The sequence below is a fragment of the Streptomyces sp. NRRL S-646 genome, assembly GCF_000720765.1.
Classification (GTDB): Bacteria; Actinomycetota; Actinomycetes; order Streptomycetales; family Streptomycetaceae; genus Streptomyces.
Map to the genome: position 1 here is coordinate 1 of NZ_JODC01000033.1, position 57,671 is coordinate 57,671.

Below are 57,671 nucleotides of genomic sequence, written 5' to 3' on the forward strand. Positions count from 1 at the left end.
CTACCTGTCCGAGATCTTCCGTGCCGCGATCAGCGGCGTGCACGCCGGACAGACCGAGGCGGGCGAGGCGCTCGGACTGGGCAAGGCGGGCATCTTCGCGCACGTCGTCCTGCCGCAGGCCGTCCGGCAGGCCCTGCCCGGCACCAACACCATGCTGGTCGACCTGCTCAAGTCGACCTCGCTGCTGGTCACCGTCTCCGCCGCCGAGCTGATGTCGGAGGGCCGGCTCATCACCTCGGCCACGTTCCGTGCACTGGAGGTGTACCTGGTCATCTCGGCCATCTACTTCGCCCTGTGCTACCCGCTCTCCCAGTCCCTCCTGCTGCTGGAGCGGAAGGTACGCGCCGGCGTCCCCCTGTCTCCCCGGCGACGGCGCCGGATGCGCGCCGCCCGTGCGCTGCTCGCCGCCGACCTCGGCGCGCCGGCCGACCCGAAAGAGGCTGCCGTATGACCGAGCCCGTCACCACGGCGAAGACCGTGCCACCGGCCCGCCCCGAGGCGGTCGTACGGATCGAGGGCCTGAGCAAGTCCTTCGACGACCGCCTGGTGCTCGACGACGTGAACCTGGAGGTCGACCGCGGCCGCATCGTCAGCGTCATCGGGCAGAGCGGCGGCGGCAAGACCACCTTGATGCGCTGCATCAACCTCCTCGAACGCCCCGACCAGGGGACGGTGGAGGTGGCCGGCGAGGTCGTGCACGGCGGCGGCCGTACGGTGTGCCGCGACCTGCCCCGGCTGCGCCGTACCGTCGGCATGGTCTTCCAGCGCTTCAACCTCTTCCCCCATCTCACCGCCGTGGAGAACGTCGTCCTGGCGCAGCGCAGGGCCGGCGTGCCGGAGCAGGAGGCGCTGGAGCGGGCCGTCGCGCTGCTGCGCCGGGTCGGCGTGGCGCACCGCGGCCTCGCCCAGCCGGACCAGCTCTCCGGCGGAGAACAGCAACGCGTGGCCATCGCCCGTGCGTTGGCGCTGCGGCCCGAGGTGCTGCTCTTCGACGAGCCCACCTCCTCCCTGGACCCGGAGGCCACCCGTGAAGTGCTCGGCGTGATGCGTGAACTGGCCGCCGACGGCATGACGATGCTGCTGGTCACCCACGAACTGCCCTTCGCCCGCGAGGTGTCCGACCACGTCGTCTTCGTCGACGGCGGCCGCATCGTGGAGGAGGGAGCGCCGCAGGACGTCCTCGACCGCCCCGCCCAGGCCCGCACCCGGGCGTTTCTCGCCTCCTACGAGTCGGCCTCATGACCGCGCCCGTGGTGGTCCTCGGCGGCGGCGTCGTCGGACTGTGCACCGCGTACTACCTGGCCGAGGCAGGCCTCGCGGTGGAGGTCGTCGAACGGCGCGGCCTGGGCTCGGGAGTGTCCCGGGGCAACGCGGGCTGGGTCTGCCTCAGCCATTCGACGCCGGTCCCGGCCCCGGGCGTCGTACGGTACGCACTGCGCTCCCTGGGCCGACCGGACTCGCCCCTGTATCTACGCCCCCTGCCCGACCCGGCGTTCGTCCGCTGGCTGTGGCGGTTCTGGCGCAGCAGCACCCCGGCCGCCTTCCGGCGCGGCTACGCGGCGATCGCCGAGCTGAACCGCACCACCTTCGACCTCTTCGACGGCCTGAGCGACGCCGGAGTCGGCACCACCCTGACCCGCCCCGGCATGGTCCACGCCTTCCTCTCCCCGGCACAGGCCCGCCACCACCTCGCCGTACAACGGGAGATGGCCGACGGCCGCTACCCGTTGCCCGACGACGTCACCACCGGGGACGAGGCCCGGCAGCTCGACGATGCGCTGTCGCCCGGGGTGCGCGCGGCGTATCTCGTGGAGGGAGAGGGCGTGGTCGACCCGGAGGCATTCGCCCTCGGGCTCGGACAGGCGCTGGCCGCGGCCGGGGTGAAGGTCCATGAGAACGCGGAGGCGGTGGGGTTCCGCACGGCCGGCGGCCAAGTCACCGCGGTGCGTACCGATTTGGGCGAGATTCCGTGCCAGTCCGTCGTCATCGCGGCCGGCATGCGCTCTTCCGGCCTCCTGGGGGCGCTGGGGCACCCACTGCCCCTCCAGGCGGGCAAGGGCTACAGCTTCTCCGTCGATCTGGACCCCGCCCCCCGCCACACGCTGTACTTCGGCGAACGCCGGGCCGTGGCCTCACCGATCGGCGGCACGACACGGATCGGCGGCACGATGGAGCTGAGCGGCAACAACAACCGTCTCGACTGGCGCCGCGTCGTCGCCGTCGCCCTCGCGAGCCGGCACTACCTGGGCCGTTGGTTCGACGACCCGGACGACCTGGTCGGCCTGATCCGCGACCCCTGGGTCGGCGGCCGTCCCTTCCTCCCCGACGGCCTTCCGGTCATCGACCGCGTCCCCGGCCACGACAACGCCTTCGTGGCCACCGGACACGGCATGCTCGGCGTCACCCTGGGCCCGGTCACCGGGCGCCGCCTCACCGAGTACGTCCGCACCGGCCGACGCCCCGAAGCACTTGAACCGTTCCGCTTCGACCGGCTGCGCCACTGATGCCGGGGTGACTCAGTGGGCCGGGTACCGGTATCGCCGCAAAGTCGGCCCATCGCGCCTGGCCCGCGTATTGCTGACGGTCGGCCTTGCGCTGCCAGGTCACGGACTCGGTCGGGGCCGAGCAGGCTGCGCCGTCGGAGGTGGAGCGCCGTGCAAGTGAGGAGACACGAGCGGCGTGATCACCTTCACGGCGGGTGTGTCAGGACCGAACGGCTGACGCCCTGGTTGCAGACCGCTTGCCATGCCCGGAGTCCGCGGAGGTGAGCGCCGCCCGCTGCCGCTCGGCGGGCGGCTCCTCGCGGCGAGCCGCCCGCAACTCCCGCTCCGCAGCCGCCCGTTCAACGCGCGAAGCAGCGGATTCGAGCAGGGTCGAAAGGTGTTGCTGGGGCAGGTGCAGCCTGCGAGTTTGGGCGACAGACCAGCGACGCTGCGGTCGCTTTACGGGGGCTTCGAAGAGGCCTGGCGGGCAGCGGAGCACGGCCGAAAACCCTGTCTGCCTAGCCCGGGGACAGACACCGAGATCCCGGGCTCATCGTTGAAGGAGACGTCATGCCCGTCTTGCGTAGGATCATGGCCACGGCTGCGGTCCTGGCCGCCACAGCCATCAGCGCCTACCCGTCATCCGCCCAGGCCCTCACCTCCTCGTCCTCCCACTCCTCCACCGGCCACGCCCGTCTGGCAGCCGCCAGCTGGACTGCCTACTCGGACACCGACTGGGAGGGTCCGAATACGACGTTCTCCGGAAACACCGGGGAGTGCCACTACGTCGGCGACAACTGGAACGACAACGTCCGCTCCGCCCGCGCCAATGGCGCCGACGTCAAGGTGGAGCTGTGGGACAACGCCGACTGCACCGGGGGTTCGATCACCATCGACGGATCCGGCTACCACAGCATCGGCGCTTGGGTCAGCGCCTACCGCGTCACCAGCTAGGACACCAGCGGAAGCACGCTGCCTGACCTTGTGAGGCAGGGGAGCGGGAAGAGGTAAACCTCTCTTCTCGGCTCCCCTGCACTCGACCTCGGCTTCGTGTCGGGGCCGGCGGCTCGCCGCCGTGTCGGCTCGATCCGCCGCCGCGACAGGCGGCACGGCGTCCGGCCGACGGCCTGGACTGTCAGCCGCCGGAGGGACGGCGCGCAGCAGAAGGGCCCCGCCGGCGCAGAGGCCGGGCACCTCCCGGGGGCGGCTCAGTGTCCCCGCAGCGGATTGGCGCGGGACGCCGCGAGCAGATACCAGGCGGTGGCGCCCAGGTGTCGGTACGGGTAGTAGCCGAAGCCGAAACCGGTGTTCAGAGGACTGCTGGCCGAGACCACCCCCGACCGTTCGGGCAGGGCCTTGCGCCCCACTGTCTGGCCCGCGCCGAGCCGGTCCTGGGCCCGCTCGATGGAGGCGATGAGGCGAGCGGCACGCCGTTCGTCGCCCGCCGCGCAGCGTTCCCGCAGGGCCAGGGCGAGGTGGGCGGTGCCCTCGAACCACACGCCGTTGCGGTCGGGTTTGGGCTGGGAGGCCGCGATGGGCGAGTTCTCGTCCGCGAGGAGGGATGCCGAGCTGAAGGTGACGCCTTCGTAAGACTGACCGGCGAGGACCGTGCTGTTGGTGCGGTCGGCGGTGTCCAGCACCGCGAGGTTGCCTGCCGCCCAGTCCAGCGACCGGGCACGGCGGCGGTCGTGGAGGGACAGATAGCTCCAGGTCTGGGTGTCCTCGGGCACTGGCGAAGTGTTGACAGTGACGCCGTCGTTGGTGCCGGTGTAGAAGAAACCGCCGGACTCGTTCCACATCTTGTCGAGGAACGCCTGCGCGCGGGCCCGCCGCTTCAGCCAGACGCCGTCCCCGGTGAGCCGGGCGAGACGCGCGAAGAGGCAGGTCAGATCGATGTTGTGCTCGGTGGAGGTGAAGGGAAGCTTCTGATCGCTGCCGTCGACACCGAACTTGTAGCCGCCGAGCGGCTCGTCGGTGCGGCCGTGCGCCTCCACCCACTCGCCGATCCGTTCGGCGCCCTTCAGGAACCGGGCCGCCCCCGTGCGTGCGGCCAGCGCAGCCAGCGCGATGCCCGCCCAGGCCATGTCCCCGACAGCCGTACCGGTGAAGCCGAATTGAGTGCCGACGTTCACGGTGCCGTCCGCGCGCACAAAGCCGTCCGGCTGCGGTGAACCGTCGTAGAAGACGTACGGGCCCACGTTGTACGCCTGCCGGAGCCTGCCGTCCGTGTGCTGCGGGTCGTGGGTCTGTGCGTAGAGCAGCGCGTCTCCGAGAGTCGCGGCTCTGGCGCGTGAACCGGGGTCGGAGTGGAAGAGGAGGGCCAGGATCGCGAGGGCGTTGTCGTAGGTGAACGCCGTGCTGAAGAGCCCGGCCTGATCGGTGTAGCTCTGGGCCAGGCGGATGCTGCCGTGGTCCGGGTAGCCGTCCATGGCCGCAGCGAGGAAGGCGTAGCCGCGCATGCGGGCATCTTCCGCCTCGGCGGCGGGAGTCGACCCGGTGGCCGCGCGAGCCGTACCACTGCCGAACACGGCCAGGGCCGCAGCGGCGCTCCCCGCCCCGATGATCGTCCGACGGGCGATCTCGGCCATGGCTGCTCTCCTCGGGGTCGGTGACGCTGCTGGGTCCGAGAGCTCAGCTCTGAGAGCGCTCTCAAGTGGCCATATTCTGCTGGTCCGGGCGGTGGTGGTCAAGGTGATGCGCGAGGGGAGAGGTGTCTGGGCATCGGATGTGGCGACGGGCCGGCTTGCGCCCCAACTCCCCGCGTCTCGCCCCCTCTTGACCGGTTGGCCACATTGCCCAGCTCGTCCACCCGGTCCGGTGTGCCCATGCTTGTCGACTACGTGTCGGTCCGCAGCTCGACAGGCGGTTGAGCTGTGCCCGCTGCGGCCTGCGTCAGTCCGTTGCGTCCGCCACCCGATCGAGGAACCCGTCGACCAGGTTGCGCGCGTTCAACCGGGCGATCGCCTCCAAGTCGCCGCCGCGGGCGAGGAGTTGGCCGGGGTCGACACCGTGCCGCAGCGCCTGCTCCGCACCGCCGTTCGCCAGCCACCCGCGCAGCATCCACATCGTGATCTCCGGATGGAACTGCACCCCGAGGCTCCGCCCCACCCGGAACACCTGCACGCCCACCTCGTTTCGCGCCGACTCCTCTGCGCCCGGTGCCAGTACGCACCGGCCGTAATGCCACTGCATCCAGGGGAGCCGGCCCACGAGCGAGGTGTCGTACGTGTCGATCTAGGTCCAGCCGATCTCGGGACGCGGCGACGGCTCGACCGAGCCGCCGAGGGCGGCGGTGAGCGCCTGGGCGCCGAAGCAGACGCCGAGCACGGGTATGCCGAAACGGTGAGCCTTGCGCAGCAGGGCGAGCTCCCCGCCGATCCAACTGCAACTCAGCCCTTCGCCCGCCGGCCACTCCGCCGGGGTGCCGGCTCTGCGCCGTTGAGGAGGGACTGGCGGCGCTCCTCGCCGTTCTCCTCCACCTGGATCACCACGCGCCGCAAGCCCTCCGCCAGCGTCCGGCACTCTTCATCCGTCAACTGGCCTGTGACGAAGGCCTCTTCCTCGTTGAAGGCGGGGAACAGCCGCTGCATCAGCTGCTCGCCCTCGTCGGTGAGGCTGAGCAGCACCAGCCGGCCGTCCGTCGGGTGGCCGGCCCGCCTGACCAGTCCTCGGGACTCCAGAGTCCGCGAGACCCCGGTCAGGGTCCCCTTGGAGATGCCCGCCTCCTCGGCCACGTGCCGGGTCTCCGACTCGCCCCACACCCATACGACCCACAGCACGACGAACGCCGTCCAGGTCAGGTCGGAGCCGCGCAGCACCGAGTTCTCCACGTGCTGGCGTACGGCGGAGGCGGCCCGGTAGATGTTGGCCACGGCGGCCATCTGGTCCCGTCGTATCGGGATGCCGCCGAGCTTCGCCGCGGCGAGCTTCTCGGCTTCGGTGATGGATCGCTGGCCTGGCACGGGCGCTCCCTCGCACTTCATTGACCGTTCGGACTCAAATTGTACGGAGGGAATGACGAAGCGAGTCACGTGGCGAGCCAGGCAGGGAATCACGCAGAGAATCGCGAAGGGCTTCAGCGTTCGTGGACGATGCGCCCGTCGCACACCGTCAGGTCCACCTCCGCATCCGTGATCGCGTGCGGATCCAGGCCCAGCAGCGGGCGGTCCAATACGCACAGGTCCGCGACCTTGCCGGTCTCGACCGTCCCTTTCCATTCCTCGGCGAAGTCCTGACGGGCCGCGTTGACCGTGTACGCCTGCAGGTCCTCGGCGAGGCCCACGCAGTGGTCGGGGCCGCTGGGCCGGCCGCTCGCCTTCGACTCCCGAAGCATCATCGCGGCCACACCCTGCCGCCAGTCGGGCTCCGTGATCGGTGCGTCCGAACTGGCGCAGACCGCGATCCCGGCCTCGACGGTGGACCGTACGGCCACTGGTAGGCGGACCGCTCGGGCCCGACGACCTCGTCCATCAGGTCGGAGATCGTCCACCTGATGGCGGGGTTCATGTTGATGCCGTAGCCGTGCGCGGCGAGCTTGGCGAGGCTGCCGGCGTCGATGAAGTCGCCGTGGATGATGTTGTGCCGGGCGTCGGGCCGGGGCGCGGCCTCGTTCGCGGCGACGAAGGCGTCCACGACCGTGTCGATGGCCCGGTCACCGGTGACGTGCACGCCCAACTGGAAGCCCGCCTCGTGGGCGGTGCGGATCATCTCGTGCAGTTCGTCGACCTGGAGCGCGGGGGTCTCGCCGTGCACACAGAGCGCGCCGTGGCCGCCGTCGGCATACTGCTCGTTCGTCCAGGCCGTACGGTTCGGCGGCATCCCGTCGGCGAAGATCTTGACGCCGATGACGCGCAGGAGACGGAGGTCGGCCGACCCCGGGCGCCGCAGCTCGGCAAGGCCCCTTGCGTACGTCGTCGGCGGAGCCGCCCATCGGCGCGGGCAGCAGCAGGACGCTGACCCGGGCCTGCCGTTCAATGACGCCCGCACAGCCGTACACCGTGGTCCGATGCCCGTCGGCGGCTCCTTGCCACAGGCCGGCGCAGGTGCCGTATGAGTTGCGTCAAAGGTGTACGGACCGCCGTAAGGGAGCCGTCAACGACGCTCGGATCCGGCCAGGGACGAGGTTTCCTCTAGTCGTCCGATCCGCTCGCGGATTTCCGTACCTGCTCTAGGAGCTCGCGATGGCCGACGTGGCCTTCGTCGTCACCACACTCGCGGTCTTCGCGCTGGTGGCCCTCGTCGCCAAGGGGGTGACCAAGCTGTGACCGCCGAGAACGTCGTCGGCCTGGTTGTGGCCGTCGCCCTGCTGGGCTATCTCGTCCTCGCCCTGATCTTCCCGGAGAGGTTCTGAGCCACCACATGGGTCCCGTACTCGCCGGCTTCCTCCAGCTGCTTGCCCTGACAGGCGCACTGGCGCTCGCCTACGTCCCCCTCGGCAACTACATGGCCAAGGTCTACTCCTCCGACAAGCACTGGCGGGTCGAGAAGTGGGTCTACAAGGGCATCGGTGCCAACCCTGATGCGGAGATGCGCTGGTCGGCGTACCTACGCGGTGTGCTCGCCTTCTCCGCGGTGAGCGTCCTCTTCCTCTACCTGCTGCAGCGGCTGCAGGGCGTCCTGCCCGGCTCGCTCGGCTTCTCCTCGATCGAGCCGGCGCAGGCGTTCAACACCGCCGCGTCGTTCGTGACCAACACCAACTGGCAGTCGTACTACGGCGAGCAGGCCATGGGCCACGTCGTGCAGACGGCCGGGCTGGCCGTGCAGAACTTTGTCTCCGCGGCCGTCGGCATCGCCGTCGCCGTGGCGCTTGTACGAGGGTTCGTGCGCTCGCGGACCGGTGAACTGGGCAACTTCTGGTCCGACTTGGTGCGCGGCACGATCCGGATCCTGGTACCGGGCGCCGCTGTCGCGGCGATCGTGCTGGTCGCCTGCGGTGTCATTCAGAACTTCTCCGGCATCGATGAGGTCGGGCAATTCTTCAATGGGCACAGCATGGGTGGGCATCAGCAGTGGAACGGCGGCGCGGTGGCCTCGCAGGAGGCCATCAAGGAGTTCGGTACGAACGGCGGTGGTTACTTCAACGCCAACTCCGCCCACCCGTTCGAGAATCCGACACCCTTCACGAACCTCTTCGAGATCTTCCTGCTGCTCGTCATCCCGTTCTCGCTCACCCGGACGTTCGGCGTGATGGTCGGGAGCGTGAAGCAGGGTTACGCGATCCTCGCCACGATGGCCACCATCTGGGTCGGCTTCGTCGTCCTGATGATGTGGACCGAGTTCGCCCACCACGGCCCGGCGTTCCAGCTCGCGCACGGTGCGATGGAGGGCAAGGAGGTGCGCTTCGGCGTCGGCTCCTCGTCGATCTTCGCGGTGTCGACCACGCTGACCTCGACCGGTGCGGTGGACTCCTTCCACTCGTCGTTCACGGGTCTCGGCGGCGGCATCACCATGCTCGGCATGATGCTGGGCGAGATCGCGCCCGGCGGCACCGGCTCCGGCCTCTACGGCATGCTGATCATGGCGGTCATCGCGGTGTTCATCGCCGGACTGATGGTCGGCCGTACGCCCGAGTACCTGGGCAAGAAGATCGGCTCCCGCGAGATCAAGCTGGCGGCCTGCTACATCCTGATCACGCCGGCGCTGGTGCTGATCTTCACGGCCGTCTCCATGGCGCTGCCGACGCCTCCGCACTCGATGCTCAACTCGGGCGCGCACGGCTTCTCCGAGATCCTCTACGCCTTCACGTCCGCCTCCAACAACAACGGCTCTGCATTCGCGGGCCTGAACGCGAACACCGACTGGTTCAACACGATGACCGGTCTCGCGATGATCCTCGGCCGCTTCCTGCCGATGATCTTCGTGCTGGCGCTGGCCGGGTCACTCGCCGAGCAGACGCCGGTGCCTGCCACCGCGGGCACCCTGCGCACCGAGAAGCCGCTGTTCACCGGCCTGCTGGTGGGCGCAATCCTCATCATCACCGGTTTGACCTACTTCCCCGCCCTCGCGCTGGGTCCGCTGGCCGAGGGGCTGGCGTCATGACAACCGACGCAACGAAGCAAGAGGACCCGATGTCCACAGCCACTCCGACCCGGGCGCCGCACAGCGACGTACCCACCGGGCACAAGCCCGCCGAAGGACGTGTCGGCGCAGGCCTCTTCGACCCGAAGCAGCTTCTCAAGTCGCTGCCGGACGCCTTCCGCAAGCTCGATCCGCGGGTGATGGTCAAGTCCCCCGTGATGTTCGTGGTCCTCGTCGGATCGGTCCTGACCACCGTCTTCTCCTTCAAGGACCCGGGCGACTGGTTCGGCTGGACGATCAGCGCCTGGCTGTGGCTGACCGTGATCTTCGCCAACCTGGCGGAGGCCGTCGCCGAGGGCCGCGGCAAGGCGCAGGCCGACACGCTGCGCAAGGCCAAGACCGACACGGTCGCGCGCCGGCTGTCCAAGGACGGCGAGACCGAGGACCGGGTGCCCGGCACCGAGCTGACCATCGGCGACCTGGTCGTCTGCGAGGCCGGGGACGTCATCCCCGGTGACGGCGACGTCGTCGAGGGCGTCGCCTCGGTCGACGAGTCGGCGATCACCGGTGAGTCGGCCCCGGTCATCCGCGAGTCCGGCGGCGACCGGTCGGCCGTCACCGGCGGTACGAAGGTGCTGTCCGACCGCATCGTCATCAAGATCACCACGAAGCCCGGCGAGACCTTCATCGACCGGATGATCAACCTCGTCGAGGGCGCGGCCCGGCAGAAGACGCCCAACGAGATCGCGCTGAACATCCTGCTGGCCTCGCTGACGATCGTCTTCCTGCTGGCCGTCGCCACGCTGCCGCCGTTCGCCGACTACGCCGGCACGCATCTGACGATGGTCGTCCTGGTCGCCCTGCTGGTCTGTCTGATCCCGACCACGATCGGGGCGCTGCTCTCCGCGATCGGTATCGCGGGCATGGACCGCCTGGTCCAGCGCAACGTTCTGGCCATGTCCGGCAGGGCGGTCGAGGCCGCCGGAGACGTGTCGACCCTGCTGCTCGACAAGACCGGCACCATCACCCTCGGCAACCGGCAAGCGTCCGAGTTCGTGCCGGTGCGCGACGTAACGGAAGCCGAACTCGCCGACGCCGCCCAGCTGTCGTCGCTGGCCGACGAGACGCCCGAGGGCCGCTCCATCGTCGTACTGGCGAAGGAGACGTACGGGCTGCGCGAACGTCACCAGGGTGACCTGGCGCACGCCGAGTGGATCGCCTTCACCGCCCAGACCCGTATGTCGGGCGTGGACGTCGACGGCAAGAAGATCCGCAAGGGCGCGGCCGGTTCGGTCATCGCCTGGGTCCAGGACGAGGGCGGCACGGTCCCCGAGGACGCGGACACCGTCGCCAACGCCATCTCGCAGGCGGGCGGTACGCCGCTGCTCGTGGCCGTGAACGACGACCGGGGTGCGCGTGTGCTGGGCGTCATCCACCTCAAGGACGTCGTCAAGGAGGGCATGCGCGAGCGGTTCGACGAGCTGCGCCGGATGGGCATCAAGACCGTCATGATCACGGGTGACAACCCGCTGACGGCCAAGGCCATCGCCGAGGAGGCGGGTGTCGACGACTTCCTCGCGGAGGCCACTCCCGAGGACAAGATGGCGCTCATCAAGCGGGAGCAGGCGGGCGGCAAGCTCGTCGCGATGACCGGTGACGGCACGAACGACGCGCCCGCGCTCGCGCAGGCGGACGTCGGCGTGGCGATGAACACCGGTACGTCGGCCGCCAAGGAGGCCGGCAACATGGTCGACCTCGACTCCAACCCGACCAAGCTGATCGAGATCGTCGAGATCGGCAAGCAACTCCTCATCACCCGGGGCGCGTTGACGACGTTCTCCATCGCCAACGACGTTGCGAAGTACTTCGCGATCATCCCGGCGCTGTTCGCGGCGGTCTACCCGGGTCTGGACAAGCTCAACATCATGGGTCTGTCCTCGCCGGACTCCGCGATCCTGTCGGCGGTCGTCTTCAACGCGCTGATCATCATCGCGCTGGTGCCGCTCTCCCTGAGGGGCGTGCAGTACCGGCCGGTCAGCGCCGACAAGATGCTGCGCCGCAACCTGACGATCTACGGACTGGGCGGGCTGATCGCCCCGTTCATCGGCATCAAGATCATCGACCTTCTCATCTCCCTCATCCCCGGGCTGTAACTTCTTGAAAGCGTGCTGATCGCCATGAACAACTCCGTGACCAACACCGCCCGGTTGCTCGGGGCGGGCCTGCGCGCCCTCCTCGTGCTGACCCTGGTGACGGGCGTCATCTACCCGCTGGTCGTCACCGGCATCGCCCAGGCGCTGTTCAACAGCAAGGCGAACGGCTCCGAGATCAAGGCGGACGGCAAGGTCGTCGGCTCGTCCCTGATCGGGCAGTCGTACAACCTGCCGCTGAAGAAGGGCCAGCAGACCCCGGACCCCGATCTCAAGTGGTTCCAGGGCCGTCCGGCCAACGGCCTCGGCAGCAACAGCGTCAACACCCAGTACAAGCTGCTGCTGTCCGGCGCGACCAACCTGTCCGCCGACAACAAGGACCTGATCCAGCAGGTGACGGACGCCAAGGCGGCCGTCATCAAGGACAACTCGGTCCCCGGCTACACCGTAAGGCCTTCGCAGGTGCCCGCCGACGCTGTCACGTCCTCCGGCTCCGGCCTGGACCCGGACATCTCCCCGGCCTACGCCGGGCTCCAGGTTCACCGGGTCGCCGAGAAGAACCACCTCTCCGTCGCCCAGGTCGAGAAACTGGTCAAGGACCACACCGACGGCCGCACCCTCGGCTTCATCGGCGAATCCCGCGTGAACGTCCTCGAACTCAACATCGCACTCAAGGACCTTGTGGCGAAGCGCTGACGGGATGACCTGACAGGCACGGGAGTTGGGGGCCGGGAGCCATCCGGACCCCTCAACTCCCGCCGCCATGACGTCGATCGGCTCGTGCCCGGCGTCGCCCGGCCCGACGTACGACAGGAAGGGCACACACCCATGACCCGGGTGCTCGTGGTGGAGGACGACCCGCAGCTCGTACGGGCCCTCGTCATCAACCTGCAGGCACGGCAGTACGGCGTGGACGCGGCCCCCGACGGCGCCACGGCCCTGCGGCTCGCCGCCGCGCGGCAGCCCGACGTGGTGATGCTCGACCTCGGACTGCCCGACATGGACGGTGTCGACGTCATCAAGGCGCTGCGCGGGTGGACACGGGTGCCGATCCTGGTCCTGTCCGCCCGGCAGGCGTCCGAGGAGAAGGTCGCCGCGCTCGACGCCGGCGCGGACGACTACGTCACCAAGCCGTTCAGCATGGACGAGCTGCTTGCCCGGCTGCGGGCCGCCGTGCGCCGCACCGAGGACACCCCGCTCGTCCCGGAGACGTCACTCGTCGAGACAGGGGACTTCAGCATCGACCTGCTCGCCAAGAAGGTCGTCCGGAGCGGACGGGACGTGCGGCTGACCCCGACCGAGTGGCACCTGCTGGAGATCCTGGTGACCAACCCGGGGCGGCTGATCACCCAGAGGCACCTCCTTCAGGAGGTCTGGGGCGTCTCGCAGAGCAACAAGACCAACTACCTGCGCGTCTACATGGCCCAGCTGCGCCGCAAACTGGAGACGGACCCGTCCCACCCCCGCTATCTGATCACCGAGCCCGGCATGGGCTACCGCTTCGAGGGGTGACATGGCACGTGGAAGGCTCCGGATCACCTCGGCGCGGCACCCGGCGTCGGCAAGAACTACGCCATGCTCTCCGAGGCGCACCGTGACGGCGTTCGAGGCAGCCATCACCTCCGGTGTCAGCGCCACATCAGCGTTTGCCCGATGCCCGTCAGCGTTGCGTCATGAGCCGACGGATCACCAGGGCGGGCGGGCGTAACGTCAGCGGCGAGCCCCGTTCCGCCTCCCCGCGTTCGGGGCCGTCAAGCCACTCGACCCATCCGTACCCACTCGGGTCCCGGTCCCCGGAGGCATTCATGGCAGACATCCTGTGCGGCGAAGACCCGGAACCTTCTGATCGGTTCCCGGCCGGACCACTGTTCGTTCCCGTCCGGCCGGGGCCCTCGGGGTGTGTGACGCGTGTCTTCCGCACACCTCTCGGCGACCGTACGGCCGTCGGCTTCACCTCCGAGAACCGGCTCATCGCGACGCTCGGCCCCGGACAGGCGTGGATCAGGCTCGCCGAGCCGGCTCTCCGCGCGCTGACCGAACCGCTCGGCGTCACCACCGTCACCTTGGATCCCCAGTTCACGGCCCCGGCCACCCGGCCGGTGAACCCCGTCGTCCCCGCGCTCCCTGTGCGCGTCGGCTGAAGAGAGGCCACGATGACCGCCGTTCACGACAGTTCCGTCACCACCATCGACGGCGACCTCTCGGTCTGGCCTGCGTCGACCGCCGAATGCCGGCCGGGCGAGGTGGCGGTCGGCGGCGTACCGCTCGCCGAGATCGCCGACCGCCTCGGCACACCCGTCTACGTCCTCGACGAGGCGGAGGTCCGCGACCGCTGCCGCACCTACCGGAACGCCTTCCCCGACACCGAGATCCTGTACGCGGCCAAGGCGTTCCTGTGCCGTGCAATGATCCACTGGATGGACGAGGAAGGGCTCGGGCTCGACGTCTGCTCGGCCGGTGAGCTGGAGCTGGCCGTCATGACCGGGTTTCCGCCCGGGCGGATCGTGCTGCACGGCAACGCCAAGTCCCCACGTGACCTGGCATCGGCGCTGCGCCTCGGCGTGGGCCGCATCGTCATCGACAGCCCGTCGGAGATCGCCCGGCTGGCCGCCGCCGTCGGACCCCAAGGCCACCAGAAGGTCATGGTCCGCGTCGCGCCCGGCATCAGCGCCGGCGGCCACGAGAAGATCCGCACCGGCACCGAGGACCAGAAGTTCGGCCTCAGCATCTCCGACGGCTACGCCCAACACGCGATCGCCCGGATACTCGACCAGCCGCAACTCGAACTCACCGGCCTGCACTGTCACTTGGGCTCGCAGATCACCAGCGTCAAGCCTTATCTGGCCGCCGTGCGGCGGATCGTGGGCCTCATGGCCCGCCTCCATGAGCAGCACGGCCTCGTCCTGCCCGAGCTCGATCTCGGCGGCGGCCACGGCATCGCCTACCGCCCCGGCGAGATGTCCATGGACCTGACCACCTTGGCCCGCAAGGTCCGTACCGAGCTCACCGAGGCGTGCGCGACGGCCGGACTGGCCGTTCCCCGCCTGATCATCGAACCAGGGCGGGCCATCGCCGGACCGGCGGGCATCGCCCTGTACCGGGTCCTCGCCGTCAAGCGCACCGGCGCCCTCACGTACGTCGCCGTCGACGGCGGCATGAGCGACAACCCGCGCCCTGCCCTGTACGGAGTCCACTACGCACCCCGCCTCATCGGCCGCCACACCACCGCCGACCGGGCCTCAGTCACTGTCGTCGGCCGGCACTGCGAGGCCGGAGACGTGCTCGCCGCCGACGTCGAACTCCCCGCGGACGTGCGCCCCGGGGACCTCCTCGCCGTCCCGGTCGCCGGCGCCTACCACCTCTCCATGGCCTCCGGATACAACCTGGTCGGCCGCCCACCCGTCGCCGCCGTGCGCGACGGTCACGCGCGGCTGCTCGTGCGGCGGGAGTCCCTGCACGACATCCGTGTCCGCGACGTGGGCCTTTAGGGCGTGTGGGTCTCAAAGTGGGGCCATGGCCCGGTGGTTCGCATTCGGCCGGTCATGGCGGCCCGGTTCCGGTGCGGTCTCCCGCAGACCCGGCTCCACCCAGCGCCGCTGACGTGGCTGTCATGTCCAACGAGCCGCCCGGCCTGCGGGCATCGCATGCCCGCCCGCATTGAGCTGCGCGCTCAATTGTGCCGAGTGACCTTCGACTTCACCCGCGCGGTGTCACATCGGACGTCCTGCGGATCGAGACGGACATGGCACACGGCAAGCTGATTCTCGTCGGCTCACCGGGCGTCGTGATCGACACCGACGGGCTCAATCTCACCTACTCCAAGCTGCAGCTCCACTCCGAGAAAACTGCTGACGATCCGCGTCTGCGCATCGAACTCGCCGGAACGCTCGTGCACGCGAAGGTCATCGATAAGCGGCGGTGACGTGAACCTCGGTGCCCTGAGCCGTCTGGGCTAGTCCCGCGCCGTGTCCCCGCGTCGTCTCCGGGCCGCGTACAGCCGCGCAGAGTACGCGTGTCGACGCTGCCGACCTCGCACTTCAGCTGCCGGTCCCCGTCGAGTCGACCGCGCCGAAACCTCCCGAACCGACACCCCTCCATCGGCGGTCGGGCGGGTGCATCGGTAATGTCCGCACTGCTGAACGGGCCTGGGGCAAGGTGGCCCGCGAGAAGGAGGATCACCATGGCCGACAGTCGGCAGGAGCTCGCGTCGGCGCGGCCTCCGGAGGCTCAGAGGCAGCTGGCACGCGACTCGGTGCGCCTCGCGGTCGTGATCGGCGCGCTGGGCGTGGTCTTCGGCGATATCGGGACCAGCCCGATCTACACCCTCCAGACCGTGTTCAACCCCGACGATCCGCACCCGGTGCCGGTCTCTACGCAGAACGTGTACGGCGTGGTCTCGCTGGTGTTCTGGTCGGTCATGGTCATCGTGACGGTCACGTATGTGCTGTTGGCGATGCGCGCCGACAACGAGGGCGAGGGCGGCATCATGGCGCTGATCACCCTGCTGCGGCGGTGGAGCTCACAGCGGGGCGGGCGGGCCGCCGTCGTACTGGCTGCGCTCGGCATCTTCGGTGCGTCGCTGTTCTTCGGCGACAGCATGATCACCCCGGCGATCTCGGTGCTGTCCGCGGTCGAGGGACTCAAGGTCGTCGAGCCCTCGCTCGACAGTGCGGTCGTGCCCATCACCGCGGTGATCATCGTAATCCTGTTCCTGGTGCAGCGCCGGGGCACCGCGGCGGTCGGCCGGGTGTTCGGCCCGATCATGATCGCCTGGTTCGCGGCCATCGGCGCGTGCGGCGTCGCGGGCATCGCCGACCACCCGAGCATCCTCAGGGCACTGTCACCGACGTACGCACTGAGCTTCCTGTTCGGGCACTTCGGCACCGCATTCTTCGCCTTGGCCGCGGTCGTGCTGGCGGTGACCGGTGCCGAGGCGCTCTACGCGGACATGGGTCACTTCGGCCGTCGGGCGATCACCCGGGCCTGGCTGATCCTCGTCTTCCCGGCCTGCATCCTGAGCTACCTGGGCCAGGGCGCGCTGATCCTCGACGACCCGAAGAACATCAGCAGCCCGTTCTTCCTGCTCGTGCCGGACTGGGGACGCTGGCCGATGGTCCTGCTGGCCACAGCCGCCACGGTGATCGCCTCTCAGGCGGTGATCACTGGCGCGTACTCGGTCACCTCACAGGCCGCGCAGCTCGGCTATCTGCCGAGGCTGCGCATCGCGCACACCTCGGAATCCACCATCGGCCAGATCTACGTCCCGTGGATCAACTGGCTGCTGATGGTCTCCGTCCTCACCCTGGTCTTCGCCTTCCGCAGCTCCACGGCACTGGCCTTCGCCTTCGGCATGGCCGTCACCGGCACCATCACCATCACCACGTTGCTGTTCTTCTACGTCGCCCGCGCGAAATGGGGCACGCCGACCTGGCTGGTCGCCACCGGCGCGACCCTGCTGCTCTTCGTGGACCTGCTGTTCGTGGCGGCCAACATGACCAAGTTCGTCCACGGCGCATGGCTGCCGCTGCTGATCGGTCTGACCGTGTTCACCGTCATGACGACCTGGCAGCGCGGCCGCAGAATCGTCACGGCGGAACGGGCAAGGCACGAGGGCTCACTGCCCGAGTTCATCGAGGATCTGCGTACCGGGACGGTGTCGACGGTCCGGATCCCCGGCACGGCCGTCTTCCTCAACCGGGGTCGGGAGACCGCGCCGCTGGCCATGCGGGCCAATGTCGAGCACAACCACGTACGGCACGACCAGGTCGTGATCCTCTCCATCGAGACCGAGCCCGTACCCCGCGTCCCGGCCGACCAGCGCCTCGTCGTCGACAGCCTGGGATTCGCCGACGACGGCATCGTGCACGTCACCGCCCGCTACGGCTACATGGAGACACCGGACGTACCCGCCACCCTGGCGATGCTCGAACCGGCCGACACCGAAGGGCCGTTGGACCTCGATCAGGCGTCCTACTTCCTCTCGAAGATCGAGCTGCGCCGCGGCAAGGCCCGGACCATGGCCCCGTGGCGCAAGCGCCTGTTCATCGCCACGTCCTACATCACGGCCGACGCCGCCGAGTACTTCGGCCTGCCGGGCGACCGCACGGTCATCATGGGGTCCCACATCGAGGTGTGACCGCGCCTGTTACCGACGGCGCGGGCACGAACGGCGGGTACGCCTCCCCGGTGGATCACGTGCAGGGACACCGTCAGCCAACTCGGAAGTCCCGGTAGTGGCATGTGACATACCACTGGTCGCTGCTACCAGGTCACCGGCAGCTCGTAGACCCCGTAGACAACCCCGTCGTCCTTGAACGGGATCTTCTCCATCCCGGTGGCCCTGCGCAGAGTGGGGATGCGACGGAACAAGGTGCCGTAGACGACCTGGAGTTCGAGGCGGGCCAGCGGCTGGCCCAGGCACTGGTGGATGCCGAAGCCGAAGGCCATGTGGCGTCGCGCGTCGCGGTGGACGTCGAGGCGTTCCGGGTCGGGATAGACGCCGGGCTCCCAATTGCCGGTGGCGCCCGGGATGATGACGCCCTCGCCGGAGCGGATGAGCCGGTCGCCGACCTCGATGTCCTCCAGGGCGACGCGGCGCTGGCCGTTGTGGACGACGGTGAGGTAGCGCAGCATCTCCTCCACTGCGTTCGCGAGAACCTTCGGGTCGGCGGTGTCGCGGACGGCGGCGAGCTGCTCGGGGTGCTCCAGGAAGGCGAGAACGCCCAGGGCGATCATGTTGGCGGTCGTCTCGTGCCCGGCGCCGAGCAGCAGAAGGCCCAGCATGGCGGCCTCGTGGCGGGTGAGGTCGCCCGCCTGCATCCGGGCGGCCAGGTCGGAGAGCATGTCGTCGGCCGGGGCGGCGAGTTTGGCTTCGAGCTGTTCGTCCAGGTACTGCAGGAGTGCGCCGGTGGCGGCCCGGGACTCCTCGAGCGAGGCGTCGCGGCGCACGCCCACCTTGCTCTTGCTCTGGAAGAACTCGTGGTCGTCGTAAGGGACTCCGAGCAGTTCGCAGATCACCAGCGACGGCAGCGGGAGGGCGAGGGCCTCCACCAGGTCGACCGGTTTCGGGCCGGCCAGCATGGTGTCGATGAAGTCGTCGGTCATCCGCTGGACCGCCGGACGCATGGCCTCGATGCGCTTGATGGTGAACGGGGCCGTGACCATCCGGCGGATGCTGGCGTGTTCGGGGTCGTCCATGTTGAGGAAGGACGGCGGGTTCTGGGAGAAGGCCTGCCGGAAGGCCGCGCTGGAGTGGGGATAACCGGACCGCCTCGGATCGACGCTCAGACGCGCGTCGCCGTACAGGGCCCTCCGGACGTCGTAGCGGGTGACCAGCCAGGGAGTGCTGCCGTCCCACAACCGGACCCGGGAGACCGGCTGTTCGGCGTGCAGTCGCATCATCTCCGGCGGCGGCACGAACGCGGGGTCGGCTGCCCGCGGCATCGGGAAGCCGGGAATCGTCTCGTCGGCGGCGCCCGCAAGGACGTCGGTCATGGCAGGTCACTCCTGATGGTGGCGGAAGGGGAGCCGCCGCCATGCAGACCCACCTACCTGACAATTTCCCGTCAGCGGGCTGACAAGGGATTGATGTGGCCGGATCCCGGCGCACCCATTGACCTGCCCATGCCCACCACCGCCCTGACGACCTGACCGACGGCCGGCCAGGCCTGCTTCACGCCGTACGCAGCAGCGCGGGCCGGGAGTGATCCCGGCCCGCGCTTTGTCGGTCCGTCTTCAGACGCCGGGCGTCAGCCGAGCAGCTTGCTCGCCAGTGTCGCGGCGTTGTACGAGCCCCATCCGGTGGTGAAGTCCCAGCCGGTGGCTGCGGAGTAGGCGCCGTTGCTGCCGCTGGTGATGTCGTGGAAGCCGGTGCCGCTCGCCGAGTACAGGGCCGGGTTGGCGAAGCCGAGGTTGGCCTTTCCGGCCGCCGCGGCCTGCTGGTTGTACAGGGCCGCGAACGCCGCCCACTCGGGCGCGGCGGCGCTGGTGCCGCCGACCGAGGACCACGAGCCCTGCGAGTAGATCGAGACGCCGGGGCTGGGGTTGGCGTGGGCCGAGACGTCCGGCACCTGGCGGAAGCCGCCGCCGGCGCTCTTCTGCACCGCGGTCTGCCAGCTGGGGATCTTGAAGACGGAGGACTTGCCGCCACCGCCCCCGGACCACGCCACCTCCTTGCTCCAGGCGTTGGACGAGGTGACGGTCAGCTTGGTGCCGCCGACGCCGGTGACGTAGGGGTCGCTGGCCGGGTAGTCGACGGAGGTGCCGCCGTTGCCCGCGTCGTCGGAGCCGTCGTCGCCGGAGGCTGCGTAGAAGCCGAGGCCCTGGGCGGCGCCCGCCTTGAAGACGGCGTCCACCGCGTTGATGTTGGAGGTGGTGCGGGCGCTCTCGGCGGCTCCCCAGCTGATCGAGGTGGTGGGGATGCCGCTGTCGACGATGGCCTGGTACGTGTCGACCTCGCCGGCGTCGGAGTTGGGGCCCTCGAAGACCGTGACGTTGGCCTTGGGGGCGATCGCGTGCAGGACCTCGATGTCCAGCTCGACCTCGACCTGCCCGTCGCCGAGCGCGCCGGATCCGCCGCTCACCTTCTGCACGGTCGGCGTGGGCGAACCCAGGCTGTAGTTGTTGTCGTAGGCGGTGATGTTGGACTGCTGGAAGCCGTCGAACTCCAGCAGTGCGATCTTCTGGCCGCTGCCGGTGTACGTGCCGGAGACGTTGTAGCCGCCCTTGAGCTGGGCCGGGGTGTAGCCGCCGCCCGGGCCGTTGTGCGGGGTGACGGTGGAGGGCGCCTGGTGATGCAGGGTGAGGCGGTTGTTGAGGCCGGCCACGTCACTGACGAGGGAGGCGACGGACGTCGGCAGGGTCGGCGCGGTGTCGTTGGCGTAGAACGAGCGGCCCGACGCCGAGTCCTTCCACGTCGACAGCTTGGTGCCGAAGGCCTTCTCCAGCTGGCCGGCCGTGCCACTGGCGTCGACCAGCAGGTTGCCCGAGTGGACCGTGCCGACGGTGAGGCCCTGCGCGCGCAGGTAGTCCTTGAGCTGGGCGACCTCGGCGTCGGTCCGGCCGAAGCGGGCCGCGAACTGGCGCTTCGTCAGGTAGTGGCCGTAGGAACTCGACCGCGGATCGCTGACCTTGGCGACGAAGGTGTCGAGTGCTTTGTTGTGTCTGGGGGTCAGGCTGATGGCCACCGATATGCGCTTTCCGGCGGCGACGTGGCCGGTGCGGGTGGCGTTCTTGTTCAGTCCCTTGAGGACATCTCCGGTGACGGCTGCGCGCGTTGCGTGCGGCTGGGCGGTGCCGGCGGCGTAGGCGGCGGGTACGGCGGCGGCGAGCAGGGCGGGCACGGTGACCAGGCCGAGCAGTTTCAGACGTGACTTCACTGAGGTTCTCCGGAGGTGGGGGGTGGTGTGCCGGAAGCGGAACGGCTTCAACGTAGGAACATCCGCCCCACCCGCATAAGCGGGGGAACCCTTGCTTCACGTGTTAACAACTGATGTCACGTGAACGCCGGATGTCACGTCAGCGGCGCGTGTCGAGCGCCCGGGCCGTCCGGACCCGGACGGGCTGACTCGCCGTCACTGCCTGTGTGCCGACACTGACTTGGTCGTCGTCGCCCAAGTTCACGGCCGCCGTACCGGACGCGATGACGGCGACGGCCATCGCGTGGGCGAGCGCGGTGCGCGAGCGGACACCGACCTTGCGGTAGACCCGTGACAGGGCGCCTTCCACCGTTTTGACGCTGATGAACAGCTCCGCGGCGACTTCGCGGTTGGTGGCCCCGCCACCGACCAGTTCGGCGATCCTCGCCTCCGTGGGGGTGAGTTCGGGGCGGCCCGTGCCCGCCTCGCCGCTGCGGTCCCCGGCATCCAGCCGCGCCAGCTCGTCCCCGGCCCGGGCCGCCAGCGGAGCGGCGCCGATCCGTGTCGCGGTCTCCAGTGCCTCGGTGAGGGCCGCCCGTGCCGCGGTCCTGCGGCGTGCCCGGCGCTCGACCGCGCCGAGCGCGATCAGAGTGCGCACCAGCTCCACGGGCAGGGGGAGTTGACGCAGGCGGTCCACCGCGGCATGCAGCCGTACCGCCCCCTCCTTCGCACGGCCGAGCCCCGCCTCCCGCAGCCCGTCCGCCCGTTCCAGAGCCGCCAGTACGCTGCCGGGCGTATCGCCGGACACCCGTGTGCGGGCCTCGCGGAGCACAGCCCCGGCGGTGTCCGTCTCGCCCAGGATCACCAGGGCCTCGGCCAGGTCGCCGTACCAGTGCAGCAACGGCGGATCGGCGGCGCCCATCGCCTCGCCGAGTTCTCTGACGCGGTGCAGCGACTCGGCCGCGGCCGCCGCGCCCCGTGGGTCGCCGGCGAGCAGCTCGGCCTGTCCGAGCACCGCCAGTGCGCGCAGCAGGAACAGCCGGTCGCCGTCCGCTTCCGAGGCCCTGACCGCCTGCTCGGCCAGTCGCCGGGCCTCGTCGGCGGTGCCGCCGGCGGTCGCCGCGAGCGCCGCCGCGTACAGTGCGGGAGCCGCCTGGACGCCCGTCTCGGCGAGGGCGCGCGAGCAGCGGGCGGCGGTGCGCAGTGCCTCCCGGCAGTGCCCGGCGCGCACCTGGATACGGGTCAGCGCCACCAAGGTCGCCATGACCTCCTCGACCCCGGCGAACTCGCCGATGTCCGCGAGGAGTTCGGCGACCTGCTGCCCGGCCTCGGTGACCTGGTCGGAGTCCAGGGCGAGAATCGCCCGCATCCGGATCAGTCCCCAGCTCTCCGGGCCGGCGTCGGCGCCACCGGCCAGGCTGAGGGCCTCGTCGAGTGCGGCGCCGGCGGAGGCCGGCTCCCCGGCCAGGGACTGCACTCGCGCGAGGGTGGCGAGGGCGCCGATCCGGGTGTCGGTGTCGTCTGCCCGGGCCGCCTGCCGGGCAGCGCGCCGGGCATGCCGGGCGGCCTCCGCCAACTCCCCGCACAGCAGACCGCGTACGGCCGCCCAGTGGTGCAGCCAGCCCTCGGCCTCCGCGTCGCCGGCGGCGTCCCGCAGGCCTTCCTCGATCAGGTCACGAGCACCCCCGAGCGCCTGCCCGGCGTTGCGCAGCAGGATCAGCCGGGCCCGCACCCGTTGCCGTGCGGAGCCCGACCCGGTGAGCACGGTCTCGGCCGCCTGCCCCGCCTCCTCCAGCTGCCCGGCGTCACATGCGTAGTCGGCCGCGGCCAGCAGCCGGTCTGCCCGGTCGGCGGGGCGGTCGCCGGGAGTGCGCAGGGCGGCGAGCCCGGCCAGTTCGAAGGCGGCATCGGGTGCGCCGTCGCGCCGCGCCAGTTCGGCCGCGGACATCAGCGTGCGCGCGGTGGCCTCGTCCTCGTACGGGTGCGCGAGGGCGAGGTGGCGGGCCTGCTCCACGGGCTCGGTGACCGCGCGGGCCAGCAGGGCGTGCGCCTGCCGGCGGCTGTACTCGGGGGCGTCGGCACAGACGGCGGCCCGGAGCAGTGGATGGCTGAAACGTACGGTTCCGTCGGCGTCGACCGCCCCGACACCGAGCCGTTCGGCCTCCGCGAGGTCCGCGGCGGGGTCGGGAAGCCCGGCGGCACGCAGCACGGTGAGGCTGGGGCGGGCCGCGGCGCACGCGACGAGGAGAGTGTGCCGCACAGTCTTCGGCAGCGTACGCACCTGGTCCAGCACCATTGCGCGCAGCCTCCGGGACACGGGCAGCGCCCGCCCGAAGCCGACGGACGCCGCATCGCGTGGGGCCGCCCGCCCCAACTCCAGTGCGTACGACGGGTTTCCGGCAGCCGTGTCCTGGACCGCGCGCAGCACCGCCGACGGCAGATCGGCACCGATGGCCGTGCGCACGAGGTGGGCCACCTCGCCGTCCGCCATGGGCGGCACAGGCAGTTCGACGGTGCCCGGCGGGCAGTAGCGCAGCCGTTCGGGCTGCTCGCCGTCGGCCACCCGCTCGGCGGCCACCACCCGGACGGCGAGGCCTTCGAGACGGCGTACGGCGAAGGCGAGCACCTCGGCGCTGGGCTCGTCGAGCCACTGGAGGTCGTCGACGACCAGCAGCACGGGACCGGTGGCGGCAAGGGCGCGCAGCACGTCGACCACGGCGACGCGCACCGCGAGACGGCCCTGGTCGTCGGCCGGCTCCGGGCCGCGCAGCAGAACCGCCCGCAGGGCCGCCCTGGGCTGGGGTGCCAGGGCCTCCAGACAGTTCTCCGGCACCCGCGTGAACAGGTCGATCAGGCCGACGAACGGAAGCCGGGCGTCCTCCTGGGCGGGCGAGCAGTGCAACACCGTGCATGACTCGTCCTGCGCGGCCAGGGACGCCGAGAGGGCAGTCAGGAGCGTGGACCTGCCGATGCCCGCGGGACCGTGGAGGAGCACTCCGGGGCGGGCCGTCAATTCGGCCAGGGCGGCGTCGAGCAGCGCGCGGCGCCCGCTCAACGACGGTACCCGCGGCGAGTGCAGCAGGTCCCAGGGCATCGCAGCATGTGCACATGACAACCTTGGCGGATCCGGCTTGTCAATGACGTCCGGCGCCTGACGATCACGAGCTGCGTTTGAGGACGAAGTAACCGTAGGCGGCGTCGTCGATCACGTAACGGGCATCGGGGTGCAGCTGACGGGCGTAGGCCCGGACGTCGCCGACCCACTGGCTGGTGTTGTGGAAGGCGATGTAGTCGGGAGCGATGCCCCGCGTGTCGCCGATCCAGAAGACGCGGCAGCGGGAGGTGAGACGGCTGCTGGGGCCGATGTCGGCCTCGACCGTCGCGCCGCTTGGGATGCGGGCCAGGGCGCGTTCGATGCGGGGGACGCCTTCGGGGGTGTCGTAGGTGGCGGAGTCCGTGAGCGTGGACAGCGGGAGGGTGGTCGTGAGGGCCAGTGCGGCTCCGGCGACCGCCGCGGGCGTGTGCTGGGCGTACGAACGCAGCCAGGGCCGGGAGCTCACACGCGCCCGAGCGAGGGCGTCGACGAGGGCCAGTGCGACGACCGGCATCAGGACCGCGCTGTAGTGCCAGTCGGTGCCCCAGTAGTGGTCGTCGGCGGAGTAGAAGCGCCAGCCCAGGGTGGGCAGGGCCACGGCGAACAGGGGTGAGCGCAGCGCGAGCAGACCGCTGGTGGGGATCAACAGCCAGGCCAGGGTGCGGAGTTTGGTACCTGTGCCGTCGAAGAGAGTGAAGCCGCTGTCGACCTTGGTCCAGTAGTCGTAGCCGCCGGTGGTGTTGAAGGAGGGGATGACGAGGGTGAGGGTGACGAGGGTGGCGGCGATGGCCAGGACCGCCACCGCGAGGGCGTACACGAGCGGGCGCGGAGAGCGGCGGCAGCGCAGGGCGACGACCAGCGCGATGGCCGCCACTGTCAGGCCCAGGTCCTCCTTGACCAGCACCAGCGGCAGCGCCCACCACAGCGCGGGCCGCCACCGGCGGGCCGGCAGCGCCTCCAGACTGAAGGCGATCAGGGGTACGGCGAAGCAGATCTCGTGGAAGTCGAAGTCGACGGCCCGCTGCAGACCCCAGGACAGGCCGTACGCGATCCCGAGCACGAGCCCGCGCGGCCGCCCCAGCAGCCCGGCTGCCGCGCGGGTCACTGGCACGGCCGACAGCGCGAAGAGGGCAGCCTGGGCGACCAGCAGCGTGACAGGGGAGGGGAAGAGCCGGTAGAGGGGGGCGAGCAGAGCGAGCACCGGGCTGAAGTGATCGCCCAGGATGTTGAACCCGGGCCCCTTCAGATCGACGACCGGCGCCTGCAGATGGGCATACGCGCGGACCGCCTGCTCGAAGATGCCGAGGTCCCAGGACCGGGTCGCCAGATGCTCGTACCGTATGACGGACAGGGCCGCGTACGCGGCGAAAAGGGCGGTCGCCAGGAGGTAGGGATCACGGCGGCCGGACGGACGGGGGCGCCGGTCACGCGGGGGAGACGCGACCGGCGCCGGTATGGAGGGGTCGGGGAGGAGCGAAGTGGGGGTGTCCTGCTGGGTGTTGGGCACGGTGGGGGGCGTCCTTATGAGCCGGCACGGATCATCCGCCTCGGGCACTCGATGACTACGTCATCTGCTGTGACCGAGTTGGCCGGCCCCCGGTTCACCCGCTGAGACGTAGATCACTTGCATCGCCCGGGCCGATGAATCGAGGAGCGCCGGCGCGGTGCCTGTGTCAACGGGGCTCGTACGGCTTGGGCAGGCGCATGCCCCGGTCGGCCATGATCTGCCGGACGTGGTTGGGGTAGTTGGTGATGATGCCGTCGACGCCCATGTCCATCAGCGCTTCCACGGTGGCCGGATCGTCGCAGGTCCACGGGATGACCTTCAGGCCCCGTGCGTGAGCCTCCTCGACCATGGTCCGGTCGGAGTAGAAGCGGAAGTCCGGGTCGCCGACCTTGCCGTTCTGCGGGAAGCCGTAGTTGGGGGAGAGGGCTTTGACACCGGGGATGGTGGCGGCCGCCTTCACGAAGTCGCCGCCGTAGTCGTCGGCGTCGATCCCGCCGAGCCACGGCGAGGCGCCGGGCTGTCCGACCTGAAGGAAGTCGTAGTTCGTGAGCGCGACGAGGGGCCACTTCGGGGCCAGCTTGTGCATCGCCTTCAGCGCGCCCCAGTCGAAGGACTCGACGGTGACCTGGCGCTCGATGCCGGAGCGGTGGATCTCCTCGTGGACCCGGCGCACGAACAGCGCGCGCGGCGCCGTCTGTTCGGGGGCTCCCGCCTCGACCTTGGTCTCGATGTTCAGCTTGAGCTGCTTGGCGTGATAGCTCCTGACCAGGTTCAGGACGTCCTTCAGCTCGACCATCCGGAACCCCTTGACCACCTCCTGCTCGGGGAAACCGGGCAGCTGCTGGTAACCGCAGTCCATGGTCTTGATCTGGGCCAGCGTGAGGTCCTTGATGTACTTCCCGACGTACGGATACATCGGGTCGCCCGGCGTGACGGGCGCGGTATCACGGCACTTCTGGGCGCTGATCTGCCGGTCGTGGTTGACGACGACCTTCTCGTCCTTGGTGATCTGGGTGTCCAGCTCCAGGGTGGACACTCCGAGACGCATCGCCTTGCCGAATCCCTCCAGGGACTCCTCCGTCGTCATGCCGATGCCGCCGCGGTGCGCCTGCAGGTCGAAGCGCGTCTTCTGGGGCGGCACGCCGGAGCCGTCGTACGTCGTCGCGTGAGCCGCCGCCGGGAAGGCGAGCACCGGAGCCAGCGCCAGGGCGGCGAGGGTGTGTCTTGCGGACATCGAAACCTCACTCAGGTCGGTTCGGGCCACTGCACGACGCTAGTTGGACCCCGGCCCGGCGAAACGGCCCGCACATGAGGACGGCGTGAAATGTACGTGCGGCGGCAAGGACCACTTCTTCTGCTGCCGTTTTGTAGCGGCAGGCACTCTTGACAACATGCGTACTGTTTCGCGACGTTTGATCCTCGGCGGACAGTTCGGAACCTGAGAATCAACCGCGGAACGACCGTGTACACGGCCGGGAACCGGCTGATACTCAAAGAACGTGGTAGGACGCGGACAGCGCGCCGCGGGGGGACGTCACGGGGGGAGCGGTCGCGGATGCGATCAATGAACAGGGGTCCACACGCTCTACCGGCCTGCGCTGCGGCCGGGTCGTCCCTCGCGGAGCCTGTGGAAGGGCGGATGATCTGACGTGGACGTCACGACCCACAGAGTCGACGAACTGAGCAGCTCGCTGCGTACGGCGTGGCATGCGGCGATGGACGAATCCCCCGAGTACGCCAATCCTTTCCTGGCTCCGGAGTTCGCGCTCGGGATCGGCAGGTACCGCGCCGGCACACGGATCGCCGTCCTGCGTGAGGCGGGGGCGCCGGTCGGCTTCCTCCCGTACGAGCGCAACGCCTTCGGCGTCGGCCGGGCCATCGGGCTCGGCCTGTCCGACTGCCAGGCGCTGGTGCACCGCCCCGGAGTCACCTGGGACGCCCAGGACCTGCTGAAGGCCTGCGGGCTGTCCATCTTCGAGTTCGACCATCTCGTCGAGGAACAGAAACCGTTCGGCCGGCATGTCACGGGGATGTTCGCCTCCCCGGTCGTCGATCTGAAGCCCGACGAGAGCGGCTATGCGACCTGGCTGCGCGGTGCGTACCCCGGGCTGGCCAAGACGACGCTGAAGAAGGAACGCCGTCTCGGGCGCGACGTCGGTGAGGTGCGGTTCGAGTTCGACGAGCGCGATCCGCGGATGCTGCGCCGGCTCATGCAGTGGAAATCCGCCCAGTACCGCAGGACGGGCCGGATGGACCGCTTCTCGCGGCCGTGGATCGTCGACCTGGTGGACCATCTCTTCCAGGTCCGCGAGGAGCACTTCACCGGTGTGCTGTCGGTGCTGTACGCGGGCGACCGACCGGTGGCGGCACACTTCGGGCCCAGGTCGCGCACCGTGCTGGCCGCATGGTTCACCGCGTACGACCCCGATCTGCACTACTACTCGCCGGGCCTGATGATGCATCTGCGCACCGCCGAGGCGGCGGCCCGGCACGGGGTGACGCTGATGGACCTGGGGCGCGGCGACAAGGAGTACAAGGACTGGCTCAAGACCCGCGAGCTTCGCGTGGCGGAAGGGTTCGCCAGCCGCCCCCACCCGGTCGCGGCGGCCCACCGGCTGTGGCGCAGACCCGTGCGCGGTCTGCGGAACACGGTCAATGCCCACCCCGAGCTGCGCGCACCCGCCGACCGCCTGCTGAGGACGGTCGGCACCCTGCGCACATCGAGACCGACGAACTCCGGCACGGCGGGGCCCCGCACACGCTGAACAGACCCTGACGTCAGCTCGCAGCGAAGTCCGGTCCGTCTGTCCGAGCAAGGGTGTAAGCATGTAATGCACGCCCTTGGGCCAGCGGAAAGGTCGACTCGTGGCCGAGACACTTTCCGAGCCCGACCGCTCCCGTCAGGAGCAGGCCGCGCTCGACTCCTACTCGAAGATCGTCACTTCCGTCGCCGTCGAACTCACGCCGAAGGTGGCGGCTCTGAACGTCGCGCACCGCCGATCCAGAGGCCGATTCGTCATGGGGACCGGCTCCGCCGTGGTCTTCACCGACGACGGCTTCCTGCTCACCAACGCCCATGTCGTCGGGCACTCCGACGCCGGTACGGCGTCCTTCGCGGACGGCACGACCACCCCCTTCCACGTCATCGGCGCCGACCCGCTCTCCGACCTCGCGGTCGTGCGCGCCGACGGGCCGACCCCGCCCCCGGCCCGGCTCGGCGAGGCCGACGCACTACGGGTGGGACAGCTGGTCGTGGCGGTCGGCAACCCCCTCGGGCTGACCGGCAGCGTCACCGCCGGCGTGGTCAGCGCGCTGGGCCGGTCGCTGCCGGCGAGCGCGGGCCGGGCCACCCGCGTCATCGACGACGTCGTCCAGACCGACGCCACCCTCCACCCCGGCAGCTCGGGCGGGGCACTCGCCACGGCCGACGGCAGCGTCGTCGGCATCAACACCGCCATCGCCGACGTCGGCCTGGGCCTTGCCATCCCCGTGAACGGCACCAGCCGCCAGATCATCACGACCCTGCTCTCCGAGGGCAGAGTCCGCCGCGCCTATCTCGGCCTCGCCGGTACCCCCGCGCCGCTGCCGCCACTGCTGCGGGCACGCACCGGCCGCCGCACGGGCCTGCGGATCGTCGAGGTCGTACCCGCGTCCCCCGCCGCCCGTGCCGGGCTGCGAGACGGCGACCTGCTGATCACCGCCCACGGCGAACCGGTGACCAGCGCACAGGCCCTGCAGCGTCTGATGCTCGAGGACGCGATAGGACGCCCCCTCGCCCTCACCGCACTACGCGGCGACGCCCTCGTGGACGTGATCGCCACACCGGTGGAACTGCTCGCGGACGACTGAGCGGCCGAGAATCCCGGCGGTCCGCGGTGCTCGGGCCTGCCGACGGATGCCCGTCCTCTTCACGCGCCCAGCAGCCGACGTCCGCGCTGATACGGGGGCTTGCGGTCCGCCGCCTGGTTCTGCGGCCCGGTTCGCCTCCGCCGCTGGGTACCTGCGCTCCTCGCGCGGCTACGGCTGGCACCTGGGCTTGCGGCCTGGCGAGGCGTTCGCTGCCTGCCACGGCGTGGCGCACGGGTTTGCGGCCTGTCGCCTGGGTTTGCGGCTTGGTGCAGACATGCGGTGTCCGGCGTCTGCGCTGGTTGATGGGCATGGGGGCTTGTGCGCCCGGGGCCTTGCGGTGCGGGAGGCGTCGGGTGGTTGGCGCTGGCCTGCTGTGTGGGTGCGTGGTTTTGCGGCCTGGTGGAGGCGTGTGGTGTCCGGTGCCTGCGCTGGTTGAGGGGCTTGGGGGCTTGCGTGCCTGGGGGTTTGCGGTGCGGGGAGGCGTCGGGTGGTTGGCGCTGGCCTGCTTTGGGGGTGTGTGGGTTCGCGGCCTGGTGGAGGCGTGTGGTGTCCGGTGCCTGCGCTGGTTGAGGGGCTTGGGGGCTTGCGTGCCCGGGGCCTTGCGGTGCGGGAGGCGTCGGGTGGTTGGCGCTGGCCTGCTGTGTGGGTGCGTGGGCTTGCGGTCCGGTGCAGGGGGCTGCCGTCCAGCGCATGCGCTCGTCGTGGCATGGGCGCTTGCGGTCCGGCGCCCGGACGCAGGGCCCGTGGAAGGTGCCTGTCGCCGGGCAATGGGCCCTGCGCCCCATGAGTCCGCCTCCCGGTTCCGGCCAGGCGACCGGTGCACGGGCTTGCGGCCCGAGGACGGGGCCTGCAGGCCGGTACTCGTACTCGCCGCGCAGTATCTGGGTTTGCAGCCCGGCGCACGCCCTTGTCGCTTTGCCGAAACAGCAACAGGCATCGACCGCGTCGTCCCGCACCCGGCATGATCGTCGCCCGCGCCTTCGGTCACGCTCGCCCCGGGAGGGACCCATGCCGCAGACCCCCGCCGCCGACCGCCCCCATCACCGCCTTGTGCCCTCACCCGCCGGCCGTACCCACTTGGTGGAGCAGGGCAGCGGGCCCCTGGTGCTGCTCGTGCACGGCTTTCCGGAGTTCTGGTACTCGTGGCGGCACCAGCTGCCGGCCCTGGCCGCCGCCGGCCACCGTGCCGTGGCCCTCGACGTCCGCGGCTACGGACGCTCCTCCAAACCCGGGGACGTGGCCGCGTACCGCATGCTCGACCTGGTCGCGGACAACATCGCCGTGGTCGACGCCCTCGGCGAGCAGTCCGCCGTGATCGTCGGGCACGACTGGGGCGCCACCATTGCCGCCGGCTCGGTCCTGCTGCGGCCCGACGTGTTCCGCGCGGTCGGGCTGCTGAGCGTGCCCTACACCCCGCCCGGCGGCCCCAGGCCCAGCGAGGTCTTCGCGGGGATGGGCGGCGAGGAGGAGTTCTACGTCTCCTACTTCCAGAGCCCCGGCCGGGCCGAGGCCGAGATCGAACCCGACGTGCGAGGCTGGCTCGCCGGCTTCTACGCGGCCCTGTCCGCCGACACCATGCCGGCGCCCGGCGCGCCCGACCCGCACTTCGTCGGCCGCGGCGGCACGCTGCGCGACAGGTTTCCGGCAGGCCGCCTGCCGCACTGGCTCGGTGAGCCCGAACTCGACGTCTTTGTCGGGGAGTTCGAGCGGACCGGCCTGACCGGGGCCCTGAACCGCTATCGGAACATGGACCGCGACTGGGAGGACCTGGCCGCCCACCACGGCGCCCCCATCGCGCAGCCCTCGTTGTTCGTGGGCGGATCCCTCGACGCGTCCACCACCTGGCTGGCGGACGCGATCAAGGCGTACCCCACCACTCTTCCCGGTCTGACCTCCTCCCACGTCCTCGACGGCTGCGGCCACTGGATCCAGCAGGAACGCCCCGAGGAGGTCAACCGGCTGCTGATCGACTGGCTCGGCTCTCTCGATTCTCTCGGCGGATGATGCGCTTCAGGGCTTGCCGGTCCAGGTGTGGGCCACATCCACGATCACGTGGCCGTCCACCCGAAGCACACGGAACGGCAGCCGGGCCCGGACGCCGAGCCCGAGCTGGGTGTCGCCCTCGAAGCTGCCGGCGAACCGGGTGTCCCTGAAGGCGCGGTACCCGGTGAGGTCGACGCCCGGCAGCGGACGGCCCGCCCGGGCGGGATAGGTGGGTGCGCCGGTCTCGGGGTCGTAGCTGGGTGCGTGCACCCGCACCTCGAGGACGGCGCCGCCGCCGACGGGTATGAGGCGCCCGGATCCGTCCTGGTAGAGGTGGCTGACGTACCTGACGGAGTAGCCGAGGCTGCTCCGGCCCGCGCCGGGGATGTCGATGACCATCCGGTCGTAGCAGGTGTGGCGGCCGGTCCTGACGTTCCTGACCGGCGTCGTCGTGGATGCTGAGTGTGTCTTGGCGAGGCTGCCCCAGCCGGTGGGGCAGGTGACGGTCTGGGTGGTGGCGGCCGGTGCGGCGTCTGCGGGAACCGCGGTCGCTCCCATCGCGGTGCCCAGGAGCATGAGCGTTGCCCATGCGGTTCTGCTGCGTGTTGCTCTGCTTCGTCTCATCACGTCCCCCGAAGCATCGTTCGTATGGATATCTGATGAGACATACAGGATGGCTGAAAGGTTGCGGTTCCGGCCGGTTATCTGCAGGATCCGCTTACGCCGCATCCGTCGGCTACCGCGTGGGCACGAATCCGCCGTCGACCCGCGGGTCGGTACCCACCGTGTTCGCGGCCCCGGCACCCGCGAGGAACAGGACGGCCCCCGCGACCTCGGCGGCCTGCGAGAACCGGCCGGTGACCGTCGCCTTCGCGGCGTCTGCCGTCACGGTCGACGGATCGGCGCCGGTCGCTCGGCTCACCGTGGCCGCCACGCCGTTGTCGGCCGGCCACGGGTCGGTGGCGACCGGGCCGGGACTGACAGTAGACGGAGCTGTTCCGGCCCGCCGCGCGAGTGCCCGCGGACCGCGTGCATGGAGGCCGTGGTGTCCCTGAGAGTCACCTTCGGATGACTGAGCCAGTTGCCGACCCTGCTGATGTCCTGGTCGTCGCCCAGGCCGCGGGACCGGGCATGCAACAGGGCGGCCGGAGACACGCGCCCTGCGCTCGCGGCAGGACACCGGCGAGCGCGGACCGGGCGTACCGGTCAGTGCGGCCCGTGCGTCCACCGCCCGCCCAGCATGGTGGCGTGCACCGGCATCTCCCGCAGCGTGCATGCGTCCGCCTCCGACGGGTCCACGTCCACGACCACCAGGTCGGCCGCGTCGCCGACCCGGAGCTTTGAGCGTCCCTGTGCCGACGCGGCGAGGGCCGCCGCTACCGGGATCCGCTGCTCCGGATGCCAGGCCGGCCGCCCGTCGTCCGTCCGGTGCACCGCCGCCGCGATGCCCAGCCACGGGTCGAGCGGCGAGACGGGAGCGTCGGAGCCGAACTCCAGCCGGGCGCCGGAGGCCAGCAGGTCGCCGTAGGCGAAGGCGCGCCCGGTGCGCCCGGCCCAGTGCCGGTCCGCCACATCGCGGTCGTCGGCGGCATGCGCGGGCTGCACCCCGGCGGTGACGCCCAGTTCCGCGAACCGCGCCACATCGGCGGCCGACAGCAGCTGGGCGTGCTCGATGCGACCCCGGCAGCCGACGTCCGCGAACGCGTCGAGGGCGAGGGCGTTGGCCCGGTCACCGATCGCGTGCACGGCCGGCTCGATGCCATGGGCGGCGGCACGCCGCATCAGACGGACCAGCTCCTCGTACGAGGTCTCCTGGATGCCGTATGCCTCCTTCGTGCCCTCCAGCCCCGGGTAGGGGTCGCAGCACAGCGCCGTCCGCGTGTTGAGGGAACCGTCCGTGAACAGCTTGAGCGGGCCGACCCGGACCAGGCCTCCGGTGCCGGGCAGTACGTCCCCCGTCCTCAACCCGCCCTCGACGGCCGAGTCCAGGTGCCGGGGATAGACGGCGGCCAGCACCCGCACAGCGAGCGCCGAACCCGCTGCCCGTAGACACCAGTCGGCGAGGTTGTCGGAGAAGTGGAAGTCGATGATGCCCGTCACGCCCCGGCCGGCCGCATCGCGGCAGGCCTGCGCCACCCACTCGTCGAGGACCTCGTCGGCCACCTCGGGCAGCGCCTGCAGGGCCTCGAAGCACTCGTGCTCGCGCAGCAGTCCCGTCGCATGGTCGCCGCGGCCGACCAGCGCCAGGCACGCCGAGTTCAGCCAGACGGCATGCAGATCGGCACTGATCAGCGCGACCGGCCGATCCGGGCACACGGAATCGAGCAACGTCCTGTGAGGCGTGTCCGGCCACAGGCCGTCCCGGAAGCCCTGTCCCATGACCATCTCGTCCTCGGGCAGACCGACCGCGTGCAGACGTACGGTTTCAGCGACCGCCCGCGCGGACTCCAGCCCGGCGAGATCGACCCGATGACGGTTGCCTGCCCACTGCGCCGCGTGCACATGGGCGTCCCACAGGCCCGGCAGTACGGTCCGCCCGTCCATGTCGAGCACCGGGCCGCCGAGCTCCCTGTCCACCTCGACGGCGACGACCCGCCCGTCCGCGATGCGCACACTGCCCAGCGGTCCGCCGGCGCCCAACCGCACTCGGGAGAGCGTCAGCGCGCGTGGCGAGTCGACTTCGACCGCGGCAGGGCCGGGTATGCCGTCGAGGCTCGTCATCAAATCTCCAGTGGTGAGATCCCGGTGATTGGCCTCTGAGGCTACGCGGCGACAGTGCGGTGAGGGCGGGTGGAGCTCCGGTAGATGGAGATGCCCACGGCCAGCAGCCAGTAGCTGAGGATCGCCCCCATCAGGGCCGTCGTACCCCAGCCGTTCGCCGCGTAGAAGTGCGCGGGCGTGTTGCCGAAGAACAGGGACGGTACGAAGGCCAGGTTGATCGCGGCCAGGACGTAGGCCGAGCGGCCGATCCAGCGGGGCAGGACGCCGGTGCGCGCGACGATGTAGCCGACCGCCGTCAGGAAGAGGCCCAGCATCAGCCGGGAGATCGACCCGTAGAGGATGTAGGTCCCCTCGACCGTGATGGTCGGATCGATCGGATGGTCGGTGGCGATGACCGCGCCGGCCTCCAGTCCCATGGAGACCAGGGTGATCGTCGCGTAGACCAGCCCCGTCGCGGAGGCGATCGAGCCGGCCCACTCGTAGGCGGGATGCGTGCGCTTGATCAGTTCACGGAAGGCCGTCACGAACACCACCAGGCAGGCGAGGGCGACGATTCCGAGCAGCAGCCGGGTGAGCACGTTCGCGTCCGGCGGCGGGCCCGAGTAGACGAAGTACAGGGGTACTTCGACGATGAGTGCGGCCGCGGCGGCGATGCCGGCGGCGCCGGTGAGGCGCCTGGCGAAGGTTTCGGTCATGGGTGTTCCCCCGAGTCCGTGAGGTGGATTCCGCGTCGGTCCGGTTGCCGACGTGATGAATCCTTCCGGCCGCGGGGCCCGCCGTCCCTGGGCCTGGGGACCGGATTCAGGGTGTCCTCAGCACCACCCTCAGCCCAGGGCCTTGTCCAGGTTGAAGGCGGCGCTGATGAGGGCGAGATGGGTGAACGCCTGGGGGAAGTTGCCCTGTTGCTCGCCGGTGTGGCTGATCTCCTCGGCGTACAGGCCCAGATGGTTGGCGTAGGTGAGCATCTTCTCGAAGGCGAGGCGTGCCTCGTCGATGCGGCCGGCGTGGACCATGGCCTCGACGTACCAGAACGAGCAGATGGAGAACGTGCCTTCGTCGCCGCGCAGCCCGTCGGGGCTGGCCATGGGGTCGTAGCGGTAGACGAGGGAGTCGGACACCAGGTCGTGGGTGAGCGCGTCGAGGGTGGACAGCCACTTGGGGTCGGTGGGGGCGATGAACTTCGTCAGCGGCATCATCAGGACGGCCGCGTCGAGTACGTCGTCGCCGTCCTCGTGCTGGACGAACGCCTGCCGGGTCTCGGACCAGCCCCGCTTCATGATCCGCCGGTAGATCGTGTCGCGGGACTCGCGCCAGCGGGGCAGATCGGCGGGCAGGCCGCGGCGGTTGGCCATGCGGATGGCCCGTTCGATGGCCACCCAGCACATCAGGCGGGAGTACAGGAAGTTCTTGCGGCCGCCGCGGGTCTCCCAGATGCCCTCGTCGGGCTGGTCCCAGTGCTGGCACACCCACTCCACCAGCGTGCACACGTCGTCCCACTGGGCGCTGGAGATGGGCTTGGCCCATTTGTCGTAGAGGTAGATCGAGTCGATCAGGGCGCCGTAGATGTCGAGCTGGAGCTGGTCGGCGGCCGCGTTGCCGATCCGTACCGGCGCGGAGCCCTGATGGCCTTCCAGGTGGTCGAGTTCGAGTTCGGTGAGGTCGGTGCGTCCGTCGATGCCGTACATGATCTGCAGGGGTGCGGAGTTGCCGTCGGCGCTCGGACTGACGTGCCGGGTCAGGAACTTCATGAACGCCTCGGCCTCTTCGGTGAAGCCGAGCCGCAGCAGCGCGTACACGGCGAAGGCGGCGTCGCGCACCCATACGTACCGGTAGTCCCAGTTGCGTTCGCCGCCCAGCTGCTCGGGCAGGCTCGTGGTCGGCGCGGCCACGATCGCGCCGGTGGGTGCGTAAGTGAGCAGCTTCAGGGTGAGGGCGGAGCGGTGCACCATCTCCCGCCAGCGGCCACGGTACTTGGAGGCCGAGAGCCAGCGCCGCCAGTACGCCACCGTGGTGCCGAACTGCTCCTCCGCCTCCAGCTTCGCGCACCGGCGCGGCTCCACGTCGCCGCCGACCTGGTCCAGCGCGAACACCGCGGTCTCGCCCTCGGAGAGCTTGAAGTCGGCGTGCGCGTCCGGCCCGTCGGCCTCCAGCGGCACCGTCGCCGTCAGTGCGAGCGACAGCCCCTCGGATGCGAACACCGCGACCTCGCCGACCAGGCGCAGGGTGTGCGGACGGGTGCCGTAGTCGAAACGCGGGGCGACCCGCGTACGGAACGGGATGGAGCCGCGCACGCACACCACCCGCCGGATCAGCCGGTGGCGCTCGGTCTCGGCGTTTCCGCCGTTGAGCGGCATGAAGTCCTGCACCTCGCCGACGCCGTCCTCGGTGAAGAACCGGGTGATCAGGACGTTGGTGTCGGGGAAGTAGAACTGCTTCGTCTTCGCCGGTACGGACGCCGCGAGCTCGAAGGAGCCGCCGCGCTCCGCGTCCAGGATCGCCGCGAAGACGCTCGGTGCGTCGAAGGCCGGGCAGCAGTACCAGTCGATGGTGCCGTCGGTGCCCACGAGGGCCACGCTGCGCAGATCGCCGATCAGTCCGTGCTCGGCGATCGGCAGATACCGGGGAGAGGCCCCCGGGACGCCCTGGTCGATCGCTTCTGAGCCCATCGCAGCCTCCCTGCCCCGACACGCATCCCGCTCCCCAGCCTAGGCGGAATCAGCCGGCCGGGGTGAGGATCGCGCCGGCCGGGGCGCACTGTCGGGAGTCAGACGGTGACGACCGCGATCCCGGCCTCCTCGAAGCGGCGGATCGTGTCCGCGCTCGCCGCGGTGTCCGTGACCAGGATGTCGACCGACTCGGCCGCGCAGATCCGGGCGAACGCCCGCCGGCCCAGCTTGCTGGAGTCGGCGGCGACGACCACCCGCTCGGCGCGCTCGCACAGCAGCCGGTTGATCGCGGCCTCCGCCTCGTCGTGCGCGGCGGCGCCGTGCGTGACGTCGAAGGCGACGACACCGAGCACGGCCACATCGATGGTGATCTGGCCGAGCACGCCGTCCGCGAGCGGCCCGATGAGCTCGTACGACTGCGGGCGCGCCACCCCGCCGGTCACCACGATCTTGAACTGGGGGCGCACGGCAAGCTCGTTGGCGATGTTGAGCGCGTTCGTGACGACGGTGAGCGCCGGGGAACCGGAGGCGAGATCGCTGCGCACGGCCAGGGCGCGCGCCACTTCGGTGGTGGTCGTGCCGCCGGTCAGCCCCACCGCCTCGCCCGGCGCGACGAGGCCGGCCACCGCCTTCGCGATCCGCTGCTTCTCGGAGGCGTTCCGGGCCGTCTTGTAGCGCAGCGGCAGCTCGTACGACACCCCGTGCACGACCGCGCCGCCCCGCGTGCGGACGAGCATCTGCTGCTCGGCGAGCTGGTCGAAGTCGCGCCGGATCGTCGCGGCCGAGACCTCCAGCTCGGCCGCCGCCTCCTCGACGTCCAGCCGGCCGCGCTCGACGAGCAGTTCCAGCAGCGCCTTCCAGCGGGCGTCCCGGGACATGCCCACCCTCCGTTCCTCGATCTTCCGGCGACCCTAGCGCACCCCGCATGAGCTCGAATGCTTGATTCTGCTCGAAAGCTGGCTATATCTTGCAAGAACAATCACGCGTGCCATCAGGTCAGGAATCGGAACAGGGGAGGGCCCGGCAATGACCCATGTCGAGGACGAGCTGACCAGCCAGCCCGAGTGCTGGATACGCGCTGCAGCGGAAGCGGACCGGCATCGCGCGGCGCTCCCGGCGCCCGGGGAGCGGGTCGCGATCGTCGGGTGCGGCACCTCGTACTTCATGGCGCAGGCGGCCGCCGCGCTGCGCGAGGGCGCCGGACAGGGGGAGACGGACGCCTTCGCCGCCTCCGAGTTCCCCCACGGGCGCTCGTACGACCGTGTCGTGGCCCTCACCCGCTCCGGCACCACCACCGAAGTCCTCGACCTGCTCGGCCGGTTGAGGGAAGGCACGCGAACCACGGCGATCACCGCCGACCCGCACACGCCGGTCATGGCGGCCGCCGACGACCTCGTCGTGCTCGACTACGCGGACGAACGGTCCGTCGTGCAGACACGGTTCGCGACGACGGCGCTGACCCTGCTCCGCACCCATCTGGGCCTGCACACCGACGCCGCAGTCGCCGACGCCCGTACCGCTCTCACGACCCCGCTGCCCGAAGGGCTCGTCGCCTGCACCCAGTTCACCTTCCTGGGCCGGGGCTGGACGGTGGGGCTGGCCAACGAGGCCGGGCTGAAGATGCGCGAGGCCTCACTCGCCTGGACCGAGGCCTACCCGGCGATGGAGTACCGGCACGGCCCCATCAGCATCACCACGCACGGCACGGCGACCTGGATGCTCGGGGAAGCCCCCGAGGGGCTGGCCGAGCAGGTGCGCGCAACCGGCGGACTGTGGATCGCGGGCGGCCTCGACCCGCTCGCCGAACTGGTCCGCGCCCAGCGCCTCGCGGTCGCCGTCGCCGCGGCCCGCGGCCTCGACCCGGACCAGCCGCGCCACCTCACCCGCTCGGTGATCCTCGCGCCCTGACGCACCCCGAAAAGCCCGAAGGGAGAAGCCGTGCCCCTCGTCACCACGGGCGAACTCGCGCCCCGGGCCGCCGCCGAGCACTCGGCCGTCGCCGGGGCGTGTGGTCTCGTCCCGGACCGGCGGAGCCATCTGGCCCGCTCGGTGATCCTGGCGCCCTGATACGCCCCGACACTGCCTGAAGGGAGAAGCCGTGCCCCTCGTCACCACCGGCGAACTCGTCACCCGGGCCGCCGCCGGGCACTCCGCCGTCGCCGCCTTCAACATCATCACCCTGGAACACGTCGAGGCCGTCATCGCGGGCGCCGAGGCCGCCGAGGCCCCCGTCGTCCTCCAGGTCAGCGAGAACGCCGTCACGTTCCGCTACGGCCGACTGCTCCCGCTCGCCCGCGCGGCCGCCGTCGCCGCCGAGCGCGCCTCAGTGCCCGTCGCGCTGCACCTCGACCACGTCCAGAGCGACGACCTGCTGCGCCAGGCGGCGGACGCCGGATTCAGCTCCGTGATGTACGACGCGGCCCGCCTGCCCTACGAGCAGAACCTCGCCGCGACCAGGGCCGCCGTCGACTGGGCACACGCCCAAGGCCTGTGGATCGAGGCCGAGTTGGGGCAGGTCGGCGGCAAGACGGGCGAGCCCCCACTGGACGCCCACGCGCCCGGCGCCCGCACCGACCCGGCCGAGGCACGCGCCTTCGTCGCCGACTCCGGCGTGAACGCCCTCGCTGTCGCGATCGGCAGCACCCACGCCATGACCACCCGCACCGCCACCCTCGACCACGACCTGCTCAAACGCCTGTCGGCCGCCCTGGACGTGCCACTCGTCCTGCACGGCTCCTCGGGCGTGCCGGACCACGAACTCGCCGCGGCGGTCGCGGGCGGTATCGCCAAGGTGAACGTCGGCACCGCCCTCAACATCGCCATGACGGGCGCGATCCGCGACTTCCTCGCCGCCCATCCCGAGGCGGTCGACTCACGCAAGTACCTGAGCGTGGGGAGGGAGGCGATGGTGCGGGCGGTGACCGGGATCATCCGGACCGTCGGCCGGTTTGCCGCCTGATCACTTCCTGACGGCCTTAAGCACCACGAACTTCGGGTCGCCGGCGACCAGTTGACTGTTGCCGAACACCTGGCGCAGCTTCACGTGGTACCCCAGGTGCCGGTTGCCGACCACCCACATCTCACCGCCGGGACGCAGCACACGCCGCGCACCGGTGAACATCCGCCACGCCGTCTGGTCGGTCGTCGCCTGGTGCGAGTGGAACGGCGGATTGCTGAGCACGAGGTCGACACTCCCGTCCGGCACCCCCGCCAGCCCGTCCCCGACCCGGAACTCCGCGTGCCCGGGCACCCCGTTCGCCTTGTACGTCGCCTCCGCCGAGGCCACGGCCTGGAACGACTCGTCCACGAACAGCACCTCGGCCGACGGCTCGGCCACCGCCACCGCCGTACCGACCACGCCGTTGCCACAGCCCAGGTCGACCACCCGCCGCCCGCCGGGCACGGCGGGCAGATGCTGCAGGAAGAAGCGGGTGCCGATGTCGAGGCGGTCGGCGCAGAACACACCCGCGTGGTTGACCACGGTGCGCCCCGAGACCGGGCCGATACCGTCGGGCAGCGCATAGCTGAACGGCCACGGGTTCGCGGGCCGCTCCGGCGAGGCGTCGGGCGTGCAGAAGATCAGCCGGGCCTTCCGCTCGGCCAGCGAGGTGCGGGTCGGCCCGAGGATCCGCTCGAACAGCTGCAGCGTCGAGGTGTGGATCTCCTTCACCATCCCGGTGCCGACGACGACCGTCCCCTCGTGCACCGCGGGCGCCAGCCGCAGCAACTGGTCCTCCAGCAGCGCGAGACTCTTGGGCACCCTCACCAGGAGGACGTCGATGCGGTCGGGCGGCGGATCCTGGGTGGTCAGCAGTCGTACGGCACCGGCCTCGACGCCCGCCCGGGCCAGGTTCGCGCGGGTCGCCTCCTGCGCCAGGAACGAGTCGGTGATCTGCACGGGCCGGTGCGCCGCGAGCGCGGTGACCAGGGCGCCCCAGCGGTCGCCGAGGACCACGACCGTGCCGGACAGCGGGACCTTCTCGGCCGCCAGGTGCCTGAGCAGGTACTCGTCGGAGGCGTCCCAGGCGCGCAGCCTCTCGCGCGGGTCCTCGGGGAAACGGGCCAGCGCGAGCTCGCCCCACGGCGTCGTCATACGGTCGTTCATCGTGCGTCAAGGCTAGCCGAGCCCCAGCTCACGGCCGGTGGGGGAGGATGGCGACATGGATGCCGAGCTGTTCCCGCGGGAGCGCAGGGAGGTTGCGCCCGGCGCGGTGCATGTGCCCGGCTGGCTGGCCGCGGCCGCCCAGCGCGAGCTGCTGGACGCCTGTCGCGAGTGGGCGCGCCCACCGGCCGGCCTGCGCACGGTGCGCACGCCCGGCGGCGGCACGATGACCGCCCGGCAGGTCTGCCTGGGCCGGCACTGGTACCCGTACGGCTATGCCCGCACGGTGGTCGACGGTGACGGTGCTCCGGTGAAGCCGTTTCCGGGGTGGCTCGGCGAACTGGGCCGTCGGGCGGTCGCCGATGCACTGAGCACAGTGGCAGCGGTGGCGGCAGTGGCATGTGACATTGCACAGTCGGTGTCATATGACATAGCACTGATCAACTTCTACGACGGCAACGCCCGCATGGGCATGCACCGCGACAGCGACGAGAACTCGGACGCGCCCGTGGTGTCCCTCAGCCTCGGCGACACCTGCCTCTTCCGTTTCGGCAACACCGAGACCCGTACCAAGCCCTACACGGACGTCGAGCTGCGCAGCGGCGACCTGTTCGTGTTCGGCGGACCGTCCCGGCTCGCCCACCACGGGGTGCCGCGGGTGTACGCGGGCACCGCGCCCCCGGAGTTGGGGCTGACGGGACGGCTGAACATCACGCTTCGGGTCGGCGGCCTGTAGCCCGGCGTAACTGCGGATCATGGGAGACTCGCCCTCATGAGCGGCAAGGCGGACCCCCGGCCGACGGGGGAAGGGACCACCTCGAGGGCGCGGTTGGACCGGGGGCGCGGGGCGCTCGGGCCCGCGTTGGAGCTCGTGCACACCGGACGCGCGCCCACGAGGGCGGTGCTCACCGCCGAGCTCGGCGTCACCCGGGCCACGGCCGGCGCGGTCGCCGCCGAACTGGAGGCCCTCGGACTGATCCGGGTCGACGCCCGGCCCGGCGCGGCGGCCGGCTCGCAGGGCAGGCCCTCGCACCGGCTCGCAGTCGCCGAGGACGGCCCGGTCGTCCTGGCCGCGCAGGTGCACGCCGACGGCTTCCGGGCGGCGCTGGTCGGCCTGGGCGGCCGCATCGTCGCCACCGCGCCGGGCTGCGAGACCGTCGACGCCGACCCGGCGAAGGTCCTCGGCTCGGTCGTGGAGGCGGGCGCCGAGCTGCTGCGCTCGACGGGACGGCGCTGCGTCGGCGCCGGACTCGCCGTACCGTCCGCGGTCGCCGAGCCGGACGGGCTCGCCCTCAACCCCCTGCACCTGGCGTGGCCCGTGGGCGCGCCGGTCCGGCGGATCTTCTCGGAGTGCGTGCGCGCGGCCGGCATCACCGGGCCCGCCTTCGCGGGCAACGACGTCAACCTCGCCGCCCTCGCCGAGCACCGGCACGGCGCGGGCCGCGGCGCCCGGGACCTGCTGTGCGTGGCCACCGGCCACCGGGGCGTGGGCGGCGCGCTGGTCCTGGACGGCCGCCTGCACACGGGCAGTTCGGGCCTGGCTCTGGAGGTCGGCCACCTCACCGTCAACCCCGAGGGCCGCCCCTGCCACTGCGGCAGCCGCGGCTGCCTCGACGTCGAGGCCGACCCGCTGGCCCTGCTCACGGCCGCGGGCCGCGACCCCGGCCCCGAGATCTCCCTCCTCCAGCAGGCCATCGACCTGATCCGCCACCACTACGACGACCCGACGGTCCGCACCGCCACCGAGGCCCTCATCGACCGCCTCGGCCTCGGCCTCGCGGGCCTGGTCAACATCCTCAACCCCGACCGCATCATCCTCGGCGGCCTCCACCGCACCCTCCTCGACGCGGACCCCGGGCGCCTGCGCGCCGTCGTCGCCGACCGCAGCCTGTGGGGCCAGAGCGGCGGCGTCCCCATCCTCGCCTGCACCCTCGACCACAACAGCCTTGTCGGCGCGGCCGAGTTGGCGTGGCAGCCGGTACTGGACGACCCGCTGGGCGCGCTCAGCCAGTAGAGGTGCACGGCTGGAACGCCTTGGCCAACTCGTCCGCCGGCGGCCCAGGGACGGATGCCGGGTGCAGGGCAACTTCAGGTGGGGCGGTGAGCACCGGCCGCCATTCGGTCGCGAGGCGTTCCTGCAGGCGACGCCGAACGTCGTCCGCCAACCGAATGCCCGAGTGCCATCAGTCCGCTGGTTCGGCGCCGAGCTGCTGTCAACGGCATACGTTCGGGTCGCACGCAGCACCGGATGGCGTGGGCGAATCGGTTCGACGCAAGCGCTTCGACGGGACGCCACGACTGGCTGTGTGCGGGGTGAATGGCGTGGCGCGAGGCGAATCCGTCAGCGACAGGCGGGTCGAGGCTCGGCACCTTCGGCCAGTGCCCTCCAACCGGCTCTCCGCGGCCCGGCCTGCCGACTGAATCCCTGCTCACCGGCGTGATCGTAGGACCTGCGGAGGACCCTGACCCCACACCCTCCTCCGCTCGGCTTCCGTGCGGCAGGCGATTGTGCCGTCGTCCGCCTGCCGGCACACCGCAACTTTTCGACGGTGCCGATGGCTTGCGCACCACAGGAATCAGCAGTCGAATCGATTCCGCAAACAACACTCGCAGCAGGAGGCTCCGTGCCCTTGACCACCCCGTGACACCGGGAGCACCGCCTCCCCGCCGAAACCTCTCTGCAATCCCACTGCAAATACGGCACGTTCCAGCGCTTCCGCATCCGTCAGCGCCACCGCCACAAACCGACCGGGTTGCGCCGGCACGGTAGGGAGATCAGATGGGAACCACACGTACAAGACGCCGCCTGCTGTTCGGACGCGGTGGCATCCAGGGCTTATCGGCAGCGGTACGGCACCGTGGCAGGCACGCCGACACGGCGCTTCAGGCAGACGTGCCTTCGCCGACCCGCTCGGCCCGCACCCGTTGGAAGACGGTCGCCCGGGCAGGGGCCGCGACTGCGCTCGTCGCCGGAGCTCTGGCCGGCGCGACGGCCGGCACGGCCCGGGCCGCCACGTCCGGTCCGTGCGACATCTACGCGGCGGGCGGTACATCCTGCGTGGCCGCGCACAGCACGACGCGAGCGTTGTACGCCTCGTACAACGGGCCGCTCTACCAGGTCCGGCGTGCCTCGGACAACACCACCCGGAACATCGGCGTCCTGAGCGCGGGCGGGTACGCCGACGCCGCCGCCCAGGACTCGTTCTGCTCGGGGACGACCTGCCTGATCACGATCATCTACGACCAGTCCGGGCGCGGCAACAACCTCACCCAGGCGCCCGGAGGCGGTGCCGCGGGCGGCCCCGACAACCTCGCGAACGCGACCGCCGCGCCCACCACAGTGGCCGGTCACAAGGCCTACGGCGTCTTCGTGGCACCCGGCACGGGCTACCGCAACAACCACACCAACGGCATCGCGACCGGGGACAACCCCGAGGGCATGTACGCGATCTTCGACGGCACGCACTACAACGGCGGCTGCTGCTTCGACTACGGCAACGCCGAGACGGACAGCAACGACGACGGCAACGGCACCATGGAGGCCATCTACTTCGGCAACATCAAGGTGTGGGGCTACGGTTCGGGCAACGGTCCGTGGATCATGGCCGACCTGGAGAACGGCCTGTTCTCCGGAGTCAACCAGCACTACAACGCGGGCGACCCGACCATCAACTACCGGTACACGACCGCCATCATCAAGGGCGGGGCCAACCACTGGGCGATCCGCGGCGGCAACGCGCAGTCCGGTGGCCTGTCGACCTTCTACGACGGTCCGCGTCCCAACGTCGCCGGCTACAACCCGATGCGCAAACAGGGCGCCATCATCCTGGGCATCGGCGGCGACAACAGCAAGGGCGCCCAGGGCACCTTCTACGAAGGCGTGATGACCTCCGGCTACCCGTCGGACGCCACCGAGAATGCCGTCCAGGCCAACATCACCGCGGCCGGCTACAGCAACTCCTCCGGCGGAACGAGCACCGGTGCGCTGCACGCGGTGGGCGCGGGCAAGTGCCTCGATGTGCCCAACTCGTCCACCACGGCGGGCACACAGCTGCAGATCTGGGACTGCAGCGGCGCCGCCAACCAGACCTGGACCCGCACGTCCTCGGGCCAGTTGACCGTCTACAGCGGCAGCAGCCAGATGTGCCTGGACGCGTACAACAACCAGACGTCCGCCGGCACCAAGGTGGTGACCTGGCCGTGCAACGGCGGCGCCAACCAGCAGTGGCAGGTCAACTCCGACGGCACCGTCACGGGCGTCCAGTCCGGGCTCTGCCTCGACGTCACCGGGGCCTCCACGGCCAACGGTGCCCTGGCGGAACTCTGGCAGTGCAACGGCGGCTCCAACCAGCAGTGGAGCCTCAACTGATCTGAACGGCCTCCGGTCCGTGGCCGCCTCACCGCCGGTCACGGACCGCCACACGCGTCAGCACCGGAGGATGACCATGTCCAGAGCCAGAGCGCTCCGCGGCCTGTGGGCCGCCCCCGTGGCGCTGCTCGCGCTACTGGCCGGCAGCTCGGCCACCGCGGGGGCCGCGTACGCCGTTCCGGTAGCACGGCAAGCGGCTGCCGCCGACCTGTATGTGGCGCCGGATGCGGCTCCCGGCGGGGACGGCACTGCGGGGCGGCCGTTCGGCACCATCGACCAGGCGCAGCAGCCAGCGCACCGGCTCTCCGCCGACTCGAACGTCGTCGTCCATCTGGCCGGTGGCACCTACCGGCTGTCCAAGCCGCTGTCCTTCGGCTCCGGCGACGGCGGCCAGAACGGCCACACCATCACCTACCAGGCCGCGGCCGGTCAGCAGCCGGTCGTGACCGGCGCCCAGCACATTACAGGTTGGCAGGTGCATGATCAGGCGAAGAGTATCTGGTCGGCCCACGTCGGCACCGGCGTGAACACACGCCAGTTGTACGTGAACGGCAAGGGCGCGCCGCGGGCGGCGATCCAGGTGCCACGCTCCGGCTTCACCTTCACCCAGAGCGGCCTGACCATCACCGACTCCTCCCTCGACTACCTGGCCGGCCTCTCGGACCAGAGCCACATGGAAGTCGAGAGCATCAACTCCTTCACCGACCGCTACGCGCCGGTCCAGTCGATCAGCGGCAGGACCGTCACCATGCAGCAGCCCGCGTGGAACAACAACTCCTGGGGCTACGACACCATAAACGCGCCGTTCGCCGGCGGGACGATGTACCTGGAGAACAACTACGCCTTCCTGCAGCAGGCCGGACAGTGGTATCTCGACTCGTCCACCGGCGACCTGTACTACCGGGCCCAGCCCGGGCAGAACCCGAACAGCCTCGACGTCGAACTGCCCCGTCTGCAGAGCCTGCTAGGCATCAGCGGCAGCTACGGCTCACCCGCGACCGGACTGAGCTTCGCCGGCATCCGGTTCACGGGAACCTCCTGGCTCGGCCCGAGCGGACCCGACGGCTACGCGGACCAGCAGAGCGGCGCGCACATCACCGGCGCCTACGCGATGCCCGCCAACTGGCTGAGCACCTGCAAATCGGGGTGCACGCAGTTCGAGGCCACCCGCAACCACTGGGCGCAGATGCCCGCGGCCGTACAGGTCTCCGCATCCACCGGCATCACGTTCTCCGGCGACACGTTCTCCGAACTCGGGCAGGCCGGACTGGGCGTGGGCAACGACGGCGTCGCCACGGCCTCCGGCACAGGACTCGGCGCGAGCGGAGTCACCGTCACCGGCAACACGTTCACCGACATCGCCGGCAGCGGCATCCAGGTCGGCGGGATCCAGCCGGACGCGCACCACCCCGGCAACCCGCAGATGACCAACCAGAACATCACCATCATCAACAACACGGTCAGCGGCGTCGGCACCGACTACAAGGAGACCGCCGCCATCCTGTCCACCTACGTCACCAACGCGACGATCACCCACAACCAGTGCGACCACCTGCCCTACGACGGGATCGACATCGGCTGGGGCTGGGGCGTCAACGACCCGGGCGGCAGCCAGGACTACGTCAACCGGGGCACGTACACCTACCAGCCCGTCTACAGCACCCCCACCACGCTGAAGAACAACACCGTCTCGCACAACCTGATCTACGACACCAAGAACGCGATGTTCGACGGCGGCAGCATCTACAACCTGTCCGCGAGTCCCGGCTCGGTGATCTCCGACAACTACATGTACGACAACAACCACACCACCGCCCTCTACCTCGACGAGGGCTCCCGGTATCTGACGCTGTCGCACAACGTGGTGCAGGACGCCGGCAACTGGGCGCTCACCAACGCCAACGCGAACAACCACACCGACGACAGCACGTTCTCCGGCAACTGGTACAACGGCGGCAACACCTACGTGGCCACCGGTCCTCCGCACAACAACGTCCTGACGGGCAACGTCCAGGTCAGCGGCACCAACTGGCCGCAGGGCGCCCGGCAGGTCATCCAGCAGGCAGGCGTCCAGTCCTCGGACGGCGGTGGCTTCCCCAGCGGTTACCACCAGCTGGTGATCGGCAGCGACAGCCTGTGTCTGGACGTGTACGGCAAATCCGGCAGCGCCGGCGCCGCGATCGACCAATGGACCTGCAACGGGCAGAGCAACCAGCAGTTCCAGTTCGTGCCGGTCGCGGGCGGCTACGGGCAGTTGCAGGCCCAGAACTCCGGGCTGGTCGTGGCCGTGTCCGGCGCTTCCACGGCCGCCGGTACGCCCGACATCGTGCAACAGACCCCGAGCACAGCCGCCGGCGGTCTGTGGCTGCCGGTACAGCAACCCGACGGCTCGTACTCCTTCCAGAACCAGAACAGCGGCCTGTGCCTGGACGTCTACGGCGGCGCCGGCAACCCCGGCCGGCAGCTCGACCAGTGGCCCTGCAAGAACACGGCCGGCAGCAACCAGGACTTCACCCCCCGCTGACCGACTCCCCGCTCGTTCACCCCCACCCACTGTCCCGCACCCAGTGAGGAACGCATATGAAGAAGTACTCGGCACTCCTGGCCGCCGCGCTGACGGCAGCGGTCGGCACCGGCACCGCGTTGCCCGCGGCGGCCGCCACCGGCACCGGATCACCGGCCTCCGCCGCACGGGCCGCCGCCGCTTCCACCGCTCTGCGCCTGATGCCGTTGGGCGACTCGATCACCTGGGGCGTCGGCAGCCCGTCCGGGAACAGCTACCGCGACTTCCTGGGGAACCAACTGGCTGCCGATGGGCACGCTGTGGACTTCGTCGGTTCGGGCCGCAACGGCACCATGTCCGACCCGGACAACGAAGGGCACTCCGGCTGGCACATCAATGAGATAGCCGGCATTGCGGACTCCGTGCTGGCCCGGTACCGGCCCAACGTGATCACCCTGGAGATCGGCACCAATGATCTGAACGGCGGCTCTCAGGCTGATCCCGCCGCCGACCGGCTCCATGCGCTCATCGACCAGATCACGGCCGACGCCCCTGACGCGACCGTCCTCGTCGGCACCGTGATCGTCTCCACCAGCAGCACCGAGGAGGCCACCCGCGCCGCCTTCAACGCCAGGCTGCCCGGCATCGTCCAGGCCGAGCAGGCCGCCGGCAAACACGTACGCCTGGTGGACATGAGCGCGCTGACCACCGCAGACCTCTCCGACGCCCTGCACCCCAACGACAACGGCTTCCGCAAGATGGCGGACGCCTTCCACGCGGGGGTGCAGGCCGCCGACGCGGCAGGCTGGATCAAGCCGCCGGTCTCCGTGGGCGGGCCGGTGCGCTCCGGGGTCGCGGGGAAGTGCCTGGACGTCAACGGCGGCAACAGCGCCAACGGGACCGCCGTGCAGATCTGGTCCTGCAACGGCGCCGATGCGCAGGCGTGGTCCGCGCGCTCGGACGGCACTTTGCGGGCGCTCGGGAAGTGCCTCGACGCCACGGGCGGTGGTACCGCCAACGGCACCAAGATCGAGATCTGGGACTGCAACGGCGGCAGCAACCAGCAATGGCAGGCGTACAACGGCGGTTACCGCAACCCGGTCTCCGGCCGCTGCCTCGACGACCCCGGTGCGTCTGCCACCGACGGCACACAACTGATCCTGTGGGACTGCAACGGCGGAGCCAACCAGCAGTGGAGCGCACTGCCGGTCAGTTCGGCTGTGTGACCGGCCCGACTCGACGCCGGCACCGGCTTGTGGTCGGTGTCGCAACCCCCTCACACACAAGGAGGACGATCCGTCATGTCCTGGCTCAACGAAGAGCCCCGTCCGCGCAAGGCCCTGGCCCTGGCCGCCGTACTGGCAGCCGGCACGGCACTGGTGCTGGCCGGCCCGGCGAACCCCGCCGCCCACGCGGCCTCCGGCACGCTCGGCGCGGCAGCGGCCGACAGCGGCCGCTACTTCGGCACGGCCGTGGCCGCCGGGAAGCTCGGCGACTCGGCGTACTCCACGATTCTCGACCGGGAATTCAACATGGTCACCCCGGAGAACGAGATGAAGTGGGACACCACCGAACCGTCCCGCCCTGCGCAGCGTGATGAACAACCACATCACCACCGAGATGAACCACTTCAAGGGCAAGATCTACGCCTGGGACGTGGTCAACGAGGCGTTCGCCGACGGCGGCAGTGGCCAGCACCGGTCCTCGGTGTTCCAGAACGTGCTGGGCAACGGCTTCATCGAGGAGGCGTTCCGCACCGCCCGGAACGTCGACCCCTCGGCCAAGCTCTGCTACAACGACTACAACATCGAGAACTGGTCGGACGCCAAGACCCAGGGCGTCTACAACATGGTGCGCGACTTCAAGTCCCGCGGTGTGCCCATCGACTGCGTCGGCTTCCAGTCCCACTTCGGCACCGGCGGACCGCCGTCGAGCTTCCAGACCACGCTGTCGAACTTTGCCGCGCTCGGCGTGGACGTACAGATCACCGAACTGGACATCGCGCAGGCACCGGCGACGGCGTACGCGAACACCGCGAAGGCGTGCATGAACGTCGCCCGCTGCACCGGTATCACGGTGTGGGGGATCAGGGACAGCGACTCGTGGCGCACGGGGGAGAACCCGCTGCTGTTCGACAACAACGGGAACAAGAAGCCGGCCTACGACGCGGTCCTGTCCGCGCTGGGCGGCGGTACGGGGAACTCGGGTGGCATCGTCTCCGGAACGGTGTACTCGCTGACCGACGTCGCCGCGGGCCGGGTACTGGACGTGCCGGGCGCGCAGACCGCGAACGGCACGTCCCTGCAGGTCTGGGATGCCAACGGCGGCGCCAACCAGCAGTGGCGGGCGAGCCAGAACAGTGATGGCTCCTACACCCTGACCAACGTAGGCAGCGGACGGGTCCTGGACGAGCCGGGTGGCCAGACGGGCAACGGCACGCGGATGGAGATCTGGGACGCCAACGGCGGTGCGAACCAGCACTGGCGGGCGAGCCGGAACGGCGACGGTTCGTACACCTTGACCAACGCCGCCTCCGGCCGGGCGTTGGAAGCCCCGACCGGGCAGAGCGCCAACGGAAGCCCCGTCCAGATCTGGGACTCCAACGGCGGCGCCAACCAGCACTGGAGCTTCAGCTGAGGTGATCGGCGCCCTGCGCGCGCTCCTGCTCCCCTGACGAACACCCGCGCCCGGCACGACGGCCGTCGCCGGACGCGGGTCTCGGCATGCCCTCAGACCGTCCTGACCAGGAAAAAAACATGGGATGGATCGGATCGGAATCGCCAAGTCAGGCCTATTGACAGGGTGTTGGGCCTGTGGGATCACTATGCGACATGGGATGTCTGAGTGTTCCCTGTGAGTGCTGACGGGCACGCTGACGGGAGCGGTCGACACCCCTTCCGAACTCTTCGGCCAGGCACGGCACTCTCCGTCCGCACCCCCCGGCATATCCGAGGACACAGAATGCAGCCTTCATCCACACCGCCCTGCGGTCCCGCGGCTCGTGCACCACGCTTACCGGCGGCAGCCGCCGTATGCGTGATGGCTCTGCTGGCCATGCTGCTGGCGTCCGCGCCGACCTGGTCGGCGCCGGCGTCCGCGGCAGCCTTGGTGAGCTCGGCGTCGGGACGGTGCCTTGACGTCAAGGGCAACGTCGACACGTCGGGCACGGTGCTGGAGATCTGGGACTGCAATGACCAGGCCAACCAGGCGTTCGAGGTCACGTCGGCGGGTGAGCTGAGGACGATGAACGGCTCCCGGTGCGTGGACGCCTACGACAACCGGACGGCACCCGGAGCCCCGGTGGTCATCCGGCCGTGCGACGGGCGGCCGACCCAGGTGTGGCGGCAGAGTTCCGACGGGTCCGTCACCGGTGCCGCCTCCGGATTCTGCCTGGACGTGAGCGGGTCGGGCACGGCCAACGGCACCGCGGTCATCCTGTGGACCTGTAACGGCCAGAGCAACCAGAGGTGGACGACGTCGGCACCCCCGCCTCCGCCCCCGCCCGGCGGGTCGGGCCCGTGCGACCTGTACGCCGCGGGGGGTACGCCGTGCGTGGCCGCGCACAGCACGGTGAGGGCGCTCTACGGCTCGTACAACGGCCCCCTGTACCAGGTCAGGCGCGCCTCGGACAACGCCACCAAGGACATCGGCGTGCTGGCGCCGGGCGGTTTCGCCGACGCCGCGGTGCAGGACTCGTTCTGCGCGGGCACCACCTGCGTGATCACCGTGGTCCGCGATCAGTCAGGACACGGCAACGACCTGTGGTACCAGGGCTCGGCCCAGGTCCCGGGGTCGAGTCAGAGCAGCCCCGCGAAGGCGACCTCCGAGTCGCTGACCGCCGGGGGGACCAAGGCGTACTCGCTGTACATCAACCCCGGCAACAGCTACTGGCGGGACGGCCACCTGACGGGCGTGCCGACCGGTGCCGCACCCGAAGGGGCGTACATGGTGACGAGTGGCACCCACGTCAACAGTGGCTGCTGCTTCGACTACGGCAACAGCGAGACGACCAGGAAGGCCGACGCCGCCGGGGCGATGGACGCGATCAACTTCGGCACCCAGTGCTGGTTCGGCGGCTGTTCGGGAAGCGGTCCCTGGGTGCAGGCCGATCTCGAATGGGGCCTGTACTCCGGCGGCAGCCAGTCCTGGAACCCCAACCAGCGTGCGTTTCCGGGCAAGTTCGTCACCGCCATGCTGAAGAACAACGGCACGTCGAGGTTCGCCCTCAAGGGCGGCAACGCCCAGTCGGGCGGCCTGACCACCCTGTGGGACGGCGGGCTTCCCGGCGGATACAGCCCCATGAAGAAACAAGGGGCCATCGTCCTGGGCAGCGGCGGCGACTGCTGCAAGCCCGGCGGCGGCGCCAACCTGAGCGCCGGCACCTTCTACGAGGGCGCCATGGTCGCCGGCTACCCCTCCGATGCGACCGACAACGCGGTCCAGGCCAACATCACCGCCGCCGGCTACCGCTGAACGCCCTTCAGCCGTCCCAACTCGCCCCAGGAGGCGATGACTTATGCCCACGACCACTTCGAGAGCCAGGCGTCTTCGGCAGCTGCCCCCTCTGCTGTCCCTCCGCAGAGCCCTGGCACTCGCGTTCTCGGCCCTGTTGCTCACCGCGGCCGTCCCTCTCCTCTCCCTCGGCACGGCGCAGCCCGCCGCCGCGCTCGGCAACGGGCTCGCGCCGACCCCGCAGATGGGCTTCAACGACTGGAACGCGTACGGCTGCAACGTCTCCGAGTCGCTGATCAAGTCCACGGCCCAGGCGATGCACAGCAACGGCATGCAGGCGGCGGGCTATTCGTACGTCAACATCGACGACTGCTGGATGACCAACAACCGCGACTCCGGCGGCCACCTGGTGCCGGACCCGGCCAAGTTCCCCGACGGCATCAAGGGCACCGCCGACTATGTGCACTCGCTGGGGCTGAAGCTCGGGATCTACGAGTCCGCCGGCACCGCGACCTGTGCGGGATACCCGGGCAGCCTCGGGCACGAGACCACGGACGCGCAGTCGTTCGCGTCCTGGGGCGTGGACTACCTGAAGTACGACAACTGCAACAACAACGGAGTGCCGGCGCAGACCCGCTACACCGCGATGAGGGACGCCCTGGCGGCCACCGGCCGGCCGATCCTGTACAGCCTGTGCAACTGGGGTCAGGAGAACGTGTGGACCTGGGGCGCGGACGTGGGCAACAGCTGGCGCACCACCGGGGACATCAGCCCGAACTTCTCCAGCATGCTGTCGATCTTCCACAGCAACGTCGGACTGGCCTCCTACGCAGGGCCCGGCCACTGGAACGACCCGGACATGCTGGAGGTCGGCAACGGCTCGATGACGGCCACCGAGAGCCGCAGTGAGTTCAGTCTGTGGGCGGAGATGGCCGCGCCGCTTATCGCGGGCACCAACATCCCCTCGGCCAGTGCGGACACCCTGTCCACGCTGACCAACTCCCGGGTGATCGCGGTCGACCAGGACCCGCTCGGCAAACAGGGGACCATGGTGTCCTCCTCGGGCGGGCTGGACGTGCTGGCCAAGCCGCTGGCCAACGGGGACGTGTCGGTGGCGCTGTTCAACGAGACGGGTTCGACGGCGAACATCACCACCACCGCGGCCGCGATCGGCAAGACCGGGGCGTCCGCCTACACCCTGACCGACCTGTGGTCGGGCGCGTCCTCCAGCACCTCCGGCACGATCAGCGCCTCGGTGCCGGCACACGGCACGGTGATGTACCGGGTCGCGGGCGGCTCCAGCGGCGGAGGCAGCGGCACGACCGGTGCGCTGCACGCGGTCGGCGCGGGCAAGTGCCTGGACGTACCGAACTCCACCACGACCGCCGGTACCCAGGTGGAGATCTGGAGCTGCAACGGCGGTGCCAACCAGACCTGGACGCACACCACCTCCAACCAACTCACCGTCTACTCCGGCAGCGGTCAGATGTGCCTGGACGCCTACAACAACCAGACCACACCGGGGACGAAGGTGGAGATCTGGCAGTGCAACGGCCAGAGCAACCAGCAGTGGTCGCTGAACTCCAACGGCACGATCACCGGCGTCCAGTCGGGCCTGTGCCTGGACGTCACGGGCGGAGCCACGGCTGACGGAACCCTCGCCGAGCTGTGGACCTGCAACGGCGGCAGCGGTCAGCAGTGGACGCTGGGCTGACTTCCCTCTCCCCTCGGCCACGGGCAGCTTCGGTGCCGCCGTGCGGCGGCACCGCCACAGAGGAGGTCACCTTGCCCGGATCAGCGACAGATCACCGACGAAGGCGATTCCCGGCCGTGCTCCTGATCGCCCTGGCGATGGCCCTGGCCGCATTGGGCACACCGGCGTTCGCCACATCTCCGCGGACCGGCACGCCCCCCGGGGCCCGTCCAACGGCGGTGAACGCCTCCGCGGCCGACGCGTCGCTGCCCTGCGACATCTATGCCGCGGGCGGAACGCCGTGTGTGACCGCGCACGCCACGACCAGGGCGCTCTTCGCGGCGTACAACGGGCCGCTGTACCAGATCCAGCGGTCCTCCGACCACAGCTACCGCGACATCGGGGTGCTCGCCGCGGGCGGGTACGCCGACGCCGCGTCCCAGGTGTCGTTCTGCGCGGGCACGTCGTGCACGATCACGAAGATCTACGACCAGACCGCCAAGCACAACGACCTACCGATCTCCTGGGGCGGCTACTGGAAGGGTCCGGGTCCCAACGGGGCCGATGTCGGAGCGGACGCCATGGCCCTGCCGGTGACCGCGGCCGGCCACCAGGTCTTCGGCGTCAAGGTCACCCCTGGTGTCGGCTACCGGATCGACCACGCGAACGGCGTGGCCACCGGCTCCCAGCCCGAAGGCATCTACATGGTGACCTCGTCGAACTACACGAACCAGTGGTGCTGCTTCGACTACGGAAGCGGCGAGAACTCCCACACCGACACCGGCAACGCCACCATGAACGCCATCTACTGGGGCAACGCCTGCTGGTTCAACGGCTGCACCGGCAGCGGTCCGTGGGTCGAGGCCGATCTCGAGAACGGCATGTTCCACACCAACACCGGCTCCAACAAGGACCCCAACAACCAGGGCGTGCACTACCCGTTCGTCAGCGCGTGGCTGAAGAACAACGGCACCAGCAACTTCACGCTCAAGTACGGCAACGGTGCCGGCGGCGGGCTGACCACCACCTTCTCCGGCCCCCTGCCGAACGGCTACTCGCCGATGAAGGTCGACAGTTCCGTACTGCTCGGCACCGGCGGCGACAACAGCCCCAACGGGGTCGGCGAGTTCTTCGAGGGCGCCATGACCGCGGGCTACCCCTCCGACGCCACCGAGAACGCCGTCCAGGCCGGCATCACCGCCGCAGGCTACGGGACGGGAAGCGGCGGGGGCGGCACGACGGGCGCGCTGCACGCGGTGGGCGCGGGCAGGTGCCTGGAGGTGCCGGGCGGATCCACGACGCCGGGCACACAGACTCAGATCCGGGACTGCACCGGAGCGGCGAACCAGTTCTGGTCCCAGAGCGCTTCCCACGAGCTGACCGTCTCGGTCGGCGGCAGCCGTCTGTGCCTGGACGCCTCAGGTCAGGGCACCAGCCCCGGCACCAAGGTCATCACCTGGACCTGCAACGGCCAGAGCAACCAGCAGTGGACGCTCAACGCCAACGGCACCATCACCAGCGCTCCTTCCGGGCTGTGCCTGGACGTGACGGGCGCCGCCACCGCCAACGGCACCCCCGTGCAGCTGTGGACCTGCAACGGCCAAACCAACCAGAAATGGTCACTGAACTGACCGGTGAGGCACCCGCGATCGACTCGGGGCGGCATCCCGACGCCGCCCCGACTCAGGAGGATCGGATGAGGACGAGAGCGAGACCCGGCCGTCCGGCACCGCTGGCGGGCATCCTCCTGACACTCGTGCTGCCGCTGCTGTCGACGGCTCCGAGCCAGGCCGCCGCGGGCACGTCGCTGAGCGTCAACCTGGCGTCGCCCAAGGGGGCGTCGACCGGTGTGGGGGAGGGGTTCCTCTACGGCATCAGCGAAGACGGCAGTCGGCCCGTGGACCAGTTCCTGCAGCCGCTGGGGATCAACGCATTCCGCGGCGGCGGATGGTTCTCCGGCGGCTGGATCAAGGACGGCTACCAGTACGGCTCGGCCACCCGGGCCGACCTCGACTCGATCGTCGCGCAGGCGAAACGGCTCACCCGGCCGCCGTACCACGCGCAGTACCAGGTGCTGGTCAGCGACATCTACGGCGCGAACGGCGGCCAGCCGTCGAACACGACGTACCCCTGCGACAACGGCAACTGCTCGAACTGGATCAGCTTCATCGACTCCACGGTGGGAGCGCTCCAGACCTCGGGCCTGACGTTCTCCTACGACATCTGGAACGAGCCGGACATCTCTGCCTTCTGGACCCGGGGCGTCAACAGCGCTCAGTACTTCCAGATGTGGGACACCGCCTACCGGGAGATCCGGCGCATCGCGCCCGGGGCGCAGATCGTGGGGCCGTCCCTCGCGTTCACCCCGCAGCGCAACCCGGGTGAGTGGCAGGCCTGGCTCGCGCATGTGAAGGCGGCCGGGACTGTACCGGACATGATCACCAGCCACAACGAGGGCGATGTCGACGATCCCGTCATCGTCGCGCAGCGCCTGCGCAACGCCCTGAGTTCGGCGGGCATCGGCGCGTTGCCGCTGTCCTCGAACGAGTACCAGCCGGCCGACCGGCAGACCGCCGGGGTGACGGCCTGGTACCTGGTACGGTTCGCGCAGTCCGGGTACAGCAACGCGATGCGCGGCAACTGGGTGTGCTGCGTCACCCCCAACCTGACGGGAGTCCTCACCCAGAGCGGGGGCAATTGGCAGCCGACCGGCAACTGGTGGGCGCTTCGGGACTACGCCGACATGACCGGCACCCTCGTCGACACCTCCGGCCAGGTCGGCTCCACGGCGATCGCGGCCTCCGAGGACTCCGCCAACAAACGCGCGGTCGCCGTCGTCGGCGACTCCAACGGCTACACCGGCGCCGCGTCCGTGACCTTCAACGGGCTGTCGTCCCTGCCCTGGCTGACGAACGCCTCAAGCGTGCACGTCACCGTCCACCGCATCCCGGACCAGGCACCGCTCGGTGCGCCACAGACCGTGTACGACCAGAACGTGAGCGCCTCGAGCGGCTCGATCAGCGTGCCGTTCACCTTCCAGGGCTCGCACGACGCGTTCGCCGTCTGCCTGACCCCTGCCTCGTCCGGCGGTGGGGGCTTCCCTGACGGCTACCACCAACTCGCCGTCGCGAACAGCAACTTGTGCCTGGACGTGTACGGCAACTCCGGCAGCGATGGCGCCGCGATCGACCAGTGGACGTGCAACGGTCAGGGCAACCAGCAGTTCCGGTTCGTGCCGGCCTCGGGCGGCTACGGCGAACTGCGGGCCCAGAGCTCCGGCCAGGACGTGGCGGTCGCCGGCAGTTCCACGGCGGCAGGCACCCCGGACATCGTCCAACAGGCCCCCGGCACGGCGGCCAACGGCCTGTGGCTGCCGATGCGCCAGTCCGACGGCTCCTACGCGTTCCAGAACCGCAACAGCGGCCTGTGCCTGGACGTCTACGGCGCCGACAGCAACGCGGGCCAGCAACTCGATCAATGGCAGTGCAAGAACGCCCCGGGCACCAACCAGGACTTCGTCGTCCGCTGACACCGCACCCGACGCGGACACCTCCGACCTGCGAAAGGAACCCACCGTGTCAGCATTCAGACGGCTGCTGCGGCGCCTGCGCGCCTCGACGGCCCTGCTCACGGGCCTCGTCCTGGCCGTCGGCGGCCTCGTGGGCACTACCGCCGCTCCCGCCCAGGCCGCCACGTCCATCACCGTCAACGGCACCTCCGGCGGCC

General features: G+C 70.3%; 45 protein-coding genes and 2 pseudogenes (1 of these 47 running past the window's edge). 30 read left to right on the forward strand and 17 right to left on the reverse strand.

The window, feature by feature from the left end; genetic code table 11:
* The 4 genes from IH68_RS50965 to IH68_RS0145665 form a co-directional block, all read left to right on the forward strand.
* The coding region (locus tag IH68_RS50965; protein WP_037886394.1) for an ABC transporter permease subunit at window positions 1-451 on the forward strand (451 nt) is incomplete at its 5' end.
* Window positions 448-1,242: an amino acid ABC transporter ATP-binding protein gene (locus tag IH68_RS0145655; RefSeq protein WP_030948851.1), complete on the forward strand. Its 795-nt coding sequence runs from the start codon at window positions 448-450 to the stop codon at window positions 1,240-1,242. The genes IH68_RS50965 and IH68_RS0145655, both read left to right, overlap by 4 nt.
* Window positions 1,239-2,504 (forward strand): NAD(P)/FAD-dependent oxidoreductase, encoded by a 1,266-nt coding sequence (locus IH68_RS0145660; protein WP_030948854.1) that lies wholly within the window; start codon window positions 1,239-1,241, stop codon window positions 2,502-2,504. The genes IH68_RS0145655 and IH68_RS0145660 overlap by 4 nt, the downstream gene beginning before the upstream one ends.
* A gap of 549 nt (window positions 2,505-3,053) precedes the next feature.
* The gene (locus IH68_RS0145665; RefSeq protein WP_107057649.1) at window positions 3,054-3,437 is read left to right on the forward strand and encodes a peptidase inhibitor family I36 protein; all 384 of its coding nucleotides are present in this window, start codon (window positions 3,054-3,056) and stop codon (window positions 3,435-3,437) included.
* Window positions 3,438-3,691: 254 nt separating this feature from the next.
* Here the strand turns inward: IH68_RS0145665 and IH68_RS0145670 are convergent, their stop codons facing one another.
* The 5 genes and pseudogenes from IH68_RS0145670 to IH68_RS60025 all read right to left on the reverse strand — a co-directional run bounded on the left by IH68_RS0145670 (window position 3,692) and on the right by IH68_RS60025 (window position 7,469).
* Window positions 3,692-5,071, reverse strand: coding sequence for a hypothetical protein (locus tag IH68_RS0145670; protein WP_030948859.1), 1,380 nt, complete (start codon window positions 5,069-5,071; stop codon window positions 3,692-3,694).
* A gap of 304 nt (window positions 5,072-5,375) precedes the next feature.
* Complete coding sequence (locus IH68_RS52200) at window positions 5,376-5,675, reverse strand: hypothetical protein (protein WP_159403849.1); 300 nt, start codon at window positions 5,673-5,675, stop codon at window positions 5,376-5,378.
* Window positions 5,676-5,717: 42 nt separating this feature from the next.
* The gene (locus tag IH68_RS59315; protein ID WP_267883791.1) at window positions 5,718-5,876 is read right to left on the reverse strand and encodes a glutamine amidotransferase-related protein; all 159 of its coding nucleotides are present in this window, start codon (window positions 5,874-5,876) and stop codon (window positions 5,718-5,720) included.
* Window positions 5,873-6,445 carry a MarR family winged helix-turn-helix transcriptional regulator gene (locus IH68_RS0145680; RefSeq protein ID WP_030948862.1) on the reverse strand — a complete coding sequence of 191 codons (573 nt, stop codon included), beginning with the start codon at window positions 6,443-6,445 and terminating at the stop codon, window positions 5,873-5,875. Before IH68_RS0145680 ends, IH68_RS59315 begins: the two co-directional genes overlap by 4 nt.
* Before the next feature lie 113 nt (window positions 6,446-6,558).
* Window positions 6,559-7,469 (reverse strand): annotated as a pseudogene (locus IH68_RS60025) (amidohydrolase).
* Between the two features lie 274 nt (window positions 7,470-7,743).
* Between IH68_RS60025 and kdpF the strand changes: the two are divergent.
* From kdpF to IH68_RS0145740, 9 genes are all read left to right on the forward strand, one after another.
* Window positions 7,744-7,833, forward strand: coding sequence for a K(+)-transporting ATPase subunit F (gene kdpF / locus IH68_RS52470; RefSeq protein WP_009326374.1), 90 nt, complete (start codon window positions 7,744-7,746; stop codon window positions 7,831-7,833).
* An 8-nt stretch (window positions 7,834-7,841) separates the two neighbouring features.
* Window positions 7,842-9,521, forward strand: coding sequence for a potassium-transporting ATPase subunit KdpA (kdpA, locus tag IH68_RS0145705; protein ID WP_030948869.1), 1,680 nt, complete (start codon window positions 7,842-7,844; stop codon window positions 9,519-9,521).
* Window positions 9,518-11,653 (forward strand): potassium-transporting ATPase subunit KdpB, encoded by a 2,136-nt coding sequence (gene kdpB, locus IH68_RS0145710; protein ID WP_030948871.1) that lies wholly within the window; start codon window positions 9,518-9,520, stop codon window positions 11,651-11,653. Before kdpA ends, kdpB begins: the two co-directional genes overlap by 4 nt.
* Before the next feature lie 24 nt (window positions 11,654-11,677).
* Entirely contained in the window at window positions 11,678-12,346 is a 669-nt protein-coding gene (locus IH68_RS0145715) for a potassium-transporting ATPase subunit C (RefSeq protein WP_030948873.1), read from the forward strand.
* A 132-nt stretch (window positions 12,347-12,478) separates the two neighbouring features.
* The gene (locus IH68_RS0145720) at window positions 12,479-13,162 is read left to right on the forward strand and encodes a response regulator (protein WP_030948874.1); all 684 of its coding nucleotides are present in this window, start codon (window positions 12,479-12,481) and stop codon (window positions 13,160-13,162) included.
* Between the two features lie 293 nt (window positions 13,163-13,455).
* Window positions 13,456-13,791: an SAV_915 family protein gene (locus tag IH68_RS0145725; protein WP_030948877.1), complete on the forward strand. Its 336-nt coding sequence runs from the start codon at window positions 13,456-13,458 to the stop codon at window positions 13,789-13,791.
* A gap of 12 nt (window positions 13,792-13,803) precedes the next feature.
* A complete protein-coding gene (gene lysA, locus IH68_RS0145730; RefSeq protein WP_030948879.1) occupies window positions 13,804-15,138 on the forward strand; it encodes a diaminopimelate decarboxylase in 1,335 nt (444 codons plus the stop codon).
* Window positions 15,139-15,392: 254 nt separating this feature from the next.
* Window positions 15,393-15,572: a hypothetical protein gene (locus tag IH68_RS0145735; RefSeq protein ID WP_030948881.1), complete on the forward strand. Its 180-nt coding sequence runs from the start codon at window positions 15,393-15,395 to the stop codon at window positions 15,570-15,572.
* Window positions 15,573-15,830: 258 nt separating this feature from the next.
* Entirely contained in the window at window positions 15,831-17,786 is a 1,956-nt protein-coding gene (locus tag IH68_RS0145740; protein ID WP_030948884.1) for a potassium transporter Kup, read from the forward strand.
* Between the two features lie 125 nt (window positions 17,787-17,911).
* Here IH68_RS0145740 and IH68_RS0145745 read toward each other — a convergent pair whose 3' ends face one another.
* From IH68_RS0145745 to IH68_RS0145765, 5 genes are all read right to left on the reverse strand, one after another.
* Window positions 17,912-19,144 carry a cytochrome P450 gene (locus IH68_RS0145745; RefSeq protein ID WP_030948887.1) on the reverse strand — a complete coding sequence of 411 codons (1,233 nt, stop codon included), beginning with the start codon at window positions 19,142-19,144 and terminating at the stop codon, window positions 17,912-17,914.
* Between the two features lie 254 nt (window positions 19,145-19,398).
* On the reverse strand, window positions 19,399-21,027 hold the full coding sequence (locus IH68_RS0145750) for a S53 family peptidase (protein WP_030948888.1): 1,629 nt from the start codon (window positions 21,025-21,027) through the stop codon (window positions 19,399-19,401).
* Window positions 21,028-21,166: 139 nt separating this feature from the next.
* Window positions 21,167-24,100, reverse strand: a complete 2,934-nt coding sequence (locus IH68_RS0145755; protein ID WP_051834073.1) for a helix-turn-helix transcriptional regulator — start codon at window positions 24,098-24,100, stop codon at window positions 21,167-21,169.
* A 64-nt stretch (window positions 24,101-24,164) separates the two neighbouring features.
* The gene (locus IH68_RS0145760; protein ID WP_107057650.1) at window positions 24,165-25,607 is read right to left on the reverse strand and encodes a DUF2079 domain-containing protein; all 1,443 of its coding nucleotides are present in this window, start codon (window positions 25,605-25,607) and stop codon (window positions 24,165-24,167) included.
* Window positions 25,608-25,773: 166 nt separating this feature from the next.
* On the reverse strand, window positions 25,774-26,841 hold the full coding sequence (locus tag IH68_RS0145765; protein WP_030948896.1) for a glycerophosphodiester phosphodiesterase family protein: 1,068 nt from the start codon (window positions 26,839-26,841) through the stop codon (window positions 25,774-25,776).
* A gap of 415 nt (window positions 26,842-27,256) precedes the next feature.
* Between IH68_RS0145765 and IH68_RS0145770 the strand changes: the two genes are divergently transcribed.
* The 3 genes from IH68_RS0145770 to IH68_RS0145780 all read left to right on the forward strand — a co-directional run bounded on the left by IH68_RS0145770 (window position 27,257) and on the right by IH68_RS0145780 (window position 31,460).
* Window positions 27,257-28,372, forward strand: coding sequence for a GNAT family N-acetyltransferase (locus IH68_RS0145770; protein WP_030948901.1), 1,116 nt, complete (start codon window positions 27,257-27,259; stop codon window positions 28,370-28,372).
* 100 nt (window positions 28,373-28,472) lie between these two features.
* A complete protein-coding gene (locus IH68_RS0145775) occupies window positions 28,473-29,456 on the forward strand; it encodes a S1C family serine protease (protein ID WP_030948905.1) in 984 nt (327 codons plus the stop codon).
* A 1,008-nt stretch (window positions 29,457-30,464) separates the two neighbouring features.
* Window positions 30,465-31,460, forward strand: coding sequence for an alpha/beta fold hydrolase (locus IH68_RS0145780; RefSeq protein ID WP_030948908.1), 996 nt, complete (start codon window positions 30,465-30,467; stop codon window positions 31,458-31,460).
* 6 nt (window positions 31,461-31,466) lie between these two features.
* On the opposite strand, the gene IH68_RS0145785 is transcribed toward IH68_RS0145780, so the two are convergent.
* The 6 genes from IH68_RS0145785 to IH68_RS0145810 all read right to left on the reverse strand — a co-directional run bounded on the left by IH68_RS0145785 (window position 31,467) and on the right by IH68_RS0145810 (window position 37,704).
* Window positions 31,467-32,063, reverse strand: coding sequence for an AMIN-like domain-containing (lipo)protein (locus IH68_RS0145785; RefSeq protein ID WP_420719037.1), 597 nt, complete (start codon window positions 32,061-32,063; stop codon window positions 31,467-31,469).
* Window positions 32,064-32,175: 112 nt separating this feature from the next.
* Window positions 32,176-32,361 (reverse strand): hypothetical protein, encoded by a 186-nt coding sequence (locus IH68_RS0145790; RefSeq protein WP_159403850.1) that lies wholly within the window; start codon window positions 32,359-32,361, stop codon window positions 32,176-32,178.
* Between the two features lie 284 nt (window positions 32,362-32,645).
* Window positions 32,646-34,160 (reverse strand): amidohydrolase, encoded by a 1,515-nt coding sequence (locus IH68_RS0145795; protein WP_051834074.1) that lies wholly within the window; start codon window positions 34,158-34,160, stop codon window positions 32,646-32,648.
* Between the two features lie 41 nt (window positions 34,161-34,201).
* Complete coding sequence (locus IH68_RS0145800; RefSeq protein ID WP_030948917.1) at window positions 34,202-34,855, reverse strand: hypothetical protein; 654 nt, start codon at window positions 34,853-34,855, stop codon at window positions 34,202-34,204.
* A gap of 129 nt (window positions 34,856-34,984) precedes the next feature.
* Complete coding sequence (locus IH68_RS0145805) at window positions 34,985-36,826, reverse strand: glycoside hydrolase family 15 protein (protein WP_030948921.1); 1,842 nt, start codon at window positions 36,824-36,826, stop codon at window positions 34,985-34,987.
* A 98-nt stretch (window positions 36,827-36,924) separates the two neighbouring features.
* Window positions 36,925-37,704: a DeoR/GlpR family DNA-binding transcription regulator gene (locus IH68_RS0145810; protein ID WP_030948923.1), complete on the reverse strand. Its 780-nt coding sequence runs from the start codon at window positions 37,702-37,704 to the stop codon at window positions 36,925-36,927.
* 148 nt (window positions 37,705-37,852) lie between these two features.
* On the opposite strand from IH68_RS0145810, the gene IH68_RS0145815 reads away from it, so the two are divergent.
* The 3 genes from IH68_RS0145815 to IH68_RS0145825 are packed head-to-tail and all read left to right on the forward strand — an operon-like array spanning window position 37,853 to window position 39,785.
* Window positions 37,853-38,734 (forward strand): SIS domain-containing protein, encoded by an 882-nt coding sequence (locus tag IH68_RS0145815; RefSeq protein WP_030948926.1) that lies wholly within the window; start codon window positions 37,853-37,855, stop codon window positions 38,732-38,734.
* Between the two features lie 30 nt (window positions 38,735-38,764).
* The gene (locus IH68_RS59320) at window positions 38,765-38,893 is read left to right on the forward strand and encodes a hypothetical protein (protein WP_267883790.1); all 129 of its coding nucleotides are present in this window, start codon (window positions 38,765-38,767) and stop codon (window positions 38,891-38,893) included.
* Window positions 38,894-38,924: 31 nt separating this feature from the next.
* A complete protein-coding gene (locus IH68_RS0145825) occupies window positions 38,925-39,785 on the forward strand; it encodes a class II fructose-bisphosphate aldolase (RefSeq protein WP_030948928.1) in 861 nt (286 codons plus the stop codon).
* Here IH68_RS0145825 and IH68_RS0145830 read toward each other — a convergent pair whose 3' ends face one another.
* A complete protein-coding gene (locus IH68_RS0145830; protein WP_030948931.1) occupies window positions 39,786-40,919 on the reverse strand; it encodes a methyltransferase in 1,134 nt (377 codons plus the stop codon).
* A gap of 67 nt (window positions 40,920-40,986) precedes the next feature.
* Here IH68_RS0145830 and IH68_RS0145835 point away from each other — a divergent pair, with 67 nt between their 5' ends.
* The 11 genes and pseudogenes from IH68_RS0145835 to IH68_RS0145885 form a co-directional block, all read left to right on the forward strand.
* On the forward strand, window positions 40,987-41,664 hold the full coding sequence (locus tag IH68_RS0145835) for an alpha-ketoglutarate-dependent dioxygenase AlkB family protein (protein ID WP_030948934.1): 678 nt from the start codon (window positions 40,987-40,989) through the stop codon (window positions 41,662-41,664).
* Window positions 41,665-41,700: 36 nt separating this feature from the next.
* Entirely contained in the window at window positions 41,701-42,942 is a 1,242-nt protein-coding gene (locus tag IH68_RS0145840; RefSeq protein WP_030948938.1) for an ROK family protein, read from the forward strand.
* A 765-nt stretch (window positions 42,943-43,707) separates the two neighbouring features.
* Window positions 43,708-45,297: an arabinofuranosidase catalytic domain-containing protein gene (locus IH68_RS0145845; RefSeq protein ID WP_234341813.1), complete on the forward strand. Its 1,590-nt coding sequence runs from the start codon at window positions 43,708-43,710 to the stop codon at window positions 45,295-45,297.
* 76 nt (window positions 45,298-45,373) lie between these two features.
* A complete protein-coding gene (locus IH68_RS50980) occupies window positions 45,374-47,821 on the forward strand; it encodes an RICIN domain-containing protein (protein WP_051834075.1) in 2,448 nt (815 codons plus the stop codon).
* Between the two features lie 56 nt (window positions 47,822-47,877).
* Window positions 47,878-49,026: an SGNH/GDSL hydrolase family protein gene (locus IH68_RS0145855; protein ID WP_030948947.1), complete on the forward strand. Its 1,149-nt coding sequence runs from the start codon at window positions 47,878-47,880 to the stop codon at window positions 49,024-49,026.
* A 75-nt stretch (window positions 49,027-49,101) separates the two neighbouring features.
* Window positions 49,102-50,431, forward strand: a pseudogene (locus IH68_RS50985) (endo-1,4-beta-xylanase); the annotation flags it as partial.
* Between the two features lie 408 nt (window positions 50,432-50,839).
* The gene (locus IH68_RS0145865) at window positions 50,840-52,273 is read left to right on the forward strand and encodes an arabinofuranosidase catalytic domain-containing protein (protein ID WP_030948948.1); all 1,434 of its coding nucleotides are present in this window, start codon (window positions 50,840-50,842) and stop codon (window positions 52,271-52,273) included.
* Between the two features lie 43 nt (window positions 52,274-52,316).
* Complete coding sequence (locus tag IH68_RS0145870; protein ID WP_051834076.1) at window positions 52,317-53,966, forward strand: glycoside hydrolase family 27 protein; 1,650 nt, start codon at window positions 52,317-52,319, stop codon at window positions 53,964-53,966.
* A 137-nt stretch (window positions 53,967-54,103) separates the two neighbouring features.
* Window positions 54,104-55,576, forward strand: a complete 1,473-nt coding sequence (locus tag IH68_RS0145875; protein WP_078912914.1) for an arabinofuranosidase catalytic domain-containing protein — start codon at window positions 54,104-54,106, stop codon at window positions 55,574-55,576.
* Window positions 55,577-55,641: 65 nt separating this feature from the next.
* Window positions 55,642-57,474 carry an RICIN domain-containing protein gene (locus IH68_RS0145880; RefSeq protein ID WP_030948953.1) on the forward strand — a complete coding sequence of 611 codons (1,833 nt, stop codon included), beginning with the start codon at window positions 55,642-55,644 and terminating at the stop codon, window positions 57,472-57,474.
* Between the two features lie 46 nt (window positions 57,475-57,520).
* Window positions 57,521-57,671, forward strand: the beginning of a protein-coding gene (locus IH68_RS0145885) for an RICIN domain-containing protein (RefSeq protein ID WP_030948955.1). The gene runs 2,003 nt beyond the window's last position; only the first 151 of its 2,154 coding nucleotides appear in the window; its start codon is at window positions 57,521-57,523; its stop codon lies beyond the right edge, outside the window.

What these genes read in the sequence shown, in the direction of transcription:
- IH68_RS0145720 (WP_030948874.1), top strand. Translation starts at nt 12,479, where the DNA reads ATGACCCGGGTGCTCGTGGTGGAGGACGACCCGCAGCTCGTACGGGCC.
- IH68_RS0145830 (WP_030948931.1), bottom strand. Translation starts at nt 40,919, where the DNA reads ATGACGACGCCGTGGGGCGAGCTCGCGCTGGCCCGTTTCCCCGAGGAC.
- IH68_RS0145725 (WP_030948877.1), top strand. Translation starts at nt 13,456, where the DNA reads ATGGCAGACATCCTGTGCGGCGAAGACCCGGAACCTTCTGATCGGTTC.
- IH68_RS0145865 (WP_030948948.1), top strand. Translation starts at nt 50,840, where the DNA reads ATGGCTCTGCTGGCCATGCTGCTGGCGTCCGCGCCGACCTGGTCGGCG.
- IH68_RS0145665 (WP_107057649.1), top strand. Translation starts at nt 3,054, where the DNA reads ATGCCCGTCTTGCGTAGGATCATGGCCACGGCTGCGGTCCTGGCCGCC.
- IH68_RS0145810 (WP_030948923.1), bottom strand. Translation starts at nt 37,704, where the DNA reads ATGTCCCGGGACGCCCGCTGGAAGGCGCTGCTGGAACTGCTCGTCGAG.
- IH68_RS0145870 (WP_051834076.1), top strand. Translation starts at nt 52,317, where the DNA reads ATGCCCACGACCACTTCGAGAGCCAGGCGTCTTCGGCAGCTGCCCCCT.
- lysA (WP_030948879.1), top strand. Translation starts at nt 13,804, where the DNA reads ATGACCGCCGTTCACGACAGTTCCGTCACCACCATCGACGGCGACCTC.
- IH68_RS0145740 (WP_030948884.1), top strand. Translation starts at nt 15,831, where the DNA reads ATGGCCGACAGTCGGCAGGAGCTCGCGTCGGCGCGGCCTCCGGAGGCT.
- IH68_RS0145780 (WP_030948908.1), top strand. Translation starts at nt 30,465, where the DNA reads ATGCCGCAGACCCCCGCCGCCGACCGCCCCCATCACCGCCTTGTGCCC.
- IH68_RS0145715 (WP_030948873.1), top strand. Translation starts at nt 11,678, where the DNA reads ATGAACAACTCCGTGACCAACACCGCCCGGTTGCTCGGGGCGGGCCTG.
- IH68_RS0145875 (WP_078912914.1), top strand. Translation starts at nt 54,104, where the DNA reads ATGGCCCTGGCCGCATTGGGCACACCGGCGTTCGCCACATCTCCGCGG.
- IH68_RS0145815 (WP_030948926.1), top strand. Translation starts at nt 37,853, where the DNA reads ATGACCCATGTCGAGGACGAGCTGACCAGCCAGCCCGAGTGCTGGATA.
- kdpB (WP_030948871.1), top strand. Translation starts at nt 9,518, where the DNA reads ATGACAACCGACGCAACGAAGCAAGAGGACCCGATGTCCACAGCCACT.
- IH68_RS0145855 (WP_030948947.1), top strand. Translation starts at nt 47,878, where the DNA reads ATGAAGAAGTACTCGGCACTCCTGGCCGCCGCGCTGACGGCAGCGGTC.
- IH68_RS0145660 (WP_030948854.1), top strand. Translation starts at nt 1,239, where the DNA reads ATGACCGCGCCCGTGGTGGTCCTCGGCGGCGGCGTCGTCGGACTGTGC.
- IH68_RS0145795 (WP_051834074.1), bottom strand. Translation starts at nt 34,160, where the DNA reads ATGACGAGCCTCGACGGCATACCCGGCCCTGCCGCGGTCGAAGTCGAC.
- IH68_RS0145765 (WP_030948896.1), bottom strand. Translation starts at nt 26,841, where the DNA reads ATGTCCGCAAGACACACCCTCGCCGCCCTGGCGCTGGCTCCGGTGCTC.
- IH68_RS0145785 (WP_420719037.1), bottom strand. Translation starts at nt 32,063, where the DNA reads ATGAGACGAAGCAGAGCAACACGCAGCAGAACCGCATGGGCAACGCTC.
- IH68_RS0145670 (WP_030948859.1), bottom strand. Translation starts at nt 5,071, where the DNA reads ATGGCCGAGATCGCCCGTCGGACGATCATCGGGGCGGGGAGCGCCGCT.
- IH68_RS0145655 (WP_030948851.1), top strand. Translation starts at nt 448, where the DNA reads ATGACCGAGCCCGTCACCACGGCGAAGACCGTGCCACCGGCCCGCCCC.
- IH68_RS0145755 (WP_051834073.1), bottom strand. Translation starts at nt 24,100, where the DNA reads ATGCCCTGGGACCTGCTGCACTCGCCGCGGGTACCGTCGTTGAGCGGG.
- kdpA (WP_030948869.1), top strand. Translation starts at nt 7,842, where the DNA reads ATGGGTCCCGTACTCGCCGGCTTCCTCCAGCTGCTTGCCCTGACAGGC.
- IH68_RS0145805 (WP_030948921.1), bottom strand. Translation starts at nt 36,826, where the DNA reads ATGGGCTCAGAAGCGATCGACCAGGGCGTCCCGGGGGCCTCTCCCCGG.
- IH68_RS0145840 (WP_030948938.1), top strand. Translation starts at nt 41,701, where the DNA reads ATGAGCGGCAAGGCGGACCCCCGGCCGACGGGGGAAGGGACCACCTCG.
- IH68_RS0145880 (WP_030948953.1), top strand. Translation starts at nt 55,642, where the DNA reads ATGAGGACGAGAGCGAGACCCGGCCGTCCGGCACCGCTGGCGGGCATC.
- IH68_RS0145835 (WP_030948934.1), top strand. Translation starts at nt 40,987, where the DNA reads ATGGATGCCGAGCTGTTCCCGCGGGAGCGCAGGGAGGTTGCGCCCGGC.
- IH68_RS0145845 (WP_234341813.1), top strand. Translation starts at nt 43,708, where the DNA reads ATGGGAACCACACGTACAAGACGCCGCCTGCTGTTCGGACGCGGTGGC.
- IH68_RS0145735 (WP_030948881.1), top strand. Translation starts at nt 15,393, where the DNA reads ATGGCACACGGCAAGCTGATTCTCGTCGGCTCACCGGGCGTCGTGATC.
- IH68_RS0145745 (WP_030948887.1), bottom strand. Translation starts at nt 19,144, where the DNA reads ATGACCGACGTCCTTGCGGGCGCCGCCGACGAGACGATTCCCGGCTTC.
- IH68_RS52200 (WP_159403849.1), bottom strand. Translation starts at nt 5,675, where the DNA reads ATGCAGTGGCATTACGGCCGGTGCGTACTGGCACCGGGCGCAGAGGAG.
- IH68_RS50980 (WP_051834075.1), top strand. Translation starts at nt 45,374, where the DNA reads ATGTCCAGAGCCAGAGCGCTCCGCGGCCTGTGGGCCGCCCCCGTGGCG.
- IH68_RS0145800 (WP_030948917.1), bottom strand. Translation starts at nt 34,855, where the DNA reads ATGACCGAAACCTTCGCCAGGCGCCTCACCGGCGCCGCCGGCATCGCC.